The sequence below is a fragment of the Saccharothrix isguenensis genome (assembly GCF_052936305.1).
The window spans coordinates 7,773,403-7,827,975 of sequence record NZ_CP193626.1; the positions used below are offsets into that span (position 1 = coordinate 7,773,403).

Consider the following 54,573-nt stretch of genomic DNA (forward strand, 5'->3'; position numbering starts at 1 on the left):
ACGGCGCTGGACGCGCTGGAGCACGAACGGGCACTCGGCTCCGACCGCACCCGCCGCGCCGGGCTGGCGCCGGACGTGGAGGACGCGCTCCTGGCGGCCGTGGGCTGAGCGCCCGCCCGCCGCGCCGGGTGGAGCGGAACGAAGAGGAGGTCCACCGCCATGCTGATCATCCACTTCGGACACTCCTGTCTCCTGGTCGACACCGGCGCGGCCCGGCTGCTGTTCGACCCCGGCACGTTCTCGACGGGCTTCGAGCAGGTCGAAGGGCTGGACGCGATCCTGGTCACGCACGACCACCACGACCACGTCGACACCGAGAAGCTGCCCGGCCTGCGTGCGGCCAACCCCCGCGCACGGCTGGTCGCCCCGTTCGACCTGGAAGGCGCGGAGATCGTCAGGCCCGGTGACGCCCTCGACTTCAACGGCACGGCCGTGACCGTCGTCGACGCGCCGCACGAGGTCGTCCACCCGGAGGTCGAGCTGCCGCTGAACGTCGGCTACCTGGTCGACCACGGCGCGTTCTACCACCCCGGCGACTCGCTGACCGTGCCCGACCAGCGCATCGACGTCCTCGGTCTGCCCACCGCCGCGCCGTGGATGAAGGTCTCCGACGCGGCGGACTTCCTGGCCGAGGTCGCCCCGCGCAAGGCGGTGCCGATCCACGAGGCGATCCTGGCGAAGACCGAGGTCTTCTACCGCGTCCTCACCACCACCGCACCGGAAGGCGTGGACGTGGTCGTGCTGCCCCGGGGTGAGGCGGTCGAGCTGTAGGTCGTCGGGGACGCGCCGTGGTGCAGCGCCAGGTCGACGGCCTCCAGCAGCACCTCGCGCTGCCCGATGTGGTCGAGCGACGCGGCGTCCACCCCGATCCGCACGAGCCCGCCACGCCGGGCCGCCCGGCCCACGCCGAGCAGGTAGCTCCAGTGCTCGCTGACCATCCGCACCCGTCCGGGCTGGTCCGCGCCGGTGCGCAGGTCCCGCACGCCCGCCATGTCGGCGCACACCGTGAACCGGTGCCGGCGCAACGCGGCCACCGTGCCGGGTGACGCCAGCCAACCGGGCGGTGCGAACAGGTTCGTGGCCAGCCCCAGCCGTTCCAACGCGGCCCGCGCGGCGACCAGGCGCAGGCCCGCTTCGTGGGCGGGCAGCGCGGCGAACTCGGCCCGCCGGCGCAACGACACCGCGCGCCGGGTCGGGTCCGGCTGGTGGTCGAAACCGTGCAGGACCAGCACGTCACCCGCCGCCACGCGGGTGCGCACCCACGTCAGCGCATCACCGGGCACGGCCTTGCGCGGCGCGAGGAGCAGCGACAACGGCACCCGCCGCCGGTCCAGTTCGTCGGCCAGGTCGGCGCACCGGGCGAGCGTGCTCGGCCCGATGCCGGACAGCGAAACCACGAGGTCGGCGACCATGCCGACCAGTGCGCCGCACCGGCGTGTCGCCCGCTCTAAAACCAGGTGGCCGGCCGATGCGGAACCGGCGAACTTATGCCGGGCCGGACCCTTCCGGGCTGGGCCACTCCGCGAACGAACGGCCGGTGATCCGCTCGTACGCCTCGACGTACCGGGACCTGGTGGCGGCGACCACGTCGTCCGGCAGCGGTGGCGGCGGGGTGTCGGACGCGCGGTCCCAGCCGGAGTCGTCCGAGGTGAGCCAGTCGCGCACGTACTGCTTGTCGAACGACGGCTGGACGCGCCCCGGCTCGTACGCGTCCGCGGGCCAGTACCGCGACGAGTCCGGCGTCAGCACCTCGTCGCCGAGCACCAGCGCCCCGGACCGGTCCAGCCCGAACTCGAACTTCGTGTCGGCCAGGACCACGCCGCGCGACCGGGCGTACTCCCGCCCCGCGCCGTAGACCTCCAGCGTGACGTCGCGCAGGCGGGCGGCCAGGGAAGCCCCCACGGCCGCCTCGACGTGCGCGTACGACACGTTCTCGTCGTGCGAGCCCAGCTCGGCCTTGGTCGCCGGGGTGAAGATCGGCGGGGTCAGCTCGGACGCCTCGACCAGCCCCGCCGGCAGGTCGATGCCGCACACCGACCCGGTCTGCCGGTACTCGGCCATCCCCGACCCGGTCAGGTAGCCGCGCGCCACGCACTCCACCTGGACCATCTCCAGCCGCCGGACCAGCAGCGCCCGGCCGCGCACCTCGGCGGGGATGCGCGGGTCGTCCCACGCGACCAGGTGGTTGGGCACCAGGTCCGCGAACTTCTCGAACCAGAACACGCTCATCGCGGTGAGCACCCGACCCTTGTCGGGGATCTCCGTGGTCAGCACGTGGTCGAAGGCGGAGATCCGGTCGGACGCCACGAACAGCAGCAGCTCGTCGTCCACCTCGTGGATCTGACGGACCTTGCCTGCGGCGACCTGCCGGTAGTCAGCGAGCTTGGGCACGGTCCGAAGGGTACTTGTCCCATCACGTGGGTACCCCTTCCCTCCTGCGGCAAGATTCCTGCCATGCGTGCACCCGGACTCATACTCGCCGCGATCGCCGCCCTCGCGGTCGCCTGCGCCCCCGCGGATCAGACGCCGTCCCCGACCAACCAGGTGGACGGCGTGGACTGCACGAAGGACAAGCTCGCCACACTCACCCCGGGCAAGATCACCTTCGGCACGGACCAGCCGGTGTACGAGCCGTGGTTCGTGGACGACGACCCGACCAACGGCAAGGGCTTCGAGTCGGCCGTCGCCTACGCGCTGGCCGAGGAACTGGGCTACGCGAAGACCGACGTGGTGTGGACGCGGGTGCCGTTCCTCGCCGCCATCCAGCCGGGCAAGAAGACGTACGACATGGACCTGAACGAGTTCTCCATCACCGAGGAGCGCAAGCAGGCCGTCGACTTCTCCGCGCCGTACTACGACGTGGACCAGGTCGTGATCACGCTGGAGTCGGCCAAGGCCGCCTCGGTGAAGACGCTGGCGGAACTGAAGTCGGTCAAGATCGGCGCGCAGGTGGGCACCACCAGCTACGAAGCCGCGCTGCGCCTCCAGCCGGAGGAGGACGTGGCGGTCTACAACACCAACGAGGACGCCAAGGCCGCGCTGCGCGCCGGGCAGATCGACGCGCTGGTGGTGGACCTGCCGACGGCGTTCTACATCACGTCCGCCGAGCTGGAGGACGGCGTGATCGTCGGCCAGATCCCGCGCGGCGACGGCAAGCCCGAGCAGTTCGGCATCGTGCTCGACAAGGGCAGCCCGCTCACGGCGTGCGTGTCGACGGCGGTGGAGAACCTGCGTGCGGACGGCACGCTGGCCAAGATCGAAGAGGAATGGCTGTCGTCCGCGGGCACCGCCCCCGAGCTGAAGTGACGAGCGAGCTGCAGCGGGAGCGCTTGGCCTACAAGCGCTCCCGCTCGCGGCGGTCCACCCTGGTCGCCCTGGTGTCGACCGTCGTGTTCGCCGTCGTCGCCGCGACCACCGTCACCGGCGCGCCGGGGTGGCCGCGGGTGCGGGAGTCGTTCTTCAACGCCGAGATCGCGTGGCGGTCGCTGCCCGCGATCCTCGAAGGGCTCTGGCTGAACCTGCGCGTGCTGGTGGTCTGCGGCGCGGTGATCCTGGTCCTCGCGCTGGGCGTGGCGACGCTGCGCACCCTGCGCAACCCGGTGTGGTTCCCGCTGCGCGCGCTGGCCACGGTGTACGTGGACCTGTTCCGCGGCCTGCCGTTGATCATCCTGCTGTACCTGGTGGGGTTCGGCCTGCCCGCGCTGCGGCTGACCGGCGTGCCGAACGACTTCGTCGTGCTCGGCGGGGTCGCGCTGGTGCTCACGTACACCGCGTACGTGGCGGAGGTGTTCCGCGCCGGGATCGAGTCGATCCACCCCTCGCAGATCGCGGCGGCGCGATCGCTCGGGCTCAGCCCGCGCAAGACGTTGCGGCTGGTGGTGCTGCCGCAGGCCGTGCGGCGGGTGATGCCGGCCTTGCTGAACGACTTCGTCGCGCTGCAGAAGGACTGCGGGCTGATCTCGGTGCTCGGCGCGGTGGACGCGGTGCGGGCCGCGCAGATCGAGCAGGCGCGGGCGTACAACTTCACCCCGTACGTGGTGGCCGCGCTGCTGTTCGTGCTGCTCGCGGTGCCCACGGCGCGGTTGGCCGACGCCGTGGGCCGGCGGGCTCGACGTCGTGAGGGGGGCCGATGACCGAACCGGTGCTGAGCGTGCGCGAGGTGGTCAAGCGCTACGGGACCACCACCGTGCTGGACGGGATCACCCTGGACGTGCACGAGCACGAGGTCGTCACGGTGATCGGGTCGTCGGGGTCGGGCAAGTCGACCCTGCTGCGGTGCGTGAACCTGCTGGAGGAGTTGGACGACGGCCAGGTGCTGCTCGACGGCGTGGACGTGTCCGACCCCCGGGTGGACGCCGACGTGGCCCGGCGCGGCATGGGCATCGTGTTCCAGGCGTTCAACCTGTTCCCGCACATGAGCGTGCTGGACAACATCACCCTCGCGCCGCGCGTGGTGCACGGCGTGCCGCGCGACCAGGCCGAGCAGAACGCCCGTGACCTGCTCGAACGGGTCGGGCTCGCGGAGCGGGCTGGCAGCTACCCCGAGCAGTTGTCCGGCGGGCAGCAGCAGCGGGTGGCGATCGCCAGGGCGCTGGCCTACACGCCCCGGCTGCTGCTGCTGGACGAGATCACCAGCGCGTTGGACCCGGAGCTGGTCGGCGAGGTGCTGGCGCTGGTCCGGGAGCTGGCGGTGGCCGGCCGGACGATCTTGATGGCGACCCACGAGATGGGGTTCGCGCGGCAGGTGGCGGACCGGGTGGTGTTCCTCGACGGCGGTCGGCTGGTTGAGTCCGGGCCGCCCGAGCAGGTGCTCGGCGAACCGGTGCACGCGCGCACCCGGCAGTTCCTCCGGCGGATCATCGACGCGGGCCGTCTCTGACCTGAGCGCGCGCGGTCGCGGGGCCGGACCCCACGCCGCCGGAGGAGCGCCGCTTGGGGTATCGGGCGAGTGCCCTTACTCTCCTTGCCGTGGTCCATCGGAAGGCATTCGTGGCACCCGTCGCGGTGAGCGGCGGGCTGCTACTGCTGCTGCTCACCGGCGCGTGCGGCAAGCCGTCGGCGAACCCGGAGCCGGTCGTGATCCCGACGACCTCCAGTTCCGCGTCCGCGACGCCGACCTCGATCCCGGCGGTGGCCGACATCTCGGTGCGGCCGACGACCACCACCACCGCGCTGCCGCCGACCGTGGACGCGACGACGGAGCCACCGCCTCCACCGCCGCCACCTCCGGTGCAGGTCCAGCCGCCGCCCGAGCCCCCGGCGGAGCCGCCGACCACGACCCGGCCCCGGTACGACGAGGTGGCGCTGCAGGGCTTCCCGTGCGACGAGCAGGGCGCGAAGGCCGTGGACCCGGCAGGCCGCGAGCTGGTGTGCAAGCAGACCCGCCGGGGCCGGCTGGTCTGGGACCGGGACTAGCGGGTCAGAGGATCGGCTCGGGGGCGTAGCCGGCGGCGGCGGGGTACTTCGCCACCACGTCCTCGACCTGCCGCACCACGTCCGCGACCTGGTGCTCCGCCACGCCGGTGAACGACAGCCGGTCGGCCAGCAGCGCGTCGAGGGCCGCGCGGTCCAGCGGCAGGCGGTCGTCGGCGGCGAGCCGGTCCAGCAGGTCGTTCTCGGCCAGGCCCCGCTCGCGCATGGCCAGCGCCACCGCGACCGCGTGCTCCTTGATGGCCTCGTGCGCCGTCTCCCGACCCACACCCGCCCGGACCGCGCCCATCAGCACCTTCGTGGTGGCCAGGAACGGCAGGTAGCGGTCCAGTTCACGGGCGACGACCGCCGGGTACGCGCCGAACTCGTCCAGCACCGTGAGGAACGTCTCCAGCAGCCCGTCGAACGCGAAGAACGCGTCCGGCAGCGCGACCCGGCGCACCACCGAGCACGAGACGTCGCCCTCGTTCCACTGGTCTCCCGACAGCTCGCCGACCATGGACAGGTAGCCGCGCAGGATCACCGCGAACCCGTTCACCCGCTCGCACGACCGGGTGTTCATCTTGTGCGGCATCGCGCTGGAGCCGACCTGTCCCGCCTTGAAGCCCTCGGTGACGAGCTCGTGGCCCGCCATCAGCCGGATCGTCTTGGCCAGCGACGACGGACCCGCGGCCAGCTGCACCAGGGCCGAGACCACGTCGAAGTCCAGCGACCGGGGGTACACCTGGCCGACGCTGGTCAGCACCTTCTCGAAGCCGAGGTGGCCCGCGACGGTCCGCTCCAGCTCCACCAGCTTGTCGCGGTCGCCGCCGAGCAGGTCGAGCATGTCCTGGGCGGTGCCGACCGGGCCCTTGATGCCGCGCAGCGGGTAGCGGGCGATCAGCTCGTCCAGCCGCTGGAACGCGACCAGCACCTCGTCCGCGGCGGACGCGAAGCGCTTGCCGAGCGTGGTGGCCTGGGCGGCGACGTTGTGGGAGCGGCCGGCCATGACGAGGTCGGTGTGCTCGGCGGCACGGCTCGCGAGGCGGGCGAGCACGGCGGCCGTCTTGCCGCGCACGTGCTCCAGGGACCGCAGGACCTGCAACTGCTCGACGTTCTCGGTGAGGTCGCGCGAGGTCATGCCCTTGTGCACGTGCTCGTGCCCGGCCAGCGCGTTGAACTCCTCGATGCGCGCCTTCACGTCGTGCCGGGTGACCCGCTCGCGCTCGGCGATGGACGCCAGGTCGACCTGCCCGACCACCCGCTCGTAGTCGGCGACGGCCTCCGCCGGCACGTCGATGCCGAGGTCGGCCTGCGCCCGCAGGACCGCGAGCCACAGCTGCCGCTCCAGCACGATCTTGTGCTCGGCGGACCACAGCGTGGCCAGCTCGGTGGAGGCGTAGCGACCGGCGAGGACATTGGCGATGCGGGGCTTGACCGTCACGTGACCAGCATATTTCGCGCCGGCGGCGGGGCGGACGCCGGGGAGCGTCACCGCACGGTCAGCATCGGGTCCACGGCGAGCCGCACCAGCTGGTCCAGGGTCACCGCCACCTCGGGCCGCGCGTAGGCGCTCGTGGTCGGGTCGTGGTTGTAGCCGCTGACCAGCACCACCGACCCGTCGGCGCGGAAGTGCGCCACCGTCCGGGTCGTCGCCTCCGGCTCCGGACCGGTGACCGTGGCGGTCTCCACGTGACCGCCGTCCACCTGCGGCAAGGGCTTGCCGCACTCGACCTCGGCGCAGAACTCCTCACGGGTCGGCCGCACCGCCGGCGTGCTGAGCTGCACGACGACCGCGGTGGGGGCCACGCGGTCCATGAAGCGCACAACGCCGGTGAGGTACCCGTCCCGGTCCTGCTTGTACGCCCTGGTGAAGTCGACCTCCATGACGTCCACCCCCTGGACGACCTCGGTGAACCGCCCGGCCAGGTACTCCTCAAGCCGCTTCGCGGTGCCCTCCGGCACGATCAAGCCGGGCGCCGGCGCGGTCGAAGCCGGCCGCGTCGTCCGGACAGGGCCCGACGGCGACAGCAGCGACGGCGGCGGCGGTGACGGCACCTCGGACGGAGCCGGCGAGGACGTGATCGTCAACACCGGCCCCCGCGCCGCGTCGTTCCCCGGCCGCTGGTCGAGCACACCCGGCAGGGACAGCGCCGTCCCGGTGAGGACGAGCGTCGCCAACGCCACCGCCACCAGCGCGCGACGCCTGCGCGCGCGCTCGGCTCGCCGGATCAGCTCGTCCGGGTCGAAGTGCAACGGCGGCTCGTCGCCGACCGCCGCCCGCAGCCCTTCCCGCAGGTCCGCTTCGCTCATGCGCACACCTCGCCGCGGCTCGGAGGGGCAAGGTCGAGACCCACCGCGTCGGGTGATCCGCTCGCCGGCTCGCTCATCAGGCCACCACCACCCCTCGCTCCAGTTGCTCGACCGCCGCCCGCAGTGCCACCAGCCCGCGCGACGTCTGGCTCTTGACCGTGCCCTCGGTGCACCCCATCGCCACCGCGACGTCGCTCACCGGCAGGTCCTCGAAGTACCTCAGCACGAGCACGGCCCGCTGGCGCGGCGGCACGCGCAACAACGCCGCGTGCACCAGGTCGCGCGCCCACAGCCGCTCACCCGAGCGTTCCGGGTCGGCGGCCGAGTCGGCGACGTCCGGCACCTCGCCGTCGCGCTGCTCCGCCCGCCGCCACGGTCTGCGCTTCTCGTCCAACCAGGTGCGCAGCAGCACCTTGCGGGCGTACCCGAAGGCGTTCTCCTGCCACTCGATCCGGTGCCACGCCTGGTAGAGCTTGAGCAGGCTGGCCTGCATCAGGTCCTCGGCCATGTGCCAGTCGCCGCAGAACAGGTACGCCGTGCGCCGCAACGATGCGGCATGGCCCACCGCGAACTCACGGAAGCCCTGCTCGTCGGCCTTGCGCATGCGATCCCCTTCCGCGCCCTCCACCCCTTCAAACGCGGTTGGAGGTCAGCGGGGTTGCATCGACTTCCTGAGCATGCGCCGCGCGGCGGCCCTCGGGTCCGGGCTGATCTCGATGAGCGCGTTCACCACGGCGCCGTCGACCAGCGCGATCAGCTCCTCGACGCGTTCGCGGCTGACCGGCCGGCCCGCCCGCGCGAAGATGTCGAACAGCAGGGAGTGCAGCTCGCCGGACAGCTTGCGCATCAACGGCCGCAGGTAGGGCCGCCGCCCGGTGGCGACCAGGCGTTCGTACCGCAGCAGCACGGCTTCCGCGTCACCGTCGCCGGTCGGTCCGAGCAGCAGGTCCAGCACGAGTTCGATGAACGCGTCACCGCCGCACTCGCTCGGCTCCAGCTCGTCGAGCCGGGCCTTGCCGTAGGCCAGCTCCTCGTTGCCCTGGAACTCCAGCGCGGCCGTGACCAGCTCGTCCAGCGAGTCGAAGTAGTACGTGGTGGAGGCCAGCGGCAGGCTCGCGCGCTCGGCGACGGCACGGTGCCGGATCGCGTCGAAGCCGCCGTCGACCAGGAGGCCGGCGGCGGCTTCGACCAGCGCTTGGCGCCGGCGTTCGCCCTTCGGCGTTGCGGCTGTCATTGCAGGGAAGGTACTAGTGCGTGCCGCCGGCCAGGTTCAGGCCGATGACGCCGCTGACGATGAGGCCGATCGAGACCAGCTTGAGCGTGCTGACGCCGTCGCCGAGCCACAGCATGCCGATCACGGCGGTGAGCGCCGCGCCGATCCCGGTCCACACCGCGTACGCCGGTCCGGCGGGCAGCTGCTTCATCGCCCACGCCAGGCCGGCGAAGCTGATCAACGCGAAGACGCCGAACGACACCGACCACCACAACTTGCTGAAGCCGTCCGACAGCTTCAGCGAGACCGCCCACCCGGCCTCGAACACGCCGGACACGATGAGCACGACCCACGCCACGTGGACCACCTCCCCAATCCGGCACAAGCGTACCAACATAGTGGTACACACGTACCAGAACAGGGGGGTGATCCGCGACTCCGGACGCCTCAGAACCGCGCCGCCAGCCGTTGCGCCACCACCTGCAGCCGGTCCGCGAACGGCTCGTCCGACGAACCCTCGGCCGACTGGCTGAGCAGGTGCAGCTCCTCGCCGCCGGCCGTCTTCACGCCGGCGTACGACGACGTGCCGTCCGGCACCGGCGACATCGTGCCGAGCGGCGCGACCACCACCGACACCGTGCCGTACACGGCGCCGTCCCGCACCAGGAAGCTCGCTCCGCGCGCGCCGACCGGGCAGTCGGCCGCCGCCGGCGCCGCCTGCGCGGCGTTGGCGACCGAGAGCTCGTCGGCGAGGGCGACGGCGAGCTCCCGGTCCACCTCAACGCACCCGCGTTGGGTGCTGCCGACCCGCGGGTCGGCACTCCCCGATGGCTCGTCCCCCTGCGTAGACGGGTCTTCGGGGATGCTCTTGGGCGGTATTCCACCGCTGCGCTCGGGTGACGCGTCCTTCGGCGCCATTTCCGGTTCCGCGGCGGTGAACGAGGAACCGCCGGGGGACGAGGCGTCCTGGTAGGAGGCCGCAGCGGTGTCCCCGGCCGAGTCCGACCCGGCCAGGTTCGTCGTGACGACGACGCCGCCGAGCACCAGCACGAGGGCCATGGTGGAGCCGAGCGCGATCGCCGACCGCCGCCGCGCGGTCGCCCGCGCCGACGCCGACCGCACGCCGTCCACGTCGAAGGACGGGGGCGGCGCGTCACTGGCCGCGTCGCGGAACAGCTCCGTGAGCTTCTGCTCGTCCACCTACCTCCTCCTGCTCACGACGCCGGCCGCAAGTCTTCGATCGTGTCGCCCAGCGCCTCGCGCAGGGCTTCCAGTCCCCGTGAGGTCTGGCTCTTCACCGTGCCCTCGGAGCACCCCAACGCCTCGGCCGCCGCCGCGACGTCCAGGCCCTCCAGGAACCTGAGCACGAGCACCGCCCGCTGGCGTGGCGGCACCCGCCGCAAACCGGCGACCAGGGCCTCGCGCGTCGCCACCGAGTCCCCGATCTCGCCGTCGCCCGAGGGCGTCTCCGGGACCTCGTCCACGAAGCGCTCCCGCCGCCACGGCCGCCGCGACTCGTCGATCACCGCGCGCACCAGGGTCCGGCGGACGTAGGCGTCCAGGGCCTGCTTGTCCCGGACCTTGCGCCACCTGCGGTGCAACGCGACGAACGCGGTCTGCGCGAGGTCGTCCGCCCGGTGCCAGTCACCACAGAGCAGGAACGCCGTTCGGCGCACGGCCTCCCGGCGAGCCACGAAGTACTCCGCGAACTCCTGCTCGTCGCGCTGATCCACGCGGACTCTCTCCGCTCGTCGTGCTTGCACTTACCGGACGGAACCAATGGCGCTCACGGTTGCACGCCGGTTCCCGGAGACTTGGGTCACCCCCCATCGTGGTACCGCCGGCACGACTGGGTCAGGGCTTGCCGGGTGTGATGTGATCCATTCGTGACCCAGCACTCGCCGCTCGACTTCCGCTCCGACACCGTCACCCGGCCGGACGAAGCCATGAGACTCGCCATGTCCGCCGCCGAAGTCGCCGACGACGTGCTCGACCACGACCCGACCATGAAGCTGCTCGAAGAGCGGGTCGCGGACCTGCTGGGCGTGGACGCGGCGTTGTGGGTGCCGTCGGGATCGATGGGCAACCTGATCGCGTTGACCGTGCACCTGCGCCCCGGCGACCGGTTCCTGGCGCCGCGCGGGGCGCACGTGCTCGACAACGAGCTCGGCACGGCCGCGTGGATCGCGGGCGGCATGCCGCACCCGCTGGACTGCGACGCGGGGCCGGGCCGTGCGTCTTCCGACGCGGTGCGCGCGGCGGCGGGCAGCTCCGGGCCGTACTACACGCTGCGCACGACGCTCTTGTGCCTCGAGAACACCCACAACGCGTCCGGCGGGTCGGTGACGCAGCCGGATGAGCACGCCCTGCTGGTGTCGGCGGCGCGGGAGACCGGGCTCCGGGTGCACCTGGACGGCGCCCGGCTCTGGAACGCGGCCGTGGCGTTGGGCCTGCCCCCCGCGGCGTTGACGGTCGGGGTGGACACGGTGCAGGTGTGCCTGTCCAAGGGGCTCGGAGCGCCGGTCGGGTCGGTGGTGGCCGGGTCCTCGTCGTTCGTGGCGGAGGCGCGGCGGGTGCGCAAGATGCTCGGCGGCGGCGTCCGGCAGGGCGGCGTGCTGGCCGCCGCGGGCCTGGTCGGGCTGGACCGGATCGACGACCTGGCGCAGGACCACGCGAACGCCCGCACGCTGGCGCACGGGCTGGCGGAGCTGGGCTGGCAGGTGGACCCGCCGGAGACGAACATCGTGCTGGCCGGCGTGCCGGACCTGGAGGTGACGTTGACCGGGCTGCGGCACCTTGGCGTGTTCGCCGGGCCGATGGCGGGCAAGGTGCGGTTCGTGCTGCACCGCGACGTCCAAGCGGAGGACGTGGCGGAGGCGTTGCGGCGGATCGGGTCGGCGAGCTGAACCCCGTTCCGGGCGTCAGGTCTTCGCCGCGCGCAGTTCCTCGCGCAGCTCCGCCAGCTCCGAGCGGACCAGGCGGAGTTCGGCCAGCGTGGCCTGCTCGGCGTCGTTCACCGACTCCTCCACGCCGCTCATCCGCTCGACCAGCCAGGACGCGATCGTGCCGGTGATGACACCCAGCAGGGCGATGCCGCCGATCATCAGCAGGGCCGCCACCAGGCGGCCCTCCCAGGTGACCGGGTAGCGGTCGCCGTAACCGACGGTGGAGATCGTGGTGAGCGTCCACCACGTGGCGTCACCGAAGGTGGTGATGGTGGCGTCCGGGTGGCGGCGTTCCGCGTCCAGCACGGCCAGTGAGGAGCACAGTCCCACCAGGAAGGTGATGCCCCCGGCGTAGATGCCGACGCGTCGCCGGAAGTTGCCCGCGATCCGGCGGTTCAGCACCTTGAGCACGCTGATCAGCCGCAGCACCCGCAGCTGCCGGACCATCGGCAACAGCACCGCGAGCAGGTCGAACCAGTGGGTGACGAGGAACTTCCGCTTGTTCACGGCGAGCTTCAGGCGGATGGCGTAGTCCAGCGCGAACACCAGCCAGACCAGCCAGAGGACGACCTCGAGCACCTCGTGCAGGCCGGCGGTCGCGCGGTTGTCGAGCACCTGCCAGCCGTAGGCGAGCAGGAAGAGGACGGCGAGAGCGGTCAGCGGCCACTCGGCGCGCTGCTCCCATCGGGCGAGTCGGCGGTCATCGGTCTCGAGCACCGACCCATGGTGCGGCCCAGGTCGGCGATTTACCACCTCGGGGTGCGGATCCCCACCTGGCCAGGCCTTGTCAGCGCCCCTTGATGCCCTTCGGGCGCTTGCCGCTCTTGATCGCGCCGTACGCGGCGGTGCCGAGGAACAGCACGCCACCGACTACGGCGAGCCAGAAGAGACCTTCGATGACGGCACCGAGCACGGTGATCACGAGCCACGCCGCGAGCAGCCACAGGATTATGCGCACCATGCCATCCGAACGAGTGGGCGCCGCGATCAGTTCCCCACCGGCCGCCGATCACGGGTACAACTGTCGTCATGATGACGACAACCAAGGCCCCAGCCGCCGCAACGCCTCCTCGATGTCGTGGGCCGCGCCCGCGAAGGACATCCGGATGTACTCGTGCCCGCGCACCGGGTCGAAGTCGATGCCGGGCACGATCGCGACCCCGGTGTCGTCCAGCAGGCGGCGGCAGAAGTCCATCGAGTCGTCGGTGAGGTGCGAGACGTCGGCGTAGGCGTAGAAGGCGCCGTCGGCGGGGGCGACCTCGGCGATACCGAGGTCGGCCAGCCCTTTGAGCAGCACGTCGCGGTTGAGGCGGTACCCCTCGACCAGGCGCTCGGTCTGCGCGTACGACTCCGGCTCGAACGCCGCGACGGCCGCGTGCTGGGCCAGCGCGGGCGGGCAGAGCGTGAAGTTGCCCGTCAACCGGTCGACCGCCCGGCGCAGGTCGGCGGGCAGCACCATCCACCCCAACCGCCAACCGGTCATGGCGAAGGTCTTGGAGAAGGAGTTGACCACGATGGCGTCCCGGGAGGTCTCCCAGGCGCAGGCGAGGGCCGTGCCGTAGCTGATGCCGTGGTAGATCTCGTCGCTGACCAGCCGGACCCCGTGCCCGGTGCACCAGCCCGCCAAGCCCGCCAGCTCGTCCGGCGCCAGCACCGTGCCCGTCGGGTTGGCGGGGCTGGCCACCACCAGGCCGTCGAGCGGCCCGGTGTCGCGCACGACGTCGTCCAGCATGGCCACGGTGGGCTGGAAGCGCGTCTCCGGCCCGCAGGGCAGTTCGACCACCTCACACCCCAACGCCCGCAGGATGTTGCGGTAGGCCGGGTAGCCGGGTCGGGCCAGCGCGACCCGGGCGCCGGCCTCGAAGGAAGCGAGGAACGCCAGCAGGAACGCCCCGGAGGAGCCGGTCGTCACCACGACGTCGTCAGCCGAGACGTCCAGCCCGTACTGCCGGAAGTAGTGGCCGGCCAGGGCTTCGCGCAGCTCCACGATCCCGAGCTGCTCGGTGTACCCGAGGGTCTGCTCGCGCAGGGCGCGCTGGGCGGCCTCCAGCACGGGCGCGGGCGCGGGGCTCGACGGCTGACCGGCCGCCAGCGACACCACGTCCCCCACCGTCCGCTGCCGCCGCGCCGCGGCGGACAACACCTCCATGACGTGGAAAGGAGGCACATCCGCCCGCCCGGCGACACTCAGCATGCAGGTCAGGCTAGTAGACCCGGGCCGGCCCGACCGCCGCCCCGTTCCCGTCGCCTCCCCTGGCAGGAGCAGTCGACCGAGGTCCAGCGGAGCCGATCGAGCCCTGGTCCGAACGGAGTTGGTCGAGCAGCGCGGCGACCCTCGCCCGCAGCACGTCGGCATCGGTGGGGCCGTGGAAGTCGACCACGTCCGCCGCCCGTGTCCGCCGCACGCTCCGGTCGATCGCGGCGGCGCCGAACTGACCGCGGAGGTCGGGTGCGCCGACCCTGCCGTCCGGCAGGCATGGCAACAGGCCGACCAGCGCGGTGGCGAGGTCGACGTCCACCTCGCGCACGGTGAGGACGTCCCGGGTGAGCACGGCCGGCAGCGACCCGGTGCCGGTGGAGGCCGTGCCGAACGACGCGGTGCCGGACGACGCGGTGCCAGGCGACGCGGTGCCAGTGGGGACGGCCAGTGCCCGTACCGCCGATCTGCCGATGCCCAGCCGCAGGTCGGCCGAGCGCGGCGGGTAGGCGATGAGCTTGAACGCGGCGCCCAGCCACGGGTCCAGTTCACCGCCGCGGGCCAGTCCCGGTGCGGTCAGGTGGCTCCACGGCGCCGGATCGTCCTGGACGTGCAGGACGATCGGCATGGCACCGAGGTCCAGGTGTTCTCAGTCGGTGCGGAACGCAGTAGCGCTGAGGATCGCTGTGGTCACCAGACGTCACTCCCGGATGACAGCGGGCATTGCTCCGGCCCCCCAGTCCCGCAACGGAACCGACGTACTGCAGGACGCACGGGTTCCGCATCCACCGGGATCCAACGGGTGCTCAGACTTCTTGCAACAGCTCCCACACGCAGCCGGCCAGCCGGGCGTTGTCGATCGGGGTGATGGTGCTCCAACTGCGACCGTCCGAACTGGGCCGGACCTGGTGCAGGTAGCGACCGGACGGGGTGTCGTGCCACGCGACGACCCGACCGGCGCGCACGGGCGGCCCGCCGCGTTGGGCACGTTCGGCGCCGAACTGGCCGCGCGTGCTCATCCCGTCGCACATGGCCGCCAGCTCCTGCGCCTCGTGCAACGGCAGCCCGTGCCGCTCCAACGCGAGGACCAGCTTCTCCGCGTCCCGCCCGGCCTCGTCGGACGCCGTGCGCAGCAGGTCGTTCGGCAGGCTGATGGACCGCCCGTACCCGGCGGGCATGTCACCGGCCACGGACACCGCCGCCTCGGCCAGCGCGCCGGCCCGCGACTCGATCAACCACACCTCGTCGCCGTCCACCACCGCGAGCATGCCCTCGTCACCGGCCGCCGCCGCAAGACCCTTGATCTTGCGGCGGTCGACCCAGATCCAGAGGTCGATCGACAGCTGCGGGTTGGCCAGCAGCGCGAACGCGTCGGCCAACTCGGGCGTCAGCCGCCGGTTCTCCGCCAAGCCGCGCGCGGCCAGGGAGTGCCAGGCCTGGTCGACCAGCACGCCCCGCTGGGTGTGCGTCGTACCCGGGCTCGGCACGTCGAGCGCGACGTTGCGGCGGGCAAGGCGTTCGCCTTCCCACGCGACGTCGAACTCCAGCGTGGACAGGACAACCGTGCCGCTCACTTCACTTCTTCTCGGGCTCGTCGCCGATGACCGACTGCACAACCATCCGCTCGTCACCGAAGACGTCGTCGGAGTCCACGCCGTACTTGCGGACGTGCTCGCCGTCCTCCTCGCCGGGGCCGCCCTTGGCGGTCGCGGCAGGCTGCATCATCGAGCCGCCCACACCGGCCTTGCCCGCCGAGGCGCCCGCGCCGCCACGGTTGTGCACGCGCTCGTCCGGGTCGATGGCGCCGATCGTCGCGGAGACGCCGGGCTTGCCGGTCAACGCGCCGGGAGCCGCCGGCACGCCGCCCTTGCCGGTCCCGCCGCCGCCGGTGCCGCCACCAGTGCCCTTGCCACTGGCAGGGCCATCGGGCGCCTTGCCACCGCCGGGCACGGACGTGGACGGGTTGCGCACCAACCGCGCCCCACGCGCCTGGGTCGCGGCCAAGCCCAACCCCAGCCCGGTGGACAGGCCGAGCCCCAACCCCAGCCCTAGGTTGGACGGAACGGCCTTGCCCAGAGCGGTGGGCGGCAGGGCATGCGGAACGCCCGTCGAGCCGGGCAGGTGACCGGTCGCACCGCCAGGCAGCTGACCGGGCAGTTGACCCGGCAACTGCGGCGGCAGACCGACCGCGCCACCGGGCGTGTGCCCCACGCCACCCGGCAAACCGCCGGGGAGGCCACCGGTGATCCCCGGCACCCCGCCGCCGGGCTGGACGACCGGCGCGACCGGCGTGCTGACGCTGGAAGCCGTCGTCACCTCGAACTGCGGCGGCTTGTTCATGCCCTGGTACTGGTTGAGCGCGTCGCGGCTGGCTTCGGTGTACTGGTCGAGCCCGCGGATCGTCTGCTCACGCGCGGCCTGCGTCGCCTTCACTTCCTTGGCGTGATCAGTCTCGTAACCGAAGAAACCACCGACGTCGTCCAAGAAATTGGTGTCCGTGTCACCGCGCAACTTCTGCGGCTCCGGCATTCCGTTGCGCGTGTGGCTGTAGGTAGCGCCCTGCACCGCCGTGGCCTGCGAGTTCTGCTGGGCCGCTTCAGTGCCGCTGGTCGCCACATCGGCCGACACGGTGACCGCCTGCCCCGCGTTGTCACCCGCCGCACCCTGCCACCCGATGCCGAGCTTCTTCAGCTCGGTCCGCAACGTCTCGTCGGTCTCGTCCAGGGTCGCGGCCAACTGGCGCAGCGCGTGCGAGGCGTTGCTGAACTTCTGGGCGGCGTCGCCGGTCGAGAACCGCTCCACCAAGGCAGCGAGCGCCGGGTTGTCATACCCCTGGAAGCGGAAGTCCTTGATCTCCCTGAAGCCGGTCACTACATCCCCCTCACTTCAGCGTTTGCAAGGTCGCAAGCGCCAACTCAGCGCCCTTGGCGGCGTTCTGACACATCTGGTCCTGGGTGAAGCCATCACCGACCGGGATGAACTGAACGTACAACTGCTGGCCGTCCGCCACATCGACGGAGTAAGAGCAGTAGCCCTCCGACGTGCCGGTCAACGTCAACTGGTAAGCGGCGAACCCGGCGACCGACTTCGGATGCACGTCGAGGTTGCTGCCACCTTCCCAGTGCTCGACTCCTCCGTCTGCAACGAGGACGACGTTGTAGCTGAACAACGTCTTCCCATTGGCCCGGTTACGACAGGTCGGCGCGGGCTTGTCGTTTCGCAGTACGTCAAGGGGCTTGGTCGACGTCTCGTCGATCTTGAGTTCGGTCCGCTGCGCGGCCGTGAACGTCGCACATGGGTCGATCCCGTCGAGCTTGATCTCCTTCGGCCGCGCAGGCTTCGACGTGGTCGGCCTGGCCGACTCGCTCGTCGGGGATCCGGTCGACGCAACGGGCCGGGCGTCACCGGGTTCACCGTTGGAGCATCCGGCTAGCACGACGATCAGAGCACAGGCCGACGCCGCCGCGCTAATTAGACGCACCAGCAGCCCCCAGCGCAGCGTTCACTTCGTCTTCCGTGTACTCGTATTGCAGCGCAGTGCCGCGCAACTGCTGAACAAGACCATTGAGGCTGAGGATGTACTCGTCGATCCGTCCGGCATACGAATCGGGACCTTCGACCAGTCGGGAGTTCCACGCGGCGGCGATGTCGGCGTTGACTTCATCCGCGCCATTCAACGTGACGCTCAACTGAGTGAACGAGTCCTCGATCGCCGTACGCAGCCGGGTCACCTGATCGTTGATGATCTTCGCGGCCTGGAGGACGGTTTCCTCCGTGACTTCGAACTTCTGGCCGGAGCCGGGACCGGCGGCCATCGTCTGACCCAGTCGCTTCTCCGCCGTGAACATGTCGCCGACCGCCTTGCCGATGGTCCCCCCCACGGCGGCGACGGCTCCCAGTAGGCCGCTCTCCTGCTCCACGACGTCCTACCCCCGTACGGTCGGTGACGAATCGAACCCGGTCCGAGGCTACCAACGACCACGTGAGCCGGGTCTGAGGTTGGACGAAGAAACCTCCACGACGGTTCCCACCGGGTCGGTGTCCACCTGTTGATCACCCGTCGGGACCCTGGCCAAAGGTCTGCGCGGAACGCCGGCTGTTCGCCATGATCACCGCACCTGCCGGGGGCAGGTCGTGTCTCACAGGGGGTCGAATGAACGCACGGCAGTACTACCAACCGTTCGGCTACGGACCACCACCCCCGCCCCCGCTACCGAAGAAGATCGGGAAGATCGTCGCCGCTCTTCTCGCAGTCGTGGTGCTGGCGGGTGGGATCACGACTGCGCTCGTGCTCCGATCCTCCGATGCGCCAGGCAACCCGGGCAACGCAAAGCCCAAGCCGGCGGCCGAACCGGTGGGAGACGCCCGACCTCCGGAACGGAACGTGCTCGTCCAGCGCATCGCAGAACGACCGGTCACCTACGGCACCACGCCGGCGTTCGACGCGTGCGCCGTCCTACCGCGCACCGGTCTGGCCGACGTCGGCTTCCCTGAAGACGCCACCGACTACCGCAAGGCGGCCTACCTGCCCGAGTCGTTCACCCCGGACCGCGCCACGCCGAGCAAGGTGAGCGACCTCGACCCGCTCTCCGAATGCGGCTACTGGATCCGCACCGGGGACCGCGACGACGCCTACGTCATCCTCACCATCGCGCAGCTCCCGTTCAACAAGCTGCCGAGCCGTCGACCGGCGGAGCTACCCCGCTCATCCGGGCTGGACGTGGACACCTCGCAGGATGACGATCAGTTCATCGCCGACATCGGCAACACCGACTCGCGGTTCGCCGCGAACCTGATGATGGGCCGGATCACCGGCGACGTCGACGGTGTGCCCGCCGCGACGGTGTTCGGGAAGCTGGTCGACCTGGTGGCGGCGGGTCTCGCCAAGGGGCCGAGCGGCCGCGGTTCCTACGCCTTCACCGGCGGCTACGAGGGTCTGCCGTTCGCCTGCGACGTGCTCACGGCGGAGCTGTTCACCGAGCTGACCGGCAAGCCGGACTCTGGCCGGGTCGAGTTCTCCGACACGTCGGCGCACGAGTCCGATCGCGACTACCAGGGCGTCGGCCGCCTCCAGGCGGTCGAGCAGGAGTGCACCCGCAGCTCCCCCGACCGCTTCACCACCGACCGGGACGATTCGCGCACCGTCACGGTCGCGTTCGAGACGTTCCGCAGCGAGGCGCAGGCCGAGTCGGCCCACGCCTACCAGTGCGACCCCGACAACCCGGCGGGCGCGGTCATCGGGACGCCGGTGCCGGTGGACGGGGAGATCGGTGACGCCAAGCCGTGCGTGCGGCCGATCGGAACTCTGAACTACGCGTTCCTGATCGGCCGCACGTCGGTGCGACTCCAGCCCGACGAACGCTGGGCGGGCACGGACCCCGACGACTTCGGTCGGGAGTTCGCGCCCATGGCCCAGAAGCTCGCCGACGAGGTGCGCGAACGGTTCTAGGGGACTTCGATGGTGCCTTCCGCCGCGCGCAACGCGATGTCGGTGCGGTGGTGGGAGCCGGTCAGGTGGACGGCTTCCAGCCGGCGGTACGCGTCGGTGCGGGCTGCGGTCAGCGTCACGCCCGTGCCGACGACCGACAGGACCCGGCCACCGGTGGACACGACCGCTCCGTCCTCACGACGGCGGGTGCCGGCGTGCAGGACGCCGTCCGCCTCCGTGCCGGTCACCACGTCACCCGTGCGGGGGCGGCCCGGGTAGCCCTCGGCGGCTACCACGACCGTCACCGCGTAGCCCTCGGCCCAGTCCAGCGCGGGGTGGGCGTCGAGGGTGCCGGTGGCGGCGGCGTGGAAGAGGCCTGCCACCGGGGTCCGGAGGAGGGCCAGCACGGCCTGGGTCTCCGGGTCGCCGAACCGGCAGTTGAACTCGATGACCTGCGGCCCGGCGCTGGTCAGGGCCAGGCCCGCGTAGAGCAGGCCGGTGAACGGGGTGTCGCGGCGCGCCAGTTCGTCCACGACCGGCTGCACGCAGGTGGCCACGATGGTGTCCACCAGGTCGGGTGAAGCCCAGGGCAGCGGGCAGTAGGCGCCCATGCCGCCGGTGTTCGGGCCCGAGTCGCCGTCACCGACGCGCTTGAAGTCCTGCGCGGGCAGCAGCGGCACCACGGTGGCGCCGTCCACCAGGCAGAACAGCGACACCTCCGGCCCGTCCAGGAACGACTCCAGCAGCACGGGGTGACCGTGGTCGAGCAGCGTCATGGCGTGCGCGCGGGCCACGGCGCGGTCGGTCGTGACCACCACGCCCTTGCCGGCGGCCAGACCGTCGTCCTTCACGACCCACGTCGGCCCGAAGCGGTTGAGCGCCGAGTCGAGCCGCGCCGGGTTGTCCACCACCTCGGACGTCGCCGTCGGCACGCCCGCGGCGGTCATGACGTCCTTCGCGAACGCCTTGGACCCCTCGATCCGGGCCGCCGCGGCCGATGGGCCGAAGCAGGGCGTCCCCATGGCGCGCACGGCGTCCGCCGCACCCGCCACCAGGGGCTGCTCCGGCCCGACCACGACAAGGTCGGCGTTCCACTCCTTGGCCAGCGCCGCGACGGCCGCCCCGTCCGTCACGTCGACCCCGTAGGTCTCGGCCACGCCCGCGATCCCGGCGTTGCCGGGCGCGCAGGCCAACGCGATCACCGAGGGATCCCGCGACAAAGCGAGGACAAGGGCATGTTCACGGGCGCCAGACCCGATGACCAGGACACGCACGGTGCGGGAGCCTAGTTGACCCGGCCGGTCACCCGCCCAGTGCGTCCAGCGAGCCGGGGTGCAGCGGCACCGGGTCGGTCATCCCGGCCTTCTCCCTGGTGATGTCCTTGGCCGCCGGGTGCACCGCCTCCAGGTCCGACTTCTTCTCGTAGATGAGCTTGGTGAGGGCGCACGCGTCGCCCTCCGGGAAGTCCGACCGGACGAGCAGCACGTTCGGCACCGCGACCGTCGGCACGTCGGCCGGCTGCCCGTAGGTGGCGGCCGGGATGACGCCCCGGTCGTACACCTCGTTGATCTCCTTCAACGCGTCCAGGTGCGGCGTGATGTCGATGAACTTGACCTTGTCCTTCAGCGACGTGGTGATGTCGGTGATCTGCGCGGTGGGCAGGCCGCCGGACCACACGAGCCCGTCGATGTTGCCGTCCTTCATCCCGTCCGCGGTCTTGGCCAGGTCGAGCCGCTGCGCCTGGACGTCGGTCTCCGGGTTCAGCCCGGCCGCGGTCAGCAGCCGGTTGGCGATGACCTCGGTGCCCGACTTGGGCGAGCCGGTGGAGATCCGCTTGCCGCGCATGTCAGCCACTGAGTCGATCCCGGAGTCGGTCCGCACGAGCACCTGCGTGTAGTTCGGGTAGAGCCGGGTCAGGGCCTGCACCTGCTGCGGCTTGCCGTCGAACGACCCCTTGCCCGCGACCGCGTCCGCCGCCGTGTCGGCCAGCGAGAACGCCACGTCGTAGTCGCCGGCGACCAGCTGCTGGATGTTCTGCACGGACGCACCGGTCTCCGCGGCGGTGGCCTTGAGCCTGGTGTTGTCGTTGATCAGCTTCGCCAACCCGCCGCCGACGACGTAGTACACGCCGCCGGAGTTGCCGGTCGCGATGGTGATCCGCCCGTCCGCCGCCTCGCAGGCGGCTCCGCCGGTGGTGCCACTGCTCGCGTCGGGCGTCTGCTTGCCACCGCAACCGGCGGCGAGCAGACCGACCGAGAGCACGCCGACGGCGGCCTTAAGCGTCCAGCTGCGCATGCTGTTCCTTTCCCGGTTTGACGATCTTGGGTAGGAGGAGGTGCACCGCCACCGCGGCCAGGAGGAAGCCCAGGCCGACGGCGATGGTGACGGGTTGCAGGTAGAGCAGGGCCACGGCGGCGGGCGCGCACAGCACCCGCTCCGGCCACCGGGCACGACCGAACAGCCACCCGCCGGTGAGCACGGCGAGCGCCGCCACCCCCAGCGCGGAGACCGCGAACACCCACAGGGCGTCGACGAACGACGTGCGCAGCAACAGCCCGGCGCCGTTGTCGGTCAGCACGAAAGCCAGCGGCACGAGGAACGCGGGCAGCGTGTACTTCCACGTCCGCCACATCGTCTTCATCACGTCGCCGCCGGTGATGGCGGCGGCGGCCACGGCGGCGAGCGCGGTCGGCGGCGTCACCTCGGACAGCACCGCGTAGTAGAAGATGAACATGGCCGCTTCCTCGCGCGCCACGCCCAGCTCGATCAGCGCGGGCCCGATGACGACCCACGAGATGATGAACGACGCGGTCACCGGCACGGCCAGCCCGAGCAGGCTCACCGCGAGCGCCGCGAGCACCACCGTGGTGAACAGGACCGCGGTCGGGTTGGACGAGATCGCGCCGGCGATGTCCACCAGCGCCGACGCCAGCTCCTGCCCCAGCCCGGTCTTGGTGATGGTGGACGTGATCACGCCCGCCGCCGCGCACACCGCGATCACCGGCAACGCCGACCGCACGCCCGCCGACAGCGAGTCCGCCATCGCCCGCAGCCACCCCCGCACGTCACCGCGCTTGGCGATCAGCGCGAACAGCGCCGCCACGCCGGTCGCGTAGACGACGGCGGAGAACACCGGGATGTCCAGCGCCAGGAACACGACGATCACCGCGAGCGACAGGAAGTGGTACCCGCCGCGCTTGAGCAGCGCCCACGGGCTCGGCGAGTCGATCTCCACCGGCTTGGCGCCGAACTTCCGCGCGTCGATCTCCACGGCCAGCGCGATGCCCAGGTAGTAGAGCAGGGTCGGCAGGATCGCCCAGATCAACACCTGGAGGTACGAGGTCTCCAGGAACTCGGCGATGATGAACGCCGCCGCGCCCAGCGTCGGCGGCGACAGGATCGCCCCGATGCCGGAGGCGGCGAGCAGCCCGCCCGCGTTCTCCTTGGGGTAGCCCGCCTTCTTCAGCATCGGCCACGTCACCGCGCCCAGCGACACGGTCGTCGCGGTGCCGGAGCCGGACACCGTGCCGAGCAGGAACCCGGCCGTGGCGGCGGTGCGGCCGGGCGCGGTCCGGGACTTGCGGAACGCGGCGAAGCTGATGTCCACGAAGAACGTCCCGGCGCCGGACGCGTTCAGCACCGACCCGTAGATGGTGAACAGCACGATGTACGTGGCGGCGACGTCCAGCGGCGTCCCGTAGAACCCGGTGGCGTCGTTGTAGAAGCCGTTGATGATCTGCCGGAAGTCCACGCCCGCGTGCGAGATCGTCCAGGACGGCGGCAGGAACCCGCCGTAGTACGCGAACGCGATGAACGCGACGCAGACGGTCGGCAGCACCCAGCCTGTGGTCCGCCGGCACGCCTCCAGGATCAGCACCAGCAGCAACGAGCCGGCGACCACGTCGAGCGCGGTCAGCTGTCCCTGCCGGTCGAGGAACGCGTCGAACCCGCCGAACAGCGGGTAGGAGCCCACCACGAGCGCGAGGACCGCCGCCGCCCAGTCCACCACGCCGGGGTCGTCGCCCCCGCCACGCCGGCCGCGCGGTCGGTAGCAGAGGAACACCAGCGGCAGCGTGACCGCCAGGAAGATCACCAGGTAGTACTGGCCGCCCTTGCTGAACGGCCAGAACACCTGCTTGAGGACCAGCAGCGCGATGGCGAGGCCCGCCACCCACACGCCCAGTTCCCACCGGCGGGACAAGGCGCGCGACGGGCGTTCCTCGTCCAGCTCGGCGAGCAGTTCATCGACTTCGACCTGCGGTTTGGTCGCCACGCGCACCCCTTCGTGTCGCGCTTGATCGAGCGCTCCCGAAGCTACTTGTGCCGTGGCTCACAGCCATAGACCGACCGTCTAAAGGGACTGTAAAGACGCTCGGACGACCCGCGTGAGGGGTGAGCCGACGCAGTGACCCCACCCGGTGGAGTGCCCCGCGAGCTCGACCCCGAGGAAGCGGCCATACCCGGCGAGTGACGATCAGGCCGCCGCCCACCACGGGTTCACCGTGACGTGGTCTGCACTTCGCCCTACCGTGACCAGGACGTCGCGGTGCGCGACGAGGCTGCCGCGCGTTCAGGGAATCTCTGAGGAGGTCGTCGATGGTGCGGACGAAGATCGTCGGGGCAGTGCTCGCGGCGCTCGCGGTGGCGGCGGCGGTGGTGGTGCCCTCGGCTTCGGCGAGCGGTGACGCCGAGGTGGCGTCGTCCCGCAAGGGCCCGCTGGTGATCGGCCACCGCGGTGCGTCGGGGTACCGGCCCGAGCACACGCTGGCCGCGTACGAACTGGCGGCGCGGATGGGCGCCGACTACATCGAGCCCGACCTGGTCGTCACCAAGGACGGCAAGCTGGTCGCCCGGCACGAGAACGAGATCGGCGGCACCACGGACGTGGCGGCGCACCCGGAGTTCGCCGCCCGCAAGACGACCAAGGTCATCGACGGCGCGCCGATCACCGGCTGGTTCACCGAGGACTTCACGCTCGCCGAGCTGAAGACCCTGCGGGCCAAGGAGCGCATCCCGGAGGTCCGGCCGCGCAACACGCTGTACGACGGCCGGTTCGAGGTGCCGACCCTGGAGGAGGTCGTCGACCTGTCCCGCCGGCTGTCCCGCGAGCTGGGGCGCGACATCGGCCTCTACCCGGAGACCAAGCACCCGACGTACTTCCAGGAGATCGGGCTGCCGCTGGAGCAGCGCCTGGTCGACGTGCTGACCCGGAAGGGCCTCAACCGGCCCAACGCGAAGGTGTTCGTCCAGTCGTTCGAGGTGGCGAACCTCAAGCAGCTCAAGTCGAAGCTGCGGGTGCCGCTGGTGCAGCTGGTGAACTCGTCGGGCGCGCCGTACGACTTCGTGAAGGCCGGTGACAAGCGCACCTACCGCGACCTGGTCACGGTCGAGGGCCTGCGCGAGATCCGCTCGTACGCGTCCGGCGTCGGCACGGCGAAGGACCTGGTCATCCCGCGCGACTCGGCGGGCTTCCTGCGGGAGCCGACCACGCTGGTGCGCGACGCGCACGCCCAGGGCCTGATCGTGCACGCCTGGACGTTCCGCAACGAGAACGCGTTCCTGCCGGCCGACTTCCGCTCGTCGACCGACCCGGCCGCGTACGGCGACGCGTTCGGCGAGTACGCGAAGTTCTACGCGACCGGGCTGGACGGCGTGTTCGCCGACAACCCCGACACCGCGGTGGAAGCCCGCAACGGCTGACACCGGACGTGGAAGTGCCCCCGGCCGCTTCGGCGTCGGGGGCACTTCGCGTTCACGCGGGCGTTCACGCGGCCGGAGCCGTGATCAGCGGCTTCACGACCTCCGCGGATCAGATGATGTCGTGCCGCACGATGGTCTGCTCGCGGCCCGGTCCGACGCCGATCGCGGACATGCGGGCGCCGGAGATCTGCTCCAGGTGCTCGACGTACGCGCGGGCGTTCGCGGGCAGCTCCTCGTACGAGCGGCAGTGCGTGATGTCCTCGAACCAGCCCGGCAGCTCCTCGTACACCGGCACGGCGTGGTGCACGTCGGTCTGCGTCATCGGCATCTCGTCGACCCGCTCGCCGTCGATCGTGTAGCCGACGCAGACCGGCACCTTCTCCAGCCCGGACAGCACGTCGAGCTTGGTCAGGAAGTAGTCGGTGATGCCGTTGACCCGCGCCGCGTACCGGGCGATCACCGCGTCGAACCAGCCGGTGCGCCGGGACCGCCCGGTCGTCACGCCGAACTCGCCGCCGGCCTTGCGCAGGTACTCGCCCATCTCGTCGTTCAGCTCGGTCGGGAACGGACCCGAGCCCACCCGCGTGGTGTAGGCCTTGAGGATGCCGATCACCGTGGTGATCTTCGTGGGGCCGATGCCGGAACCGGCGCTCGCGCCGCCCGAGGTCGGGTTGGACGACGTCACGAACGGGTAGGTGCCGTGGTCCACGTCGAGCAGCGTGCCCTGAGAGCCCTCCAGCAGCACCGTCTCGCCGCGCTCCAGCGCCTGGTTGAGCAGCAGCCGGGTGTCCGCGATCCGGGAGGTGAACCTGGTGCCGTGCTCCAGCACGCTGTCCACCACCTGCTCGGGGTCGAGCGCCTTGCGGTTGTAGACCTTGACCAGCACCTGGTTCTTGAAGTCCAGCGCCGCTTCGACCTTCTGCCGGAGGATCTTCTCGTCCAGCAGGTCCTGCGCGCGCACGCCGACGCGGGCGATCTTGTCCTGGTAGCAGGGGCCGATGCCGCGACCGGTGGTGCCGATCTTGGCCTTGCCCAGGTACCGCTCGGTGACCTTATCGATCGCCACGTGGTAGGGCATGATCAAATGCGCGTCCGCGGAGATGAGCAGCTTGCTGGTGTCGACGCCCTGGTCCTCCAGGCCCGCCAACTCCTCCAGCAGCACGCCGGGGTCGACCACGACGCCGTTGCCGATGACGCTGGTCACACCAGGGGTGAGGATGCCGGAGGGGATCAGGTGGAGGGCGAACTTCTGCCCGGTGGGCAGCACCACGGTGTGACCCGCGTTGTTGCCGCCCTGGTACCGGACGACCCACTGCACCCGGTCACCGAGCAGGTCCGTTGCCTTGCCCTTGCCCTCATCGCCCCACTGGGCACCGATCAGCACGACGGCCGGCATGTGAAACTCCAAGCGGTTGGGACGGACAGAGAGCCGAATGCCTGCGACGGCCGCGCCGTCAGTGGACGGCTGTTGAGGGTAGACCAGGAGATGATGGTGCGCGGAATCGTGCTGGCCTGCGGAAACGCGCAGTCGCCAATGATCACTGACGGTGACCGTTTCGAGGTCCGCCGGGTGGCGACCCGGCCCGGAAAGGCCGAGGTGGACCCGGTTTTCGCCGAATCGGGTGACAAACGTCTCGTCGTCAACGGTACGGACGCCGACCTCAACGCCGTGGTGCTGCGGTTGCTGAGGACCGAGCGGCTGGCCGACGTGCCGCTCGGCTACGTGCCGACCGACCCGCGTTCGGAGGTGGCCGCGCTGTGGGGCCTGCCGACCGATCCGGGCCGCGCGCTGGACGTCGCCCTGTCCGGTGAAGCCGACCGGGTGCCGCTCGTCCGGGACGACGTCGGCGGCGTGCTCGTCGGCCTCGGCTCGCTCGGCCCGGTGCGCGGGGTCGGCTACGGCGACGACACCGTCGTGCTGCGCGGCCAGGCGAGCCGGCTGGAGGTGACGCCGGACCCCGACGGTGGACCCGGACTGGTCGTGCGGGTGGTCCACAAGCGGCTGTTCGGCCGCAAGACGGTCAGCACGCCGGCGCGCGCGTTCCAGCTCGGCTGCCTGCCCGTGCAGGTGGCCTCGGACGGCATCCCGCACCCGCGGCCGATGGGCAAGTGGACCTGGTACCGCCACACGGAGGACCTGCGGTTGGTCCGTGGGCTCCACTGACTGAGGAATTTCCTCCCCCGCCATTCAGGTGTCACTCGACAGCGTTGTCACGGAAGGAGAATTGACCCAAGGTATTTCCGACAGCTTCCAACTAGGAAGGTCGGAATTATGTCAACGGTCAACTTAGCCGGGCGATTCCGCTCAGTGCGACTTCCGGCTCTTTCCCTGCTCCTGGCTGGTGCGCTGGCCGTCGGCCTGGCCTCCCCGGCCCAGGCGACGCCGCCGAACATCCCGAGCGCGAGCACCGCCATCGCGGAGCTGAACGCGCTCAGGGTGGCATCCGAGGGGTCCATGACGGGCTACTCGCGGGACAAGTTCCCGCACTGGATCACCATCTCGGGCACCTGCAACACCCGGGAGACGGTGCTCAAGCGCGACGGCACGAACGTGGTCACGGACTCCAGCTGCGCCGCCACCTCGGGCCGTTGGTACAGCCCGTTCGACGGCGCGACGTGGACCCAGGCGTCCGATGTGGACATCGACCACGTCGTGCCGCTGGCCGAGGCGTGGCGTTCCGGCGCGTCCTCGTGGACCACGTCCCGGCGCCAGGCGTTCGCCAACGACCTGTCCAACCCGCAGCTGATCGCGGTCACCGACAACGTGAACCAGGCCAAGGGCGACCAGGACCCGGCGCAGTGGAAGCCGCCGCTGAGCAGCTACTGGTGCACGTACGCCAAGATGTGGACGCGTTCCAAGTACCGCTGGGGTTTGACGGTGAACTCCGCGGAGAAGTCTGCACTGCAGAGCATGCTCGGGAGGTGCTGAGGACCGATGACTGACCGCTCGTCCCTCTTCGTGGCCGGACCCGGTGGCGTCATGACCGACGAAGTCGGCGTGGTGACCGGGGACTTGGAGCTGCGCACGTCGCTGGCCGACGGCGAGCTGCGCGCGACGGTGCGCTACGAGGGAGCGGAGGAGTGGTACGCCATCACGGGCGCGTCATGCCGCCTGGCCGACCCCGCCGACCACGACGCGGTGCACGAAGTCCTGCTCGGCGTCCTGCACCGGCCGGAAGGCTGACCCCCGGAACGCCCCGCGAGGTCGCGTCGGTCGTTCGTGACTGATTTTTCGGCGATCACGCCCTTCGATCGCCGAAAAATCAGGCACGAACGACCGACTTCCAGGCGACCGAGCCGCCGCCTGCGAAGCAGCGGCCACAAGCACCGCAGCAGCGGCATTCAATACGGCGGTAGGGATTCCGCTGCCTCCGCCCGGGACAGGCCGGTGGCCTGCAACAGGTCCACCGCCACCGACCGGACCTGGGCCAGCACCACCCTGGTGGAGAAGCCCTCGCCGCCCAGCTGGTTCGTGGTGGCCGAGGCCACCGCGTCCCGGACCGCCGCACGCGCTTCCTTCGGCTCGTCACCGCGCGCCAACTCGGTGCGCAGCACGTCCACCGCCGCCGCGTACTGCCGCAGCACGGCCGGCAGCACGTCCGGCATCCGCTCGCCGTCCCGCAACGCCGCCAGCGCCCGCCGGGCCAGCACCCGGGTGTTGCGCAGCGCGTAGTCCATCGGCACGGCGGCCGTCTCGTACCGACCCAGCTCGTGCCGCCTGCGCCAGCGGATCGGCGCGATGGTGGCGATCTCGCCACCGGTCTTCAACGCCGACGCGAACTCGTCCACCGCCTCCTGGCTGGTGCGCAGCCGCGCCAGCACCCCGGCGGCCTGCACCGCGTCGTGGTCGGTCACCGCCGTCGCCACCCCGCGCAACGCCTCGGTCAGCTCGCCGAACACCACCTTCGCCTGTCGTTGCGCCACGGTCAGCGGGTTCGCCGGCAGCAACGCCGTCACGGCCAGCCCCACCAGGCCGCCGATCAACGCGTCGACCATCCGGTCCAGCCCACCGCCCTCGCTCGGCGGCAGCAGGGTCGCCACCAGCACCGCCGACGAACCGGACTGGAGCGCGATCACCGCGCCACCGTCCAGCAGCACCGCCGCGGACATCGCCAGCGCCACGACCAGCGCGATCTGCCACGGCCCCGAGCCGATCAGGGAGATCAGCACGTCACCGACGCCGACACCCACGGACACGCCGACGACCAGCTCGACGACCCGCCGCAGCCGCTGCCCCAGCGACACGCCGAGGCAGACGACGGCGGCGATCGGCGCGAAGAACGGGTGCGCGTGGCCGACCACCTCGGTGGCGACCAGCCACGACAGACCGGCGGCGAGCGCGGCCTGGCCGATCGGCAAGGCCGTGCTCTGCCACCGCTTCAGCCTGCGCGCGACCTCGTCGCGCACGGCTCCCACCTGGTCAGCCCAGGCCGAGGGCGGCGGGTGCCGAGGGGTCGCTGTCGCCGAGGAACTTCTTGCAGCGCTCGTACTCCTCGGACTCGCCGATCTCGTCCGCGGCCCGCGCCAGGGCCGCGAGCGCGCGGAGGAAGCCCTGGTTGGGGCGGTGGGACCACGGCACGGGGCCGTGGCCCTTCCAGCCTGAGCGGCGCAGCTGGTCGAGGCCGCGGTGGTAGCCGGTGCGCGCGTACGCGTAGCCGGCGACCGGGTCGCCGGTCTGCAGCGCCCGCTCCGCGAGCAGCGCCCAGGCCTCGCTGAAGTCGGGGTAGGCGCGCACGATCTTGGCCGGGTCGGTGCCCGCCTCGGCGGCGGCCTGCGCCTCCGGGCGGTCTGGCAGCATCGTGGGATCGGGACCGAGCAGGTTGTCCATGTGGTCAGCTTAGGAAGACCCGGGCCACGGCAGCGACCAGTCCCAGCACCAGCGCGGTCACGATGACACCGGCGACGACCTTCTTGCCCATGAAAGTGCTCCTCGGTCTCAGCGAACTCTCAGGGCGGCACCTTGCCGCGCACGGCCGTTCAGGGCAACGAAGCTCACCCGTTCGCATGAACAATGAGGGAATCGCCTGGTCAGCACCATCCCCTAGGGGTCACTCCGGGAAAGACCAGGGCGGGTCACCCTTCCAGGGGGTCGGGTCGGGCCGCATCATGGGCGGGTGAACACGGGGGTAACCAATCGCGTCGCGCGATTCCGCGACCAGTACTGGGAGCGGGGCGAGCCGGGACGCGAGACGCCGCCGGCTCTGGTCGCCGCGCTCTACCAGCTCTGGCTGGTCGGCCTGCTGCTGAAGTTGATCGGCTCGACGTGGGACGTCGCCTGGCACTTCAAGTGGCTGCGCGACGAGCTGGCGCCGCCCCACCTGCTCAACACCCTGGGCACGGTGGTCGTGGTCGGGTTGACCCTGTTCCACACCTACACCGGCTACGGCGCGGACAAGACCGCGCTGAGGTTGATGCAGTGGGGCACCGGCGTCTTCCTGGTCGCGCTGCCCATCGACCTGATCAACCACCGGATCAACGGCCTCGACATCACGTCGTGGAGCGGGTCGCACGCCCTGCTGTACCTGGGGACCGCGATCATGCTGGCCGGCGCGATCCGGGGGTGGATCAAGCTGTACCCGCCCGGCCGGTGGCGGCTGTTCGGCCTGGCCGCGCTGTGGTTCTTCTTCCTGGAGAACGTCTGGTTCCCGAACCAGCACCAGGAGTACGGGGTGCTGGAGATCGCCTCCTGGGACCGCGGTGAGCCGTACGCCGAGCCGATCCTGCTCCAGTTCGCCGCCGACCAGATCGGCCGGCCGGTGGACCGCGAGTCGATCGTCCAGTTCTCGCTGCCCATCCCGGACTGGGTCTACCCGGTCTGGGGCCTGATCGCGGCAGCGCTCGTGCTGGTGATCGCACGGCGCACGCTCGGCGCGAAGTGGGCCGCGACGGCGGTGGCCGGCGGTTACGTCGCCTACCGCTGCCTGGCCTGGCCGCTGCTCGCGGGCGCCGACTTCCCGCTGTCCGCCGTGCCGCTGTTCCTGGTGCTCGTCGGCCTCGCCGTGGACGCCGCCCACCTGGGCCGCGTGCCCGGCCCGGTGGCCGCGATACTCGGCTCCGCCGCCGTCACCGGGCTCGGCTACGGCGGGATCTGGGTCCAGCAGTCGTTGGACGCCGCCCCGCCGATCCTCTACCCGTCGGCCGCCGTGACGTTCGTCGTCCTGGCCGTGCTGTGGGTGGTGGCCGACCGGGTCAGGGTGGGGCAGACCGCCGCACCACCACTGGTGACCGCCTGATTCCTCCGCCGTCGACTTCCCCCGAGGACCGATCACACCGGATCGACCCATGGGGAGTCGCGTGCGGACACTTCCGCGCACACGACGGCGGCCTCGCCGCCGACCTCGTCGCGGCGGGCGCGCCGCAGCCGCGCCGACCGACGCGACGTTCCCCGGCAGGCACGCGCACGGCTACGGGCCCATGCACCGCGAGTGAGCACGTGGAACGGCCCCCTCCGAATCCCGGAGGGGGCCGTTCCGCGTCTCGCGGGACGTCAGCCGGCGATCATGCGGCCGGACGACTTCAGGTGCTCGCACGCCTGGGCGATGCGGGCGGCCATGCCCTGCTCGGCGGCCTTCAGGTAGGACCGCGGGTCGTAGGCCTTCTTGTTGCCCACCTCGCCGTCGATCTTCAGCACGCCGTCGTAGTTCGAGAACATGTGACTCACGATCGGACGGGTGAACGCGTACTGCGTGTCCGTGTCGATGTTCATCTTGATCACGCCGTAGGTCAGCGCCTCGTGGATCTCCTCCAGCAGCGAGCCGGAGCCGCCGTGGAAGACCAGGTCGAACGGCTTTGAGCCGGCCGGCAGGCCCAGCTTCTCGGCCACCACGTCCTGACCCTGCTTCAGGATCTCCGGGCGCAGCTTCACGTTGCCCGGCTTGTACACGCCGTGCACGTTGCCGAACGTCGCCGCGACCAGGTAGCGACCCTTCTCACCGGCACCGAGGGCTTCCACCGTCTTCAGGTAGTCCTCGGGCGAGGTGTACAGCTTCTCGTTGATCTCGTGCGCGACGCCGTCCTCTTCGCCGCCGACCACGCCGACCTCGATCTCCAGGATGATCCTGGCCTTGGCCGTGAGGTCGAGCAGCTCCGACGCGATCTTCAGGTTCTCGTCCAGCGGCACGGCCGAGCCGTCCCACATGTGCGACTGGAACAGCGGGTTGAGCCCGCGGTCCACCCGCTCCTGGCTGATCGCGACGAGCGGGCGCACGTAGCCGTCGAGCTTGTCCTTCGGGCAGTGGTCGGTGTGCAGCGCGATGTTCACCGGGTACTTCTCGGCGACCACGTGCGCGAACTCCGCCAGCGCAACCGCGCCGGTCACCATGTCCTTGACCTTGGTGCCCGAGGCGAACTCGGCACCACCGGTCGAGACCTGGATGATCCCGTCGCTCTCGGCTTCTGCGAAACCACGCAGGGCCGCATTGAGGGTCTCGGACGAGGTGACGTTGATCGCGGGGTAGGCGAACTCGTTCGCCTTCGCGCGGTCGAGCATCTCGGCGTAGACCTCGGGGGTTGCGATGGGCATCGGTGGGTCCTCCTCGGGTGCCCGGAACGCGGTGTCGGCAGCATCCTACGGGCACCGCCCGGCGGGAGAAGTCGATCAACGGCATAGTGGTCCCATGGCGATCGCACGATGGAACGGCGAGATCATCGCCGAGAGCGAGAAGACCGTGGTGGTGGAGGGGAATCACTACTTCCCCCCGGAGTCGGTGCACGCCCACTACCTCAGGCCGTCGGACACGATCTCGATCTGTCCCTGGAAGGGCACCGCCGGCTACTACACGCTGCACGTGAAGGGCGAGGACAACCCCGACGCCGCGTGGTTCTACCAGGAGCCGAGCCCGGAAGCGGCGAACATCAGGGGCCACGTCGCGTTCTGGAAGGGCGTCGAGGTCTCCGAGTAGGAGGCCGTCCGACCTGTGACCGACTTCACCCTGTTCAACCGGTGTCCCGACACCGGCATTCAGTCCTGGCTGCTCCATTCGCGCGGTCGCGCCGCCCGACCTGGCTTCGCGACATGACGAAACTCGGAACCAGCGACCTCGACGTGTCGCGCCTGTGCCTGGGTGGCAACGTCTTCGGCTGGACCGCCGACGAGGAGACCTCGTTCGCCGTGCTGGACGGGTACGCGCGGGCCGGCGGCAACTTCGTGGACACCGCCGACTCGTACTCGGCGTGGGCCGAGGGCCACGTCGGCGGCGAGTCGGAGACGATCATCGGCAAGTGGCTCCGCAGCCGCGGCAACCGCGACGGGATCGTCGTGGCCACCAAGGTCGGCATGCTCCGGGGCGCGGACGACCTCGAGGCGGCCACGATCGAGCGGGCCGCCGAGGACTCCCTGCGCCGCCTGGGCGTGGACCACATCGACCTGTACTACGCGCACCGGGACGACCCGGACACGCCGCAGGAGGAGACGCTGGCGGCGTTCGACCGTCTGGTGCGCGCGGGCAAGGTCCGGCACGTCGCCGCGTCCAACCACACCGCCGAGCGCCTCACGTCCGCACTCGCCGTGGCCGAGCGCGAGGGCTTCGCCAAGTTCGTCGCGCTCCAGCAGGCCTACAACCTGGTCGACCGCTCCTACGAGGGCGAGCTGTCGCGGGCGGTCGCCGACAACGGCCTCTCGTCGGCGCCGTACTGGGGCCTGGCGAAGGGCTTCCTGACCGGCAAGTACCGGCCGGGCGTCGCGGTCGAGAGCGCGCGGGCCGCGGGCGCCTCGAAGTACCTGGACGACCGCGGGCTGCGGATCCTCGACGCGGTGGACGAGGTGGCCGGCAACCACGGCACCACCCCGGCGGCGGTCGCGCTGGCGTGGCTGGCCGAGCAGCCCACCGTGGCCGCGCCCCTCGCGTCGGCCCGCACGGCGGACCAGTTGGCCGACCTGGTCCCGGTCCTCGACCTGGAGCTGGAGGCGGACGAGCTCGCGGCGCTGAACGCCGCCAGCCGAGTTTAACTCTCCAGTAGCTTACTCGCGGTAAGTTGCGTTACGGTGGCCTCCCGGCACAGCGGCTGAGGAGGTCACCGTGGACGTTGCGGGCAAGGTTGTCCTGATCACCGGCGCGGCGAGGGGCATCGGCGCGGAGGTGGCGCGGCGTCTGGCCGCGAAGGGCGCGAAGCTCGCGCTGGTCGGCCTGGAGGGCGATCGGCTGCGCGAGGTGGCCGAGGAGTGCGGCGGCAGGGCTTGGGAGGCCGACGTCACCGACTGGGCGGCGCTGGAGACCGCGGTCGACGGGGTGGTCGACCACTACGGGGGCATCGACGTCGTCGTGGCCAACGCGGGCATCGCCGCGACGGGTTTCGTCCGCTCGATGGACCCGGCCGCGTTCGAGCGGGTCATCGAGGTCAACCTGCTCGGCGTCTGGCGGACGGTCCGGACCTGCCTGCCGCACCTGATCGCGAGCCGGGGCTACTGCCTGGTGGTGTCGTCGCTGGCGGCGATCGTGCACATCCCCGGCAACGCGGCCTACTCCGCCGCGAAGGCGGGCTGCGAGGCGTTCGCGGACAGCCTGCGCGCCGAGGTGCGGCACCTGGGCGTGGACGTCGGCGTCGCGTACTTCTCGTGGATCTCCACCGACATGGTCGACAGTGCCGACAAGCACCCCGTCTTCGGCCCGCTGCGCAGTGCGATGCCGGGTCTGGCGGGTCGGAAGTACCCGGTCGCCGACGTCGGCAAGGCGGTGGTCCGGGGCATCACGCGGCGCTCCAAGGCGGTGCACGTGCCGGGCTGGGTCGGCGGGCTGAAAATCTTCCGGGCGTTCACGCCGGCGGTGGTCGACCGGCAGGCGGCCGGGTCGGTGCCCGCCGCCGACCGGGAGATGGCGGCGAACGACCTGTCCGGCCTCGTCGGACCGGGCGGCACCGCCGCCGCCGCTTCCCGGAAGGACCCGGACCCGACCGCCTAGACCCGTGCCGCCTCAGGTCCGTGCGCCCCTGGATCGGTGCGCGTCAGGATCGGTGCGGGTCAGGATCGGTGCGGGTCAGGATCGGTGCGGGTCAGGATCGGTGCGGGTCAGGATCGGTGCGCGCTTGGAGCCAGGCGCCCATCACCGTCTGCCACTCGTGCACGCGCGTCTCGGCGATCACGCCGGCGGACGTGTACGGGTCGGCGGCGATGATCTCCCGCAACTCGTCCTCGTCCGCGGCCTCGTAGACCAGCAGGGCGCCGGTCTGGTCCGCGTAAGGGCCCGAGACGAGCAGCGCACCGCGTTCCACCAGCGTCGCCAGGTACTCCCGGTGCGCCGGCCGGACCTCCAGCCGCGCGCCCTCGTCGTGCCCGTAGACCAACTCGACCGCGAACCGGGCCATCGGAACCTCGTCTCCGTTTGTGCAGCGCCGCGCCGAAGCTACCGGGCGAGGAGGTAACGTCACTGCCGTGGTCGGTCCTGATGGGAACAGCGGTGGCATCGCGCGTGTGCAGGACACGCTCACGAACCTGCGCATCCAGGACGGCGCGGCTCCGGCCCCGACCGGTCCGCTGACCCTGGAGGACCTCTACCGCCAGCACCGCATGCGGCTGGTCAGGCTGGCGCTGCTGCTGGTCGACGAGCCGGCGACGGCGGAGGACGTCGTGCAGGAGGCGTTCACCGGCCTGCACCGGAACTGGTCCAACCTGCGGGACGCGCAGGCGGCCGTCGGGTACCTGCGGACGGCCGTGGTCAACGGGTCGCGCAGCGTGCTCCGCCGCCGCAAGACCGCCCGCGACTACACCCCGCCGCACGTGGCCAACGCCAGGTCCGCGGAGAGCCTCGCCATGCTGACGGCCGAGCACCAGGCGGTGGTGGCGGCGCTGTCCCAGCTGCCCCCGCGGCAGCGCGAAGTGCTCGTGCTCCGGTACTACGGCGACCTGTCGGAGGCGGAGATCGCCGAGGCCACCGGCATCAGCAAGGGCACCGTGAAGAGCACCGCCAGCCGTGCCCTGGACGCCCTGCAGAAGATCATGGCCGGTCACTGACCCGGTAACGCCCGACCGGCATTCCCGCTTCCCCGACGTCCCCCGCCTGGAGCCGGGGCGTTCCTCCGGCGTCCCCGGCGCGCTCCCGCCACAGGCCCTTCTCGCCCTGCTCAACCGCATTGGACTAGCCCAATCCGCTACTTGGTATAGACCAATGGCGTCGCATGCCGCACTATCGGTCCTCGTGGCGCGCACAAGACACGTGATAGCCGTCGACGTAGGCGGAACCGAGACGAAAGCCGCTCTGGTCACCGGCACCCCCGGCGGGGTGCTGCCGGTGAAGCAGCAGCGCCGTCCCACCCGGCCCGGCGGCGACGCCGTGGTCGAGGACGTGACCGCGTTGGTCGACGAACTGCGCGCCGCCTGCGAGCACCCGGTCGACGCGATCGGCGTGGTGGTGCCCGGCATCGTGGACGAGGCCACCGGCACCGGCGTCTACTCGGCGAACCTGGGCTGGCAGGACTACCCGTTCAGGTCAAGACTGGAGGCGAGCACGGCCCTGCCGACCGCCTTCGGCCACGACGTCCGCGCCGGTGGCCTGGCCGAACTCCGCCAAGGCGCCGCACGCGGCCTGGGCAACGCGGTGATCATGCCGATCGGCACCGGCATCGCCGCCGCCCTCGTCGTGGACGGCCGGATCACCTCCGCGCCGGGCGAGATCGGGCACGTGGACGTCGGTCACGGCGACCTGTGCGGCTGCGGCCAGACGGGGTGCGTGGAGGCGAGGGCGAGCAGCGCGGCCATCGCCCGCCGCTACACCCAACGCACCAACCGGCCCGTCAAGGGCGCCGCGGACGTCGCGAGGCTGCTCAATTCGGGCGACACGGACGCGGCGGCGGTGTGGGCCGAGGCCGTGGACGCGCTCGCCAGGGGCATCCTGCTGCTAGCCGCGTTGTTGGGACCGGAAGTCGTGGTGCTGGGCGGTGGCCTGGCACTGGCGGGCCCGTTGCTGACGGACCCGCTGGGCGGACGACTGGACGAGCTGACCACGTTCCAGCGACGCCCGGAACTGCGGTCGGCGGCGTTGGGCGACGAGGCCGGGTGCCTCGGAGCCGCGCTGCTGGCCATCGACATGCTGGAGGACAGATGAGCACGTGGGGTGGACCCGTGGACGTGACCCTGACCGGTGGTCGGGTCGTCACGCCCGACGGGGTGCTCGACCAGGGGTGGGTCGCGGTGCGGGACGGCCTGATCGCGGCCGTCGGCGACGGGGTGGCGCCGGAGGGCCCGACCCGCGACGTGAACGGGGGGTGGCTGGTGCCGGGGTTCGTGGACATCCACTGCCACGGTGGCGGCGGTGAGGCGTTCACCAGCGCCGACCCGGGCCGGGTGCTCAAAGCGGCGAACGCGCACCGCAGGCACGGCACCACCACGCTGATCGCGAGCCTGGTGTCCAGACCGATCCCGGAACTGGCCGACCAGGTCAAGGCGCTGACCGAGCTCGTGCGGGACGGCGTGGTGGCCGGCATCCACCTGGAGGGCCCGTTCCTGTCCGCCGCTCGCTGCGGCGCGCACGACCCGGCCATCCTGTGCCCGCCGGACCGGGCGTCGATCGACAAGCTGCTCGACGCGGGCGACGACACCGTCCGGATGATCACCGTCGCGCCCGAGCTCGAGCACGGCGTGGACGCGGTGCGCCACTTGGTGGAAAGCGGTGTCCTGGCCGCGATCGGGCACACGGACGCCACCGAGGCGCAGATCCGCCCGGCGGTCGAGGCGGGCGCCACCGTCGCCACCCACCTGTTCAACGGCATGCGCCCGCTGCACCACCGCGAGCCGGGCCCGATCGGCGCGCTGCTGGACGACGAGCGCGTCACCGTCGAGCTGATCTGCGACCTGGTGCACCTGCACCCGACCGCCGTCCGCCTGGCCGCGCGGCACGCGGGCGTGCGGCGGACCGTCCTGGTCACCGACGCGATCGCGGCGGCGGGCGTGGGCGACGGCGTGTACGACGTGGGCGGCCTCGAAGTGCGGGTGGTGGACGGCGTGCCGACGCTCGCCGGCGGCGCGTCCCTCGCGGGCAGCACGCTGACCATGGACGCCGCGTTCCGCAACGCGGTCCAGTCGTGCGGGCTCACCATCGAGGAAGCCGTGCACGCCACGTCCACCCGGCCGGCGCGACTGCTGGACCTCCAGGACACGACCGGTGAGCTGCGGGCGGGCCTGGCGGCCGACATCGTCGTGCTGGACAGCGAGCTGAGGCCGCGCGAAGTCATGGCGCGCGGCGCGTGGGTAGCCTCCGGTGGAGCAGGGACTCCGGCGAAGGACTGAAGGACTGGCCCCCGTGCCCGATGACCACGAGAAGCTGGTGGCCGACGCCCTCCGCGCGCAGGCCACCAGCTCCGGCGCGCACCCGCACCAACCCGTGCGGGTGGCGCGCCCGTCGCTCGGCGTCGGGTGGGTGCTGTTGCTCGCGGTGTTGTTGGGGCTGGCGGCCGGCACCGTCGTGGCTGTGATCACGCTCAGTTGATGCCTGTACCGTGGTCGCCGTGACGGCCACGCCCACTTCCACGATCGCCCTCGGCCCGGACTGGCTTGACCCGCAGATCCTGCTCCAAGGACTCGGGCCCTACATGCTGGTCGGCCTGTGCTTCATCGTCTTCGCGGAATGCGGCCTGCTCGTGGGCTTCTTCCTGCCCGGCGACTCGCTGCTGTTCACCGCCGGGCTGTTCGTCGCCTCCGGGCTGCTGGACTACCCGCTGTGGCTGGTGTGCTTGCTGCTCACGGTCTGCGCGCTGGTGGGCAACGTCGTCGGCTACTGGATCGGCTACCGGGCCGGACCGGCGCTGTTCAGCAAGCCCGAGTCGAAGATCTTCAAGAAGGAGTACGTCGACAAGACGCACGAGTTCTTCGAGAAGTACGGCGCCCGGGCGATCGTGATGGCCCGGTTCGTGCCCATCGTGCGGACGTTCATCACCGCCATGGCGGGCGTGGGCCGGATGGACCCGCGCAAGTACTTCACGTACTCGCTCATCGGCGGCATCGTGTGGGCCGCGGGCCTCACGGTCCTGGGCTACTTCCTCGGCCAGATCCAGTTCGTCCGCGACAACCTCGAGATGATCCTGATCCTGATCGTGCTGCTCTCGGTGGTGCCGATCATCATCGAGGTGATCAAGGCCCGCCGGGAGAAGAAGGCGCTGCTCACCCAGGAGGCGGACGACATCACCCAGGTCATCGCCGCGGTGGACGAGACCCAGCGGATCAAGCGGATCGACTAGCGGTCCTGCTCGAACATCGAGCCGGGGTTGAACAGGTTCTCCGGGTCCAGCGCGCGCTTGATCCCGCGGTGGACCCGGAGGCCGACCGGTCCGATCTCGCGGGCCAGCCACTCCCGCTTGATCTTGCCCACGCCGTGCTCGCCGGTGATCGTGCCGCCGAGCGCCAGCCCGACGCCCAGGATCTCGTCGAACGCCCGCTGCGCCCTGGCGAACTCGTCCGCCGACGACGGGTCGTAGACGATCGTCGGGTGCATGTTGCCGTCACCGGCGTGCCCGACCACGGCGATCCGCAGACCGACCGACTCGCTGATCCGCTCGCACCCGGCGATCAGGTCGGCGATGCGGGTCCGCGGCACGCACACGTCGTCGGTGAGCCACGCCCCGTAGACCTCCAGCGCGGTCAGCACGGCCCGCCGCGCGGTCAGCAGGTCACGGCCCTCGCCCAGGTCCTCGGTCGCGTAGACGAGGTCCGCGCCCGCCGCCACGCACGCCTGCTCGATCGCGGCCAGCTCGCGGCGACCCGCCTCACCGCCCGAGTCGGACTGGCAGAGCAGCAGCGCCGCGTCCGCGTTCAGGTCGGTCCTGAGGTACTGCTCCACGGCCCGGATGGACGTCCGGTCCATGATCTCCATCAACGACGGCACGACGCCCTCGGTCACCACCCGGCTCACCGCCACGCCGGCGGCGGCCGTGCTGCCGAACGCGGCCACCAACGTCGCGGGAGCCTGCGGCAACGGCCGTAGCGCCAGGGTCGCGCGGGTGATCACGCCGAGCGTGCCCTCGCTGCCGACGAACAGCTTGGTCAGGTCGTACCCGGCCACTCCCTTGACGGTCCGCCGGCCGGTGCGCAGCAGCTCGCCGTCCGCCAGCACCACGTCCAGCCCGAGCACGGAGTCCGTGGTCACGCCGTACTTCACGCAGCACAGCCCACCGGCGTTGGTGGAGAGGTTCCCGCCGATCGTGCACCAGTCGTAGCTGGACGGGTCCGGCGGGTAGAACAGCCCGTGCTTCTCCACCGCGTCGCGCAGGTCGAGGTTCACCACCCCCGGCTCGACCACGGCCAGCCGGTTGTCCGGGTCGATCTCCAGGATGGCGTTCATCTTGGTCGTGACGAGGACCACACAACCCTCGACGGCGTTCGCCGCACCCGACAGGCCGCTGCCCGCACCGCGCGGCACGATCGGCGTCCTGGCCGCCGCACACGCCCGCACCACCGCCTGCACCTGCTCGGCGGACGTCGGCAGCACGACGGCCAGCGGCTGCCCGTGGGGCGCCAACGGCATCATGTCCCGCTGGTAGCTCGCGGTCACGTCGGCATCGGTCAGCACCGCGTCGACGCCGACGGCGGAGCGGAGTTCGGCGAGCAGGGACTCCATCCCCCCACGCTAACCCCGCGAACGACGATCGCTCCAGCACGTGTTCGGGCACGCACGGTCCGCGACGACGCCGAGGCTTCCGCAAGGCGTTATCCCCATGTCGCCCAGGCGACACCGCGGTCCCACGTAGGCTGCCCTTGTGGTGTTGTCCGCATCGACCGAAGCAGCAGCGTTCATCGACCTGGATTCCGCAGGTCCGCTGGCCGTGTGGCTGATCACGCTGAGCTTCATCTTCTTCGAGTGCGCGTTCATCTTCGGGCTGTTCCTGCCGGGTGACTCGCTGCTGTTCGCCGCCGGTGTGGTGCTCGCATCGCACGACGGCGAACTGTCGGCTTGGCTGCTGTCGTTGGCCGCGCTCATCGTGGCCGTCGTCGGCAACCAGATCGGCTACTACATCGGCCGGCACACCGGGACGCGACTGCTCGCCCGTCGCGGCGGCAAGGTGCTCAACAAGGAGAACCTGGCCAAGGCCCAGGACTTCCTCGACCGACGCGGCTTCTGGGCCATCGTGCTGGCCCGCTGGATCCCGTGGGTGCGCACGTTGGCCCCGATGATCGCCGGCGCGGCCCGGATGGACCCGAAGCGGTTCATGTTCGCCACGACCATCGGTGCGATCGCCTGGGTGCCGACGCTGGTCCTGGCCGGCTACTACGGCGCCGGTCTGCTGACTTCCGTGCCGTGGCTGGAGACGGCGGCGGTGGTCCTCAGCATCGCCTTCTTCGTCGGCGGCACCGGCTACGGCTTCTACCGCTACCGGCAGGAGATGAAGAAGCCGGTGGACGAGGACGCCGTCGTCGTCGTCCCGCAGAACTGACGGGCCTCACAGCACTTCGGTGATCAGCAGGTCCGCGGTGGACGAGGACGCGTTCACCATGAGCGCGTTCACGTGGTCCGTCCCGTGCGTCACGCGTTCCCGGGCGTCCTCGACCGAACGCCCGTAGCGGACGTGCCGGTCGATCAGCCGCGCCACCCGCAGGTCCTCGTCGATCATCAGGAACCACGCCTCGTCCAGCACCACCCGCACGCGCTCCCACCGGTCGTGCTGGAGCAGCAGGTAGTTGCCCTCGGTGACGACCAGCGGCACGGACGGGTCGACCGGCACGGCGCAGGCGATCGGCTCCTCGATCTCCCGGCGGAACTCCGGGGCGTACACGACGTCCGGCCCGCACGCCTTCAGCCGGCCGAGCAGGTCGGCGTAGCCGGGGATGTCGAACGTGTCCGGCGCGCCCTTCCGGTCGGCGATGCCCAGCCGCTCCAGCTCGCGCTGGGCCAGGTGGAAGCCGTCCATCCCGACCAGCACGGCGTCCTCGCCGAGCGCGTCCACCAGCCGGCGCGCCAACGTCGACTTCCCCGAGCCCGGCGCGCCGCCGATGCCGAGGAGCCGGCGTCCACCGGTGTCCACCAGCCGCCGCGCCCGGTCGACCAGCTCGTCGAACCTCACCCGCTGTCCCGCCACCGTCCCAGCTCCTCCACCCAGTCCCACGCGGTGTGGCGCACGCGCACCGCGGCAACCTCGTTCGCCCAGCGGACGGCTTCGTCCACCTCCGCGCCCCGGGCGACCGCGACCGCCAGCGCGCCGTGCCACACGTCGCCCGCGCCGTTGGTGTCGCGCACCTCGACAACAGGTACCGGTCGCGAGCCGGTGGCACCACCGCGCGACCAGGTGACGGGAAGCGGGCCGTGCGTCCGGATCACCAGCGGCACGCCCCGGCCGTGCACCTCCGACTCGGACAGCTCGAACGCGGCCGAGCACGCGGCGACGTCCACCAGGGGCAGCAGGTCGTCCAGCACGGGTTTCCAGCTGCCCGCGTCCAGCACCACCGGCACGCCCGCGCGTCGGGCCAGGCGGGCGGCTCGCAGGGCGAGCGGCCCGAGGTGGCCGTCCACCAGCACCACGTCCGCCGCGTCGACCAGCGCCGGGTCCACCTCGCCGGTGATCTCGGACTCCGCCGCGTTGCGCGAGATGACGGTCCGCTCGCCGTCCCGCTCCCGCACCGCGACCATGCTCAACGCCGGACCGGCCCCGACCGAGTGCACCTCCACCGGGTGCAGCCGGGACCGCGCGAACCCGCCCAGCTCACCGTCCACCGCGGTCACCAGCACGGCCCGGTGCCCGAGGGCCGCCACCGCGCGCGCGGCGTTCGCGGCGGGACCGCCCGGCGCCAGGTGCACGCCGAGTGACTGCACCTTCTGACCCGGTCCGGGGAACTCCGCCACCTGCTGGCTGACGTCCACGGTGGTCAGCCCGACACACAGCACAGAAACCACGGCACTCACCTCCTACCAGGTATGGTCCCCACGCAATCGCTTGCGCCAGCCCGAACGGGGACGAGTCCATGGTCACCATGCGGGAGGTCGCCAGTCTCGCCGGCGTCTCCATCACCACGGTCTCACACGTGATCAACGAGACCAGGTCGGTCGCCGCCGCCACCCGGGAACGGGTGCTGAAGGCCATCGAGGAGACCGGCTACACCGGCGACGCCATCGCGCGCTCGCTGGTCACCGGCGGCACGAAGTCGCTCGGTCTCGCGGTGTCGCTGGTGTCGCACCCGTACTTCGCCGAGCTGATCGCCGCGATCGAGAGCGAGGCGACCAGGTCCGGCTACACGCTGGTGCTGATCGACACGGGGGACGCCGCCGACTCCGAGCAGGCCGCGGTCCGGATGCTGCGCTCGCGCCGGGTCGACGGGGTGCTGCTCACTCCGACGTCCGGTTCGGCCGCGCTGCCCGAGCTGCGCCGGCTCGGCGTGCCGACCGTGCTGGTGGACCGGCTCACCGTGGCGCAGGAGGTGGACCAGGTCGGCCCGGAGAACGTGCAGGCCACGTCCACGCTCGTGCGGCACCTGGCGGAGCTGGGGCACCGGCGGATCGGGCTGGTGTGCGGTCCGGCCGGCGTGCCGACCACGGACGAGCGGGTGCTCGGCTACCGGCTCGGTCTCGGCCGGGCCGGGCTGGCGTGGGACGAGGAGCTGGTGCGGCCGTCGCTGGACCCGCTGCTCGGGCGCGTCACCGGCGTGGTGGTGAGCGACCACCAGGTCCTGATGGACGTGCTGCGCACGGCTCGCGCGCGGGGCGTGCGGTTCGGGTCGGAACCGGCGCTGGTGACGTACGGCGAGGTCGAGTGGGCCGAGCTGGTCGACCCGCCGCTGACCTCGATGGCGCAGCCGGTGGAGGAGATCGGGCGGACGGCGGTGCGGCTGCTGCTGGCGCGCATCGAGGACCCGACCCGGCCGCCGGAGACGATCCGCCTGCCGCCGACGCTGCGGCACCGCCAGTCCTGCGGCTGCCACTGACCTCCGCGGCCCCGGTAGCGTGGCCGGCGTGCTGCTGCCCGGCCTGGTCTCGGTGACCTTCCGCCCGTTGTCCGTCCCCGAGGTGGTGGCGCTCGCGCGCGACTGCGGGCTCCGGGCCGTCGAGTGGGGCGGTGACGTGCACGTGCCGCTGAACGACCTGGCGGCGGCGCGGGACGCGCGGCAGCGGTGCGCGGACGCCGGGTTGGCGGTCTCCTCCTACGGCTCTTACTACCGCGCCGGCGTGACGGACCGGGCCGAGTGGGACGCCGTGCTGGCGACGGCCGTGGAGCTGGGCGCGCCGCAGGTCCGGGTGTGGGCGGGCACGACCGGGTCGGCCGCCACGTCCGGCGGGCAGCGGGCCGCCGTGGTGGACGCGATCCGCGCGGCGGCGGACGTGGCCGAGGCGGCGGGGGTGCGGGTGGCGCTGGAGTACCACCCCGACACTCTGACGGACACCCTGGAGTCGGCGACGCGCCTGTTCACCGAGGTCGGGCACGGGTCGGTGGTGCCGTACTGGCAGCCGGGCGGCGCGCAGGACGTGTCGGACGCCGTCGAGGAGGTGCGGGCGCTGCTGCCCGCGTTGACCACGGCGCACGTGTTCTCGTGGGGTCCCGGCGGCTGGTCGGACCGGCTGCCGCTGGCCGCGCGCGAGGACCTGTGGTCGCCCGTGCTGCGGGAGCTGGGGCAGGACGGCGTGGACCGGTTCGTGCTGCTGGAGTTCGTCGCCGACGACTCGCCCGAGGTGTTCCGCGCCGACGCCGCGACGCTGCTGCGGTGGCTCAGCTCCGCGGCGTGATCCCGTTGCGCTCCAACAGGGCGGCGGCCTCCAGCGCCATCCACCCGCCGAGCTGGACGGACAGGTCCCGTTCCGGGCCGTTCCCCGGCGGCCGGGCCGCCGGCTCCGTCCACTCCGGACCGAACAGCGGCCCGCTCACCACCGCGGTCCGGTTCGCCCACACCGCTTCGGCCGAGCCGAGCACGATGTCGGCCGCCCGCGCCGCTTGCGGCCGGTCGAGCCGCAGCGCCGCCTGCGCCAGGTACCGGGTGAGGATGCCGCTGAACAGCCCGCCGTCACCACCGCCGTGGCCGCGCAGGACGCCGTCGGTGGTGAGGTGCTCGTCCACCGCGTCGACGATCCGGGCCGCCGCGTCCCGGTAGCGGGCGGAGCCCAGCTCCACGCACGCGCCGAGCAGCACGCCCTGGCAGTAGGTGTAGACGTTCTTCTCGACCTCCCGGACCGAGCCGTCGGGGTGGACGTGCAGCCCGTCCCACACCAACCCGGTCTCGTCGTCCACCAGGCAGTTCTCGATCCAGTCCACGATGGACCGGGCCCGGCCGAGGTCCGCGCGGTCGCCCAGGCGGGCGAACAGGATCGCCGCCGGGCCGTTCGCCGGCACGTTCTTGAAGTCGTCGTTCCGCTTCCACCAGATCCCGCCGCCGCCGTGGTCGGTCCAGCCCGCGCGGAGCCGGTCGGCGATGGCGGCGACGGCCTTCGGCTTCGCGAGCCCGGCTTCCCGGTCGGCGCGGAGCAGCGCCAGCCCGAGCCACGCCACGTCGTCGTAGTAGTCGTTGGTCCAGCCGACCAGGTTGCGCACCCGGATGCCGCGCACGAGCCGCTTCACCAGCGCCAGCCGTGCCTCACGGGGTGCGCGGAGCTGCGCGTCGAGGACGCAGTCGAGCAGGTGCGCCTGCCACCAGTAGCTGAACCGGACGTGCAGCCGGGCGGTCCAGTCGACCGGCCACCCGACCGCGCCGAGGGCCGTGCCCGGCACTCCCCAGACCCGGCGCAGGTGCCGGGACTCGACCGCACGTTCGGCGACACCCGCGCGCGCGGCGAGGAGCTTCGGCGTAGTCACCCGACCAGCCTGCCGACTGAATCGTTCAAGAAGCTCGCCGGAACAGTTCCCAGTGGTAGAGGCCCATGGCGACGCTGGTGGTCAGGTTGTAGCTGGAGACCTTGGGGCGCATCGGCAACGACACCACCAGGTCGGCCCGCTCCCGCACCTCGTCCGACAGGCCGTGCCGCTCCGACCCGAAGGCCAGCACCGCGTCGTCCGCGATCCGCACGTCCCGCAGGTCCCGACCGCCGGCGTCGAACGCGATGACGGTCCCCTCGACGTCCCCGACCCCGGCCAGCCGCCCGACGGGCACCGCGAAGTGCAGCCCCGCGCTGCCGCGCAGCACGTTCGGGTGCCACGGGTCGACGTCGCCGAGCGAGACGACCCCGCCGGCGCCGAGCCCGGCGGCCACCCGGATCACCGCCCCGAAGTTCCCCAGGTTGCGCGGGTTGTCCAGCAGCACCAACGGCGCGGACCGGTCGGTGGTCACGACGTCCGGCCGTTCGGCGAGCCCGCCGACCCCCGTCGGGTGCGACCGCCCGATCACACGCTCGAACTCCTCGGCGTCCACCGCCTCGGCCCGGTCCTCGAACACGCCGACCAGGTCGGGCGCGTGCGACCGGGCCAACCCCAGCGCCTTCTCCCGGTCGAGCACCACCACGCGGCAGACCGCGGCCCCGAACCGGACCGCGTGCTTGACCGCGTGAAACCCTTCGAGGACCACTCGCTCGGCCACGTCACCCCCGGCGTCGGAAGACCGGGGCGATCGTAGTCAGGCCGATTCGGCGCCGCGGTGGCCCGGTGCGGTCTGCTCGACGCGGCGCTTGAGGTGGTAGCCGACCCACGACGCGATGACGACGAGCCCTACCACCACCTGCACCGGCTGCGCGGCGGCATCCGGGTACAGGACGCCGTCGACGTAGGTGTCGATGAAGCCGCTCGCGAGCGGCGCCTGACCGGCGGCCGCGCGGAGCGTGTTCTCCAGCCAGGTGAGGGGGCAGTCGATCGGGAACATCACGACCAGCAGACCCCAGGTGGCCATCGCCAGGTGGAAGCGCAGAAGCTTCGGCCACCGCCAGGCCATGAAGCCACCGACCACCAGGAAGAGCAGGACCCCGAAGTGCACCACCATGACGAGCTCGGCCAACGCGCGCGCGTTCATAGCGACCTCCCTGGTTTCCAGAGTAGGCCGGTAAGCGATCACACGCCCGTGAAATACGCCTCGGTTACGGGGGTCAGCCGCGGGGTAGTGCCTGCCAGGGCACCCGGCCCGCCACGTCCAGCAGGAGATCCGCCAAGTGGGCCAGCGGCGCCTGCAACAGCGGTCCGGGCACGGCGGCGGCGAGGTTGTGCTCGTCGAACGCGATCGCCACCCCGTTGGCCCGCGGGTCCTGCAGCAACGCCTGGGGCAGGCCCGAACCCAGCAGCGCCGACGCGAACGCCGGGTTCCGCCGGCGCACCTCGTAGCGCTCGTCGAACGCCGGGTCGCCGCTGGGGACGAACTGCTCGAACAGACCCCACACGGCGTCGTCGCGCGGGCTGATCAGCACCCACGGCCCCGGCATCGGCCGCGGCACCACGACCACCGCGTAGGTCCGGTACTCCGACGTCGCCACCTTGTCCGCGCGGAACACCACCTCGACGGCCAGCACCGGCACGCCGCGCCAGTGGCCGACGAGCTGGGACTTCACCCGGCTCCGGTCGGCCTCCAGCATCCGGCCGACCTGCGGCACGCGTTCCTGGAAACCCTGGTCCTCGGCGACGAACCGCCAGCCCAGGGAGGCCTCCAGCGCACGCATCCGCTGCTCCCACTGGCTCACGAACTGCTGGTTCGCGACCGGGTTCCGCTTGCGTCGCGACAACCCCACCGCGACCCCGGCGCCGAGGATCGCCGTGATCACCAGGAGCAGGGCGAGCCAGAGCACGTCAGGCCAGGCCCAGGTCGGCGAGGTCGAGCAGGTACCGGTACGGCAGTCCGGCGTCCTCGATCACCTCGCGCGCGCCGGTGCCCCGGTCCACGACGGTCGCGACGCCGATCACCGTGGCGCCGTTCTCGCGCAGTGCCTCGACGGCGGTCAGCACGCTGCCGCCGGTGGTGGACGTGTCCTCGACCGCCAGCACCCGCTGCCCGGCCACGTCGATGCCCTCGATCTGCCGCTGCATGCCGTGCTGCTTGGCCGCCTTGCGGACCACGAACGCGTCCAGCACCTCGCCCGCACCGGCCGCGGCGTGCATCATCGCGTACGCCACCGGGTCCGCCCCCAAGGTCAGACCGCCCGCCGCGACGTAGTCCCAGTCGGCGGTGAGCTGCCGGAGCAACCTGCCGATCAGGGGGGCGGCGGCGTGGTGGAGCGTCGCCCGCCGGAGGTCGATGTAGTAGTCGGCTTCCTTGCCCGAGGACAGCGTGACCTTGCCGTGCACCACGGCCAACTCGCTCACCAACCGCGCCAGTTCCGCTTTCGCGCCGGCGTCCAGAACCACTTCAGCTCGCACAGGTCCCAAGAGTGTCATACCTGGCCGTACGCTGGCACACCGTGACCCTTCCCGGCGCCGACACCCTCGTCATCGAGCAGCCCTGGGGCGTGCTGCGACACGTGCTGAGCACCAAGTACCGGAACGACGTCCACGACGGGCGTGGCGGCCTGATCGCGACGGTCTCCGAGCGCAAGTTCCTGGGGCCGGTGCGGAAGCTGTTGCGCGCCACCGCGTTCTCCGGCCGCACGAAGTTCGACCTCGTGTTGTCCGGCCACGGGCAGGAGCTGCTGCTGATCCGCAAGGGTGCCGGGAAGCCGCCGACGCAGGTGCTGTGGCCGAACGGCGCGGTGGTCGGTTCGGTGCGGCACGAGGGGCATGGCGCGTACGGGCTGCTCGACCCGGCGGGGCAGCGGCTGTGCCTGCTGCACGAGGTGGCGTCGTTCAGCCCGGGCGCCGTGGTGAAGCGCGACGGGCGGCGGGTGCGGCGGGACGTGCTGAACATCCGACCGGGCACGCCTGATCCCGTCCGGTCGCTGGCGATCGCGGCGGCGGTGGCGTACGACGTCGTGCGGGGGATCGGGACGAACCACACCAGCGGCGGCAGCTTCGACTTCCCCACCTTGACCTGACCCGACCCGACCTGGGCGCGGTCCGACCTGGGCACGGTCCACGACGGACCACCGGCCGGCCACCCGGATCACCGACCGGCCGGCCACCCGGATCACCGACCGGCGGGTCACCCGGATCACCGACTACGCAGGCGTCCCCGCCAAGGGGACCCCTGATTCAACCCTGCCACAACGGTCTGACAATCGCGGGCGGTCCGGCCGCGCCTGTGGACAAGTCTCGCGGCGGGGGTAGGCGGCTCACCCTGTGGTGATCCGCCCTCCCGTACCCGCAGCCCGAGCCGCCCGCCGCCGGAGTGCACCGTCCCAGCCGTTCGGCCGTGCCAGACGTTCGAGCCGTGCGAGACGTCCGGGCCGACCGCGGCAGCGCCGGTTACCAGGCGTCCTCGGTGAACTTCTTCGGCCCGTCCTCGTCGTCGCCACGCCCACTCGGCGGAGGCGTGCCCGCCGAGATGACGTCCTCGGGGTCGTCACCGGCCTGGATCGCCGAGTACGCGCGCTGCAAGTCCGGCACACCGGTCTGCAAAGCCCTCTGCACGCCCTCGTCGTCCACCGCACGCCCGGACGCGACGTCCTCCCAGGACATCTCACCCGCGTCCACCCGCCGCGCCAGCTCCTTCAGCTCCCGAGGCGCACCGGGGCTGTTGGCGAACCGCGAGATCTCCGCGAAGTCGGCCTGCGTCAGCCCACGCGACCGCATCTGCACCTGGCTCGCCGCACGAGCGGTCTGCTCGACGTTCGCCATGCGCCGGTCCACCTCGGCGACCAGCGCGTCCAGCCGGGCCTTGTCGTACGGGAACGTCACTGTCCTCCACCCCCCGCACCGGAGTCCGCGGGCACGGGCGCCGGAGCTGTGGACGACTGCGAGCCGTGGCGGCCGTAGGCCCCGTGCCCTGCCTTGCCGAGGCCGTAAGCGCCCAACCCGACACCGATCGCGCCGGACTTCGCCGCGGCCACGCCGTTGTCGTACTTCTCCTTGCCGTCCTGGTACCCGTCGACCACGTCGAGCAGGTCGCCGACGTCGCGCACGTCCTTCAGCTTGGACAGCGCGGTGCCCATGGCGACGACGCCGTCGATCATGCCCTGAACGCCCTCGATCAGCGTCTGGATGGCGATGATGATCTTGCGGATGGCGTCCACGATCTGGATCGCGTCGTACACCATCCACACCGCACGGCCCCAGCCGACGACCGGGATCCACGCCGTCATCGCGGCTTCCATCAGCTTGCCGACCAGCATGTCCAGCAGCGTCAGCGCGATACCGCAAGCGGTGCGGCACGTGCTCGCCGTCGACCGGAACTGGTTGCCGATGATCCGCGCGATCTGCGAGTCCGCCTCGATGGCGATCACCCACATGGTGCCCATGCGCGTCTCGAACGCCTGGGCCGCGTCACCGTCCCAGTGCGGCGCCAGCTGCTCGGCGCCCGCGTCCACGTTGTGCCGCACGGAATCCAGGGCCTTGGCCACCCGGTCCCACGCGTTGGCGTTCTCGTCGATCTTCTCGAAGTCGCCGAGCAGCGGCTTGATCAGCGCGTCCATCAGGTTCTCGCCGGTGACCTTCTCGTAGATCCAGTTGACGCCCTGGATCTTCCAGCCGGCCTTCTCGATGAGCTCCTTCGTGGACTGCCGGCCGGGCCGGTCCTCCGCCCCCGCGCTGAGCGCGGCCGACGGGTCTTCGACGTCCGCGTACGCGGTCATCGGCCACCTCCGAGCGAGGGTGCCTCGGCGACGGTGTGGAGCTGGGCGAGCACCTGGTCGATCAGGCCTATCACCTGCTCCTCGCCCTTCTCGTACATGTCGGCGGCCTGGTTGAGGGCTTCGGCTTCCTTGACCATCATCTGGTTCGCGAAGTCGAGCGTCTCCCCGTAGAGGGACGCCACGCCGGTGACGATGGGCTGCAACAGCGACAGCAAGCCGGTGAAGCCGGAGGTGTCGCCGCCCTTGGCGACCGCGTGCTCCTTGATCGTCATGAAGTGCTGCGCGTTGCGCGCCAGCAGCTCGCTGTACCCGCGGAGCTCCGGCGGCTCCACCGTGAACTGTTCGCCCATGGACGGTTCCTCCCTGTTCCCACTAGTGGAGTGGGACGGACCGGAACGGGTCCAGGTTCCCGACGGATCAGGTGCGACCTCGGCCGCCCGCCGCGCGGGACGCCAGCCGCCGCAGCAAGGCGCGCGGGACGAAACGCGACAACAGCGTGATGGCCTTGTACTGGGCGCCCGGGATGGACAGCGGCCTGCCCGCGCGCAGGTCGGCGAGGGCGTCGTGCACCACGCGGTCCGCGTCCAGGTAGAGCAGGTCGGGCGTCTTCGTCATGTCGATGTTCGCGCGCTGGTGGAACTCGGTGCGCACGAAACCCGGGCACAGCGCCATCACGCGCACGCCCGTGCCCGCCGTGGCCATCGCCATGCCCTCGGAGAACGCCGTCACCCACGCCTTGTCCGCGCTGTACGTCGTGCCGCGGCCCGGGAGGAAACCGGCCACACTGGACACGTTGACCACCGCGCCCCGACCGCGCGCCACCATGCCGGGCAGCGCGGCGCGGGTGAGGCGCAGCACGCTCGTCACGTTCACGTCGAGCTGGGACTGGAGCGCGAGCGGGTCGGCGGTGAAGAACTCGGCCGACAGGGCGAAGCCCGCGTTGTTGACCAGCAGGTCGACCTCGCGCTTGGCCAGGAAGTCCTCGACCGCGGCCCGGCCGTCCTCACTCGCCAGGTCGGCGGGCAGCACCTCGGCGGTGATGCCGTGCGCGGCGCGCAGCTTGGCCGCCGTCTCCTCCAACCGCCGCACCGTGCGGGCGACGAGCACCAGGTCGTGGCCCTCGGCGGCGAGCCTGCGGGCGAACGCGGCGCCGATGCCGGACGTCGCGCCCGTCACCAGGGCGGTCGGCGGGGTCACGGCTTGCGCCCGAACTGCGGGCGGTGGACTTCGCCACCGGTGTCCGAATCGGGGTCCGCCTCGAACGGGTCGATCACGTCGGCCAACTCCCCCAGGTCGCGCAGCAGTCGTTCCAGCCGGGCCGGGGTGGAGTTCGGCGGCGCCGCGGCCATCACCCAGTCGTCCTCCAGCCAGACCACGGTGACGTCCCCGCCGATCTCCTCGGCGGCGTCCACCAGGTCCGGGGTGATGAGCTTGCGCGCGGCGGGCAGTTCGCTGACGAACGCGTACCTCGAGCCGACCGGGCCGAGCAGGTCGGGCATCTGGTCGCGTTGGAACGGGACGCTGGGCAGCCACAGCTCGATGACCACGGACAACGCCCGCCGGCAGCGCACGCCGACCAGCACCGAGTTGACCTTGCCGCCGGTCTCGTGGTCGAGCACGTAGACCTGGCGGCGGCCGTCCGCGGTGAAGGTGGAGCCGGCGACCACGTCCTTGGCGACGCCGGTGCCGTAGTAGGCGATCGCGCCGCTCTCCCAGCGGGTGGGCAGCACGTGGTCGGTCTCCTCGAACTGCCAGCCGCGCAACGCCGCCCATCGGCGGCGTTCGCGGTTACGCGCGGTTCGTTGCGCCCGGTCGGTGGCGAGCAGGGCGAACCCCGCGACGCCCGCTACCGCGGCGACGGTGAACCAGACCCACGCCGGTATGCCCACGGTGCGAGAGTAGCGGTCGGCGGTGAACAAACGAAGATCACTTGGGGCGTGGTTCGCGCAAACGGATCAAGCTGTTACCCGGATCGCGTAGGTCTGCCGGCGACGTCAGGGCGTGGCGGGGTTGTCCACAGGCACGCACGTTGCCCACAGGGCACGGCTTGAGCGCTCGGGCGTGTCGGCCCTGTCTGGCAGTGTTGAAAACAGGGGTCCCCCTGCGCGGGGACGCTTGCGAAGCGGGCTCGGCGCACCGGGCCACCGGCACCGGACCTAGGGCTGACGCCGCGCGAAGATGATCGCGCCCGGTCGGCTCTCGTCCGGGTTCAGCAGCGTCTGGGCCTCGACCGCGAACCCGCCCTCGCGCAGCCAATCACTCACCCGTTCGGGCCTGCGACGGTGGATGTGGACGTTCATCGGGTGGCCGCCGTAGCCCTCCGTCTTCAGGTGGGACTCGTCGCCGACGTGGAAACCGAGCAGCAGCGGTCCGCCGGGACGCAACGCCCGCCTGAAGTGCCCGAACACCGCCGGCACCTCGTCGTCGGGAACGTGGATCAACGACCACCACGCGAGCAGCCCGGCGACCGACCCCTCGGCGAGGTCCAGCTCCGTCATCGAGCCCACCTCGAACCGCACACCGGGGTGGTCACGCCGAGCCGCCCCGACCATCCCGGGCGAGAGGTCGATGCCGAAGGCGTCGACGCCCAGCCCACGCAGGTGGGCGGTGACGTGACCGGGTCCGCAGCCCACGTCCGCCACCGGCCCACCACCCGCCGCCGCCACCACCTCGGCGAACAGCGCCAGAGCCGACCTCAGGTGCGGGTACCCGGCCAGGCCGTCGCGCAGCAGGTCCGCGTAGCTGTCCGCGACCGTGTCGTACGACGTCCTGGTGTCGGCCAACCAACCGTCCCCGCTCATGACCGACACCGTATTCCGTGATCACGGCCCGACGAACACGACCCGCGATCACGGAACACGGTCAGGACCCGGCGATCACGTCTTGCCGACGATCAGACCCGACTGGTCGTCCAGCACGTCGACCCGCACCGTGTCACCGTCCCGCACGTCGCCGGCCAGCAGTTCCTTCGCCAGCTGGTCGCCGATCGAAGACTGCACCAACCGCCGCAACGGCCGTGCCCCGTACACCGGGTCGAACCCGTTCAACGCCAGCCACTCGCGCGCGGCGGGCGTGACTTCCAGGGTCAGCCGGCGCTGCGCCAGCCGCCGGGCGAGGCGCTCGACCTGGATGTCCACGATCGAGGTCAGCTCCTCGGTCGCCAGCGAGTGGAACACCACCACGTCGTCCAGCCGGTTCAGGAACTCCGGCTTGAAGTGCGTCCGGACCACCGACATGACGGCGTCGTCGCGCTGCCGCTCGTCCAGGTTCGCGTCCGCGATCACGTGCGAACCGAGGTTCGACGTCAGCACCAGGATGGTGTTGCGGAAGTCGACCGTGCGGCCTTGCCCGTCGGTGAGCCTGCCGTCGTCCAACACCTGGAGCAGCACGTCGAACACGTCCGGGTGGGCCTTCTCGACCTCGTCCAGCAGCACCACCGAGTACGGCCGGCGGCGCACCGACTCGGTGAGCTGACCGCCCTGGTCGTACCCGACGTAACCGGGGGGCGCGCCGACGAGCCGCGCCACCGAGTGCTTCTCGGAGTACTCGCTCATGTCGATCCGGATCATCGCCCGCTCGTCGTCGAACAGGAACTCCGCCAGCGCCTTGGCCAGCTCGGTCTTGCCGACGCCGGTCGGGCCGAGGAACAGGAACGAGCCGGTCGGCCGGTCCGGGTCCGCCACGCCCGCACGGGTCCGCCGGACCGCGTCCGACACCACCCGGACCGCCTCGGCCTGGCCGACCACGCGCTTGGCCAGCTCGTCCTCCATGCGCAGCAGCTTCGCCGTCTCGCCTTCGAGCAGCCGACCCGCCGGGATGCCCGTCCACGCGGAGACCACGTCGGCCACGTCGTCCGGGCCGACCTCCTCCTTCAGCATCATGGCGGCGTCCTGCGTGGT

General features: G+C 71.5%; 65 protein-coding genes (2 of these 65 cut by a window edge). 25 read left to right on the plus strand and 40 right to left on the minus strand.

The window, feature by feature from the left end:
- Positions 1–108, plus strand: the 3' end of a protein-coding gene (locus ACRAKI_RS35205; protein ID WP_447004770.1) for an NAD-dependent epimerase/dehydratase family protein. 864 nt of this gene lie to the left of the window's left edge; only the last 108 of its 972 coding nucleotides appear in the window; the start codon falls outside the window, past its left edge; it ends in the stop codon at positions 106–108.
- Between the two features lie 51 nt (positions 109–159).
- On the plus strand, positions 160–771 hold the full coding sequence (locus ACRAKI_RS35210; RefSeq protein ID WP_447004771.1) for an MBL fold metallo-hydrolase: 612 nt from the start codon (positions 160–162) through the stop codon (positions 769–771).
- Here the strand turns inward: ACRAKI_RS35210 and ACRAKI_RS35215 are convergent.
- Together ACRAKI_RS35215 and ACRAKI_RS35220 are read right to left on the minus strand one after the other, a co-directional pair.
- Positions 693–1,412 carry a DUF2334 domain-containing protein gene (locus tag ACRAKI_RS35215; protein ID WP_447004772.1) on the minus strand — a complete coding sequence of 240 codons (720 nt, stop codon included), beginning with the start codon at positions 1,410–1,412 and terminating at the stop codon, positions 693–695. The genes ACRAKI_RS35210 and ACRAKI_RS35215 overlap by 79 nt on opposite strands.
- Before the next feature lie 73 nt (positions 1,413–1,485).
- Positions 1,486–2,391, minus strand: a complete 906-nt coding sequence (locus ACRAKI_RS35220; RefSeq protein WP_447004773.1) for a phosphoribosylaminoimidazolesuccinocarboxamide synthase — start codon at positions 2,389–2,391, stop codon at positions 1,486–1,488.
- Positions 2,392–2,454: 63 nt separating this feature from the next.
- Between ACRAKI_RS35220 and ACRAKI_RS35225 the strand changes: the two genes are divergently transcribed.
- The 4 genes from ACRAKI_RS35225 (at position 2,455) to ACRAKI_RS35240 (ending at position 5,415) form a co-directional block, all read left to right on the plus strand.
- Entirely contained in the window at positions 2,455–3,306 is an 852-nt protein-coding gene (locus ACRAKI_RS35225) for an ABC transporter substrate-binding protein (protein ID WP_447004774.1), read from the plus strand.
- Positions 3,303–4,133, plus strand: coding sequence for an amino acid ABC transporter permease (locus ACRAKI_RS35230; protein ID WP_447004775.1), 831 nt, complete (start codon positions 3,303–3,305; stop codon positions 4,131–4,133). Before ACRAKI_RS35225 ends, ACRAKI_RS35230 begins: the two co-directional genes overlap by 4 nt.
- Positions 4,130–4,879 carry an amino acid ABC transporter ATP-binding protein gene (locus tag ACRAKI_RS35235; protein WP_447004776.1) on the plus strand — a complete coding sequence of 250 codons (750 nt, stop codon included), beginning with the start codon at positions 4,130–4,132 and terminating at the stop codon, positions 4,877–4,879. Before ACRAKI_RS35230 ends, ACRAKI_RS35235 begins: the two co-directional genes overlap by 4 nt.
- 89 nt (positions 4,880–4,968) lie before the next feature.
- Positions 4,969–5,415 (plus strand): hypothetical protein, encoded by a 447-nt coding sequence (locus ACRAKI_RS35240; RefSeq protein ID WP_447004777.1) that lies wholly within the window; start codon positions 4,969–4,971, stop codon positions 5,413–5,415.
- Between the two features lie 4 nt (positions 5,416–5,419).
- Here ACRAKI_RS35240 and purB read toward each other — a convergent pair whose 3' ends face one another.
- The 7 genes from purB to ACRAKI_RS35275 all read right to left on the minus strand — a co-directional run bounded on the left by purB (position 5,420) and on the right by ACRAKI_RS35275 (position 10,668).
- The gene (gene purB / locus ACRAKI_RS35245; RefSeq protein WP_447004778.1) at positions 5,420–6,853 is read right to left on the minus strand and encodes an adenylosuccinate lyase; all 1,434 of its coding nucleotides are present in this window, start codon (positions 6,851–6,853) and stop codon (positions 5,420–5,422) included.
- A gap of 47 nt (positions 6,854–6,900) precedes the next feature.
- The gene (locus tag ACRAKI_RS35250) at positions 6,901–7,722 is read right to left on the minus strand and encodes a hypothetical protein (protein ID WP_447004779.1); all 822 of its coding nucleotides are present in this window, start codon (positions 7,720–7,722) and stop codon (positions 6,901–6,903) included.
- 76 nt (positions 7,723–7,798) lie between these two features.
- Entirely contained in the window at positions 7,799–8,326 is a 528-nt protein-coding gene (locus tag ACRAKI_RS35255; RefSeq protein WP_447004780.1) for an RNA polymerase sigma factor, read from the minus strand.
- 45 nt (positions 8,327–8,371) lie between these two features.
- Positions 8,372–8,956 carry a TetR/AcrR family transcriptional regulator gene (locus tag ACRAKI_RS35260; RefSeq protein WP_447004781.1) on the minus strand — a complete coding sequence of 195 codons (585 nt, stop codon included), beginning with the start codon at positions 8,954–8,956 and terminating at the stop codon, positions 8,372–8,374.
- Positions 8,957–8,969: 13 nt separating this feature from the next.
- Positions 8,970–9,293: a DMT family transporter gene (locus tag ACRAKI_RS35265; RefSeq protein WP_447004782.1), complete on the minus strand. Its 324-nt coding sequence runs from the start codon at positions 9,291–9,293 to the stop codon at positions 8,970–8,972.
- Between the two features lie 89 nt (positions 9,294–9,382).
- On the minus strand, positions 9,383–10,135 hold the full coding sequence (locus ACRAKI_RS35270) for a hypothetical protein (RefSeq protein ID WP_447004783.1): 753 nt from the start codon (positions 10,133–10,135) through the stop codon (positions 9,383–9,385).
- Positions 10,136–10,149: 14 nt separating this feature from the next.
- Entirely contained in the window at positions 10,150–10,668 is a 519-nt protein-coding gene (locus tag ACRAKI_RS35275; protein WP_447004784.1) for a SigE family RNA polymerase sigma factor, read from the minus strand.
- Positions 10,669–10,821: 153 nt separating this feature from the next.
- On the opposite strand from ACRAKI_RS35275, the gene ACRAKI_RS35280 reads away from it, so the two are divergent.
- Complete coding sequence (locus ACRAKI_RS35280) at positions 10,822–11,841, plus strand: threonine aldolase family protein (protein WP_447004785.1); 1,020 nt, start codon at positions 10,822–10,824, stop codon at positions 11,839–11,841.
- Positions 11,842–11,856: 15 nt separating this feature from the next.
- Here ACRAKI_RS35280 and ACRAKI_RS35285 read toward each other — a convergent pair whose 3' ends face one another.
- The 8 genes from ACRAKI_RS35285 to ACRAKI_RS35320 all read right to left on the minus strand — a co-directional run bounded on the left by ACRAKI_RS35285 (position 11,857) and on the right by ACRAKI_RS35320 (position 17,997).
- Positions 11,857–12,597 (minus strand): potassium channel family protein, encoded by a 741-nt coding sequence (locus ACRAKI_RS35285; RefSeq protein WP_447004786.1) that lies wholly within the window; start codon positions 12,595–12,597, stop codon positions 11,857–11,859.
- A gap of 70 nt (positions 12,598–12,667) precedes the next feature.
- The gene (locus tag ACRAKI_RS35290; protein WP_447004787.1) at positions 12,668–12,841 is read right to left on the minus strand and encodes a hypothetical protein; all 174 of its coding nucleotides are present in this window, start codon (positions 12,839–12,841) and stop codon (positions 12,668–12,670) included.
- Between the two features lie 66 nt (positions 12,842–12,907).
- Positions 12,908–14,074 (minus strand): pyridoxal phosphate-dependent aminotransferase, encoded by a 1,167-nt coding sequence (locus tag ACRAKI_RS35295; protein WP_447004788.1) that lies wholly within the window; start codon positions 14,072–14,074, stop codon positions 12,908–12,910.
- A 10-nt stretch (positions 14,075–14,084) separates the two neighbouring features.
- Positions 14,085–14,705, minus strand: coding sequence for an ESX secretion-associated protein EspG (locus tag ACRAKI_RS35300; protein WP_447004789.1), 621 nt, complete (start codon positions 14,703–14,705; stop codon positions 14,085–14,087).
- Positions 14,706–14,883: 178 nt separating this feature from the next.
- Positions 14,884–15,651: an ESX secretion-associated protein EspG gene (locus tag ACRAKI_RS35305; protein WP_447004790.1), complete on the minus strand. Its 768-nt coding sequence runs from the start codon at positions 15,649–15,651 to the stop codon at positions 14,884–14,886.
- Position 15,652: 1 nt separating this feature from the next.
- On the minus strand, positions 15,653–16,948 hold the full coding sequence (locus ACRAKI_RS35310; RefSeq protein ID WP_447004791.1) for a PPE domain-containing protein: 1,296 nt from the start codon (positions 16,946–16,948) through the stop codon (positions 15,653–15,655).
- Positions 16,949–16,958: 10 nt separating this feature from the next.
- Positions 16,959–17,513, minus strand: a complete 555-nt coding sequence (locus ACRAKI_RS35315) for a DUF3558 domain-containing protein (protein ID WP_447004792.1) — start codon at positions 17,511–17,513, stop codon at positions 16,959–16,961.
- A gap of 31 nt (positions 17,514–17,544) precedes the next feature.
- Complete coding sequence (locus ACRAKI_RS35320; protein ID WP_447004793.1) at positions 17,545–17,997, minus strand: hypothetical protein; 453 nt, start codon at positions 17,995–17,997, stop codon at positions 17,545–17,547.
- 233 nt (positions 17,998–18,230) lie between these two features.
- Between ACRAKI_RS35320 and ACRAKI_RS35325 the strand changes: the two genes are divergently transcribed.
- Positions 18,231–19,526 (plus strand): hypothetical protein, encoded by a 1,296-nt coding sequence (locus tag ACRAKI_RS35325; RefSeq protein ID WP_447004794.1) that lies wholly within the window; start codon positions 18,231–18,233, stop codon positions 19,524–19,526.
- Here ACRAKI_RS35325 and purD read toward each other — a convergent pair.
- From purD to ACRAKI_RS35340, 3 genes are read right to left on the minus strand one after another with little or no spacing between them, the layout of a single operon-like run.
- Positions 19,523–20,779, minus strand: a complete 1,257-nt coding sequence (purD, locus tag ACRAKI_RS35330; protein WP_447004795.1) for a phosphoribosylamine--glycine ligase — start codon at positions 20,777–20,779, stop codon at positions 19,523–19,525. The genes ACRAKI_RS35325 and purD overlap by 4 nt on opposite strands.
- A gap of 28 nt (positions 20,780–20,807) precedes the next feature.
- Complete coding sequence (locus tag ACRAKI_RS35335) at positions 20,808–21,800, minus strand: TAXI family TRAP transporter solute-binding subunit (RefSeq protein WP_447004796.1); 993 nt, start codon at positions 21,798–21,800, stop codon at positions 20,808–20,810.
- Entirely contained in the window at positions 21,781–23,778 is a 1,998-nt protein-coding gene (locus tag ACRAKI_RS35340) for a TRAP transporter permease (protein WP_447004797.1), read from the minus strand. The genes ACRAKI_RS35335 and ACRAKI_RS35340 overlap by 20 nt, the downstream gene beginning before the upstream one ends.
- Positions 23,779–24,101: 323 nt before the next feature.
- On the opposite strand from ACRAKI_RS35340, the gene ACRAKI_RS35345 reads away from it, so the two are divergent.
- Positions 24,102–25,205, plus strand: coding sequence for a glycerophosphodiester phosphodiesterase (locus ACRAKI_RS35345; RefSeq protein WP_447004798.1), 1,104 nt, complete (start codon positions 24,102–24,104; stop codon positions 25,203–25,205).
- Between the two features lie 109 nt (positions 25,206–25,314).
- Here the strand turns inward: ACRAKI_RS35345 and ACRAKI_RS35350 are convergent, their stop codons facing one another.
- The gene (locus ACRAKI_RS35350; protein ID WP_447004799.1) at positions 25,315–26,601 is read right to left on the minus strand and encodes an adenylosuccinate synthase; all 1,287 of its coding nucleotides are present in this window, start codon (positions 26,599–26,601) and stop codon (positions 25,315–25,317) included.
- Between the two features lie 138 nt (positions 26,602–26,739).
- On the opposite strand from ACRAKI_RS35350, the gene ACRAKI_RS35355 reads away from it, so the two are divergent.
- From ACRAKI_RS35355 to ACRAKI_RS35365, 3 genes are all read left to right on the plus strand, one after another.
- Positions 26,740–27,369, plus strand: coding sequence for a hypothetical protein (locus tag ACRAKI_RS35355; RefSeq protein ID WP_447004800.1), 630 nt, complete (start codon positions 26,740–26,742; stop codon positions 27,367–27,369).
- 108 nt (positions 27,370–27,477) lie between these two features.
- Positions 27,478–28,134, plus strand: a complete 657-nt coding sequence (locus tag ACRAKI_RS35360) for an HNH endonuclease family protein (RefSeq protein WP_447004801.1) — start codon at positions 27,478–27,480, stop codon at positions 28,132–28,134.
- 6 nt (positions 28,135–28,140) lie between these two features.
- Entirely contained in the window at positions 28,141–28,389 is a 249-nt protein-coding gene (locus ACRAKI_RS35365) for a hypothetical protein (RefSeq protein ID WP_447004802.1), read from the plus strand.
- A gap of 158 nt (positions 28,390–28,547) precedes the next feature.
- On the opposite strand, the gene ACRAKI_RS35370 is transcribed toward ACRAKI_RS35365, so the two are convergent.
- Both ACRAKI_RS35370 and ACRAKI_RS35375 read right to left on the minus strand, forming a co-directional pair.
- Positions 28,548–29,612 (minus strand): FUSC family protein, encoded by a 1,065-nt coding sequence (locus tag ACRAKI_RS35370; RefSeq protein ID WP_447004803.1) that lies wholly within the window; start codon positions 29,610–29,612, stop codon positions 28,548–28,550.
- Positions 29,613–29,625: 13 nt separating this feature from the next.
- The gene (locus ACRAKI_RS35375) at positions 29,626–30,033 is read right to left on the minus strand and encodes a DUF3151 domain-containing protein (protein WP_447004804.1); all 408 of its coding nucleotides are present in this window, start codon (positions 30,031–30,033) and stop codon (positions 29,626–29,628) included.
- Positions 30,034–30,319: 286 nt separating this feature from the next.
- Between ACRAKI_RS35375 and ACRAKI_RS35380 the strand changes: the two genes are divergently transcribed.
- Positions 30,320–31,438: a hypothetical protein gene (locus tag ACRAKI_RS35380; RefSeq protein WP_447004805.1), complete on the plus strand. Its 1,119-nt coding sequence runs from the start codon at positions 30,320–30,322 to the stop codon at positions 31,436–31,438.
- 254 nt (positions 31,439–31,692) lie between these two features.
- Here the strand turns inward: ACRAKI_RS35380 and fbaA are convergent, their stop codons facing one another.
- The gene (gene fbaA, locus ACRAKI_RS35385) at positions 31,693–32,727 is read right to left on the minus strand and encodes a class II fructose-bisphosphate aldolase (RefSeq protein ID WP_447004806.1); all 1,035 of its coding nucleotides are present in this window, start codon (positions 32,725–32,727) and stop codon (positions 31,693–31,695) included.
- 94 nt (positions 32,728–32,821) lie between these two features.
- On the opposite strand from fbaA, the gene ACRAKI_RS35390 reads away from it, so the two are divergent.
- The 3 genes from ACRAKI_RS35390 to ACRAKI_RS35400 all read left to right on the plus strand — a co-directional run bounded on the left by ACRAKI_RS35390 (position 32,822) and on the right by ACRAKI_RS35400 (position 35,101).
- Entirely contained in the window at positions 32,822–33,106 is a 285-nt protein-coding gene (locus ACRAKI_RS35390; protein WP_447004807.1) for a DUF427 domain-containing protein, read from the plus strand.
- Between the two features lie 113 nt (positions 33,107–33,219).
- Positions 33,220–34,152, plus strand: a complete 933-nt coding sequence (locus ACRAKI_RS35395) for an aldo/keto reductase (RefSeq protein ID WP_447004808.1) — start codon at positions 33,220–33,222, stop codon at positions 34,150–34,152.
- Between the two features lie 70 nt (positions 34,153–34,222).
- Complete coding sequence (locus ACRAKI_RS35400) at positions 34,223–35,101, plus strand: SDR family oxidoreductase (RefSeq protein WP_447004809.1); 879 nt, start codon at positions 34,223–34,225, stop codon at positions 35,099–35,101.
- Positions 35,102–35,192: 91 nt separating this feature from the next.
- Here ACRAKI_RS35400 and ACRAKI_RS35405 read toward each other — a convergent pair whose 3' ends face one another.
- Positions 35,193–35,504, minus strand: coding sequence for a YciI family protein (locus tag ACRAKI_RS35405; protein WP_447004810.1), 312 nt, complete (start codon positions 35,502–35,504; stop codon positions 35,193–35,195).
- Between the two features lie 67 nt (positions 35,505–35,571).
- On the opposite strand from ACRAKI_RS35405, the gene ACRAKI_RS35410 reads away from it, so the two are divergent.
- From ACRAKI_RS35410 to ACRAKI_RS35430, 5 genes are all read left to right on the plus strand, one after another.
- The gene (locus ACRAKI_RS35410) at positions 35,572–36,150 is read left to right on the plus strand and encodes a SigE family RNA polymerase sigma factor (protein WP_447004811.1); all 579 of its coding nucleotides are present in this window, start codon (positions 35,572–35,574) and stop codon (positions 36,148–36,150) included.
- 184 nt (positions 36,151–36,334) lie between these two features.
- A complete protein-coding gene (locus ACRAKI_RS35415; protein WP_447004812.1) occupies positions 36,335–37,240 on the plus strand; it encodes an ROK family protein in 906 nt (301 codons plus the stop codon).
- The gene (gene nagA, locus ACRAKI_RS35420) at positions 37,237–38,421 is read left to right on the plus strand and encodes an N-acetylglucosamine-6-phosphate deacetylase (protein WP_447004813.1); all 1,185 of its coding nucleotides are present in this window, start codon (positions 37,237–37,239) and stop codon (positions 38,419–38,421) included. The genes ACRAKI_RS35415 and nagA overlap by 4 nt, the downstream gene beginning before the upstream one ends.
- Positions 38,422–38,434: 13 nt before the next feature.
- A complete protein-coding gene (locus ACRAKI_RS35425; protein WP_447004814.1) occupies positions 38,435–38,620 on the plus strand; it encodes a hypothetical protein in 186 nt (61 codons plus the stop codon).
- Between the two features lie 10 nt (positions 38,621–38,630).
- Positions 38,631–39,368 (plus strand): DedA family protein, encoded by a 738-nt coding sequence (locus ACRAKI_RS35430; protein WP_447004815.1) that lies wholly within the window; start codon positions 38,631–38,633, stop codon positions 39,366–39,368.
- Here the strand turns inward: ACRAKI_RS35430 and ACRAKI_RS35435 are convergent.
- Positions 39,365–40,744, minus strand: a complete 1,380-nt coding sequence (locus tag ACRAKI_RS35435; protein ID WP_447004816.1) for an FAD-binding oxidoreductase — start codon at positions 40,742–40,744, stop codon at positions 39,365–39,367. The genes ACRAKI_RS35430 and ACRAKI_RS35435 overlap by 4 nt on opposite strands.
- Before the next feature lie 139 nt (positions 40,745–40,883).
- Between ACRAKI_RS35435 and ACRAKI_RS35440 the strand changes: the two genes are divergently transcribed.
- Positions 40,884–41,558 carry a DedA family protein gene (locus ACRAKI_RS35440; protein WP_447004817.1) on the plus strand — a complete coding sequence of 225 codons (675 nt, stop codon included), beginning with the start codon at positions 40,884–40,886 and terminating at the stop codon, positions 41,556–41,558.
- 6 nt (positions 41,559–41,564) lie between these two features.
- On the opposite strand, the gene ACRAKI_RS35445 is transcribed toward ACRAKI_RS35440, so the two are convergent.
- On the minus strand, positions 41,565–42,200 hold the full coding sequence (locus ACRAKI_RS35445) for a nucleoside/nucleotide kinase family protein (RefSeq protein ID WP_447004818.1): 636 nt from the start codon (positions 42,198–42,200) through the stop codon (positions 41,565–41,567).
- Positions 42,182–43,003: a PfkB family carbohydrate kinase gene (locus ACRAKI_RS35450; protein ID WP_447008601.1), complete on the minus strand. Its 822-nt coding sequence runs from the start codon at positions 43,001–43,003 to the stop codon at positions 42,182–42,184. Before ACRAKI_RS35450 ends, ACRAKI_RS35445 begins: the two co-directional genes overlap by 19 nt.
- Positions 43,004–43,080: 77 nt before the next feature.
- Between ACRAKI_RS35450 and ACRAKI_RS35455 the strand changes: the two genes are divergently transcribed.
- Both ACRAKI_RS35455 and ACRAKI_RS35460 read left to right on the plus strand, forming a co-directional pair.
- Positions 43,081–44,037 (plus strand): LacI family DNA-binding transcriptional regulator, encoded by a 957-nt coding sequence (locus ACRAKI_RS35455; RefSeq protein ID WP_447004819.1) that lies wholly within the window; start codon positions 43,081–43,083, stop codon positions 44,035–44,037.
- Between the two features lie 28 nt (positions 44,038–44,065).
- A complete protein-coding gene (locus ACRAKI_RS35460; RefSeq protein WP_447004820.1) occupies positions 44,066–44,833 on the plus strand; it encodes a sugar phosphate isomerase/epimerase family protein in 768 nt (255 codons plus the stop codon).
- On the opposite strand, the gene ACRAKI_RS35465 is transcribed toward ACRAKI_RS35460, so the two are convergent.
- From ACRAKI_RS35465 to pyrE, 5 genes are all read right to left on the minus strand, one after another.
- Positions 44,817–45,893 carry a glycoside hydrolase family 76 protein gene (locus tag ACRAKI_RS35465; protein ID WP_447004821.1) on the minus strand — a complete coding sequence of 359 codons (1,077 nt, stop codon included), beginning with the start codon at positions 45,891–45,893 and terminating at the stop codon, positions 44,817–44,819. The two genes, ACRAKI_RS35460 and ACRAKI_RS35465, sit on opposite strands and share 17 nt — an antisense overlap.
- Positions 45,894–45,918: 25 nt before the next feature.
- The gene (locus ACRAKI_RS35470) at positions 45,919–46,611 is read right to left on the minus strand and encodes a TrmH family RNA methyltransferase (protein WP_447004822.1); all 693 of its coding nucleotides are present in this window, start codon (positions 46,609–46,611) and stop codon (positions 45,919–45,921) included.
- A 36-nt stretch (positions 46,612–46,647) separates the two neighbouring features.
- Entirely contained in the window at positions 46,648–47,037 is a 390-nt protein-coding gene (locus ACRAKI_RS35475; protein ID WP_447004823.1) for a DUF2784 domain-containing protein, read from the minus strand.
- A 73-nt stretch (positions 47,038–47,110) separates the two neighbouring features.
- Positions 47,111–47,800 carry a hypothetical protein gene (locus ACRAKI_RS35480; protein ID WP_447004824.1) on the minus strand — a complete coding sequence of 230 codons (690 nt, stop codon included), beginning with the start codon at positions 47,798–47,800 and terminating at the stop codon, positions 47,111–47,113.
- Between the two features lies 1 nt (position 47,801).
- A complete protein-coding gene (gene pyrE, locus ACRAKI_RS35485; RefSeq protein ID WP_447008602.1) occupies positions 47,802–48,356 on the minus strand; it encodes an orotate phosphoribosyltransferase in 555 nt (184 codons plus the stop codon).
- Between the two features lie 53 nt (positions 48,357–48,409).
- Between pyrE and ACRAKI_RS35490 the strand changes: the two genes are divergently transcribed.
- Positions 48,410–48,979, plus strand: coding sequence for a hypothetical protein (locus ACRAKI_RS35490; protein ID WP_447004825.1), 570 nt, complete (start codon positions 48,410–48,412; stop codon positions 48,977–48,979).
- Positions 48,980–49,349: 370 nt separating this feature from the next.
- On the opposite strand, the gene ACRAKI_RS35495 is transcribed toward ACRAKI_RS35490, so the two are convergent.
- The 7 genes from ACRAKI_RS35495 to clpB form a co-directional block, all read right to left on the minus strand.
- Positions 49,350–49,781 (minus strand): hypothetical protein, encoded by a 432-nt coding sequence (locus tag ACRAKI_RS35495; RefSeq protein WP_447004826.1) that lies wholly within the window; start codon positions 49,779–49,781, stop codon positions 49,350–49,352.
- The gene (locus ACRAKI_RS35500) at positions 49,778–50,674 is read right to left on the minus strand and encodes a WXG100 family type VII secretion target (RefSeq protein WP_447004827.1); all 897 of its coding nucleotides are present in this window, start codon (positions 50,672–50,674) and stop codon (positions 49,778–49,780) included. Before ACRAKI_RS35500 ends, ACRAKI_RS35495 begins: the two co-directional genes overlap by 4 nt.
- Positions 50,671–51,024 (minus strand): hypothetical protein, encoded by a 354-nt coding sequence (locus tag ACRAKI_RS35505; protein ID WP_447004828.1) that lies wholly within the window; start codon positions 51,022–51,024, stop codon positions 50,671–50,673. Before ACRAKI_RS35505 ends, ACRAKI_RS35500 begins: the two co-directional genes overlap by 4 nt.
- A 67-nt stretch (positions 51,025–51,091) precedes the next feature.
- Positions 51,092–51,871 carry an SDR family NAD(P)-dependent oxidoreductase gene (locus ACRAKI_RS35510; protein ID WP_447004829.1) on the minus strand — a complete coding sequence of 260 codons (780 nt, stop codon included), beginning with the start codon at positions 51,869–51,871 and terminating at the stop codon, positions 51,092–51,094.
- Complete coding sequence (locus tag ACRAKI_RS35515; protein ID WP_447004830.1) at positions 51,868–52,563, minus strand: hypothetical protein; 696 nt, start codon at positions 52,561–52,563, stop codon at positions 51,868–51,870. The genes ACRAKI_RS35510 and ACRAKI_RS35515 overlap by 4 nt, the downstream gene beginning before the upstream one ends.
- A 267-nt stretch (positions 52,564–52,830) precedes the next feature.
- A complete protein-coding gene (locus ACRAKI_RS35520; RefSeq protein ID WP_447004831.1) occupies positions 52,831–53,475 on the minus strand; it encodes a class I SAM-dependent DNA methyltransferase in 645 nt (214 codons plus the stop codon).
- A gap of 75 nt (positions 53,476–53,550) precedes the next feature.
- Positions 53,551–54,573, minus strand: partial view of an ATP-dependent chaperone ClpB gene (gene clpB / locus ACRAKI_RS35525; RefSeq protein WP_447004832.1) — the 3' portion only. The gene runs 1,560 nt beyond the window's last position; 1,023 of the gene's 2,583 nt are visible here — the last part of the coding sequence; the start codon falls outside the window, past its right edge; it ends in the stop codon at positions 53,551–53,553.

Bases quoted from the DNA above. Each gene is read 5' to 3' on its own strand.
- ACRAKI_RS35290 (WP_447004787.1), bottom strand. From the start codon at position 12,841: ATGGTGCGCATAATCCTGTGGCTGCTCGCGGCGTGGCTCGTGATCACC.
- ACRAKI_RS35455 (WP_447004819.1), top strand. From the start codon at position 43,081: ATGGTCACCATGCGGGAGGTCGCCAGTCTCGCCGGCGTCTCCATCACC.
- ACRAKI_RS35255 (WP_447004780.1), bottom strand. From the start codon at position 8,326: ATGCGCAAGGCCGACGAGCAGGGCTTCCGTGAGTTCGCGGTGGGCCAT.
- ACRAKI_RS35520 (WP_447004831.1), bottom strand. From the start codon at position 53,475: ATGAGCGGGGACGGTTGGTTGGCCGACACCAGGACGTCGTACGACACG.
- ACRAKI_RS35335 (WP_447004796.1), bottom strand. From the start codon at position 21,800: ATGCGCAGCTGGACGCTTAAGGCCGCCGTCGGCGTGCTCTCGGTCGGT.
- ACRAKI_RS35350 (WP_447004799.1), bottom strand. From the start codon at position 26,601: ATGCCGGCCGTCGTGCTGATCGGTGCCCAGTGGGGCGATGAGGGCAAG.
- ACRAKI_RS35505 (WP_447004828.1), bottom strand. From the start codon at position 51,024: ATGGGCGAACAGTTCACGGTGGAGCCGCCGGAGCTCCGCGGGTACAGC.
- ACRAKI_RS35250 (WP_447004779.1), bottom strand. From the start codon at position 7,722: ATGAGCGAAGCGGACCTGCGGGAAGGGCTGCGGGCGGCGGTCGGCGAC.
- fbaA (WP_447004806.1), bottom strand. From the start codon at position 32,727: ATGCCCATCGCAACCCCCGAGGTCTACGCCGAGATGCTCGACCGCGCG.
- ACRAKI_RS35475 (WP_447004823.1), bottom strand. From the start codon at position 47,037: ATGAACGCGCGCGCGTTGGCCGAGCTCGTCATGGTGGTGCACTTCGGG.
- ACRAKI_RS35345 (WP_447004798.1), top strand. From the start codon at position 24,102: ATGGTGCGGACGAAGATCGTCGGGGCAGTGCTCGCGGCGCTCGCGGTG.
- ACRAKI_RS35235 (WP_447004776.1), top strand. From the start codon at position 4,130: ATGACCGAACCGGTGCTGAGCGTGCGCGAGGTGGTCAAGCGCTACGGG.
- ACRAKI_RS35360 (WP_447004801.1), top strand. From the start codon at position 27,478: ATGTCAACGGTCAACTTAGCCGGGCGATTCCGCTCAGTGCGACTTCCG.
- ACRAKI_RS35300 (WP_447004789.1), bottom strand. From the start codon at position 14,705: ATGCCGATCGTCCTGCACGTCCAGGACGATCCGGCGCCGTGGAGCCAC.
- ACRAKI_RS35325 (WP_447004794.1), top strand. From the start codon at position 18,231: ATGAACGCACGGCAGTACTACCAACCGTTCGGCTACGGACCACCACCC.
- ACRAKI_RS35215 (WP_447004772.1), bottom strand. From the start codon at position 1,412: ATGGTCGCCGACCTCGTGGTTTCGCTGTCCGGCATCGGGCCGAGCACG.
- ACRAKI_RS35295 (WP_447004788.1), bottom strand. From the start codon at position 14,074: ATGCTGAGTGTCGCCGGGCGGGCGGATGTGCCTCCTTTCCACGTCATG.
- ACRAKI_RS35390 (WP_447004807.1), top strand. From the start codon at position 32,822: ATGGCGATCGCACGATGGAACGGCGAGATCATCGCCGAGAGCGAGAAG.
- ACRAKI_RS35435 (WP_447004816.1), bottom strand. From the start codon at position 40,744: ATGGAGTCCCTGCTCGCCGAACTCCGCTCCGCCGTCGGCGTCGACGCG.
- ACRAKI_RS35500 (WP_447004827.1), bottom strand. From the start codon at position 50,674: ATGACCGCGTACGCGGACGTCGAAGACCCGTCGGCCGCGCTCAGCGCG.
- ACRAKI_RS35375 (WP_447004804.1), bottom strand. From the start codon at position 30,033: ATGGACAACCTGCTCGGTCCCGATCCCACGATGCTGCCAGACCGCCCG.
- ACRAKI_RS35355 (WP_447004800.1), top strand. From the start codon at position 26,740: ATGATCACTGACGGTGACCGTTTCGAGGTCCGCCGGGTGGCGACCCGG.
- ACRAKI_RS35405 (WP_447004810.1), bottom strand. From the start codon at position 35,504: ATGGCCCGGTTCGCGGTCGAGTTGGTCTACGGGCACGACGAGGGCGCG.
- ACRAKI_RS35260 (WP_447004781.1), bottom strand. From the start codon at position 8,956: ATGACAGCCGCAACGCCGAAGGGCGAACGCCGGCGCCAAGCGCTGGTC.
- nagA (WP_447004813.1), top strand. From the start codon at position 37,237: ATGAGCACGTGGGGTGGACCCGTGGACGTGACCCTGACCGGTGGTCGG.
- ACRAKI_RS35365 (WP_447004802.1), top strand. From the start codon at position 28,141: ATGACTGACCGCTCGTCCCTCTTCGTGGCCGGACCCGGTGGCGTCATG.
- ACRAKI_RS35210 (WP_447004771.1), top strand. From the start codon at position 160: ATGCTGATCATCCACTTCGGACACTCCTGTCTCCTGGTCGACACCGGC.
- ACRAKI_RS35395 (WP_447004808.1), top strand. From the start codon at position 33,220: ATGACGAAACTCGGAACCAGCGACCTCGACGTGTCGCGCCTGTGCCTG.
- ACRAKI_RS35225 (WP_447004774.1), top strand. From the start codon at position 2,455: ATGCGTGCACCCGGACTCATACTCGCCGCGATCGCCGCCCTCGCGGTC.